The sequence below is a fragment of the Flavobacterium luteum genome (genome assembly GCF_008806775.1).
In the GTDB taxonomy this organism is placed as follows: Bacteria; Bacteroidota; Bacteroidia; order Flavobacteriales; family Flavobacteriaceae; genus Flavobacterium; species Flavobacterium luteum.
On record NZ_WAEM01000005.1, the window covers coordinates 57,672 to 115,342 of the forward strand.

Annotated in this window: 49 protein-coding genes (1 of these 49 only partly in view); 34 read left to right on the forward strand and 15 right to left on the reverse strand. The window is 32.1% G+C overall.

What is annotated here, in order from left to right; genetic code table 11:
* The 8 genes from F6464_RS10315 to F6464_RS10350 all read left to right on the forward strand — a co-directional run.
* Positions 1–306: the 3' portion of a DM13 domain-containing protein gene (locus tag F6464_RS10315; RefSeq protein ID WP_151107728.1), read on the forward strand. Its footprint begins 108 nt before the window's first position; the window shows 306 of its 414 coding nt (coding positions 109–414); its start codon lies off the left edge, out of view; the stop codon is at positions 304–306.
* A gap of 6 nt (positions 307–312) precedes the next feature.
* Positions 313–1,212: a hypothetical protein gene (locus tag F6464_RS10320; protein WP_151107729.1), complete on the forward strand. Its 900-nt coding sequence runs from the start codon at positions 313–315 to the stop codon at positions 1,210–1,212.
* 23 nt (positions 1,213–1,235) lie between these two features.
* The gene (locus F6464_RS10325) at positions 1,236–1,697 is read left to right on the forward strand and encodes a YHS domain-containing (seleno)protein (protein ID WP_151107730.1); all 462 of its coding nucleotides are present in this window, start codon (positions 1,236–1,238) and stop codon (positions 1,695–1,697) included.
* A 16-nt stretch (positions 1,698–1,713) separates the two neighbouring features.
* Entirely contained in the window at positions 1,714–2,103 is a 390-nt protein-coding gene (locus tag F6464_RS10330) for a DoxX family protein (RefSeq protein ID WP_151107731.1), read from the forward strand.
* A 3-nt stretch (positions 2,104–2,106) separates the two neighbouring features.
* On the forward strand, positions 2,107–2,595 hold the full coding sequence (locus tag F6464_RS10335) for a DinB family protein (RefSeq protein ID WP_151107732.1): 489 nt from the start codon (positions 2,107–2,109) through the stop codon (positions 2,593–2,595).
* Positions 2,583–3,290, forward strand: coding sequence for an NRDE family protein (locus F6464_RS10340; RefSeq protein WP_151107733.1), 708 nt, complete (start codon positions 2,583–2,585; stop codon positions 3,288–3,290). Before F6464_RS10335 ends, F6464_RS10340 begins: the two co-directional genes overlap by 13 nt.
* A 12-nt stretch (positions 3,291–3,302) precedes the next feature.
* Positions 3,303–4,337, forward strand: coding sequence for an ATP-grasp domain-containing protein (locus F6464_RS10345; protein WP_151107734.1), 1,035 nt, complete (start codon positions 3,303–3,305; stop codon positions 4,335–4,337).
* Positions 4,338–4,450: 113 nt separating this feature from the next.
* Complete coding sequence (locus F6464_RS10350) at positions 4,451–5,104, forward strand: LysE family transporter (RefSeq protein WP_151107735.1); 654 nt, start codon at positions 4,451–4,453, stop codon at positions 5,102–5,104.
* On the opposite strand, the gene F6464_RS14770 is transcribed toward F6464_RS10350, so the two are convergent.
* Positions 5,088–5,156: a hypothetical protein gene (locus tag F6464_RS14770; protein WP_225318070.1), complete on the reverse strand. Its 69-nt coding sequence runs from the start codon at positions 5,154–5,156 to the stop codon at positions 5,088–5,090. The two genes, F6464_RS10350 and F6464_RS14770, sit on opposite strands and share 17 nt — an antisense overlap.
* A 282-nt stretch (positions 5,157–5,438) precedes the next feature.
* Here F6464_RS14770 and F6464_RS10355 point away from each other — a divergent pair, with 282 nt between their 5' ends.
* Genes F6464_RS10355 through F6464_RS10365 form a run of 3 tightly spaced genes read left to right on the forward strand, consistent with a single transcriptional unit; the run spans position 5,439 to position 7,831 of the window.
* On the forward strand, positions 5,439–6,116 hold the full coding sequence (locus F6464_RS10355; protein ID WP_151107736.1) for an SDR family NAD(P)-dependent oxidoreductase: 678 nt from the start codon (positions 5,439–5,441) through the stop codon (positions 6,114–6,116).
* A gap of 3 nt (positions 6,117–6,119) precedes the next feature.
* Positions 6,120–6,722, forward strand: a complete 603-nt coding sequence (locus F6464_RS10360) for a SprT-like domain-containing protein (RefSeq protein ID WP_151107737.1) — start codon at positions 6,120–6,122, stop codon at positions 6,720–6,722.
* 50 nt (positions 6,723–6,772) lie between these two features.
* A complete protein-coding gene (locus F6464_RS10365; protein ID WP_151107738.1) occupies positions 6,773–7,831 on the forward strand; it encodes a mannose-1-phosphate guanylyltransferase in 1,059 nt (352 codons plus the stop codon).
* Between the two features lie 22 nt (positions 7,832–7,853).
* On the opposite strand, the gene F6464_RS10370 is transcribed toward F6464_RS10365, so the two are convergent.
* Positions 7,854–8,795 carry a TerC family protein gene (locus tag F6464_RS10370; RefSeq protein ID WP_151107739.1) on the reverse strand — a complete coding sequence of 314 codons (942 nt, stop codon included), beginning with the start codon at positions 8,793–8,795 and terminating at the stop codon, positions 7,854–7,856.
* Positions 8,796–8,906: 111 nt separating this feature from the next.
* Positions 8,907–9,920 carry a glutamine synthetase beta-grasp domain-containing protein gene (locus tag F6464_RS10375; RefSeq protein ID WP_151107740.1) on the reverse strand — a complete coding sequence of 338 codons (1,014 nt, stop codon included), beginning with the start codon at positions 9,918–9,920 and terminating at the stop codon, positions 8,907–8,909.
* A 195-nt stretch (positions 9,921–10,115) separates the two neighbouring features.
* Between F6464_RS10375 and F6464_RS10380 the strand changes: the two genes are divergently transcribed.
* From F6464_RS10380 to F6464_RS10395, 4 genes are all read left to right on the forward strand, one after another.
* Complete coding sequence (locus F6464_RS10380) at positions 10,116–12,305, forward strand: glutamine synthetase III family protein (RefSeq protein ID WP_151107741.1); 2,190 nt, start codon at positions 10,116–10,118, stop codon at positions 12,303–12,305.
* A 73-nt stretch (positions 12,306–12,378) separates the two neighbouring features.
* The gene (locus tag F6464_RS10385; RefSeq protein ID WP_225318067.1) at positions 12,379–13,233 is read left to right on the forward strand and encodes an OmpA family protein; all 855 of its coding nucleotides are present in this window, start codon (positions 12,379–12,381) and stop codon (positions 13,231–13,233) included.
* A 41-nt stretch (positions 13,234–13,274) separates the two neighbouring features.
* Positions 13,275–14,156 (forward strand): OmpA family protein, encoded by an 882-nt coding sequence (locus tag F6464_RS10390; RefSeq protein WP_151107743.1) that lies wholly within the window; start codon positions 13,275–13,277, stop codon positions 14,154–14,156.
* Positions 14,157–14,233: 77 nt separating this feature from the next.
* Positions 14,234–15,412: an AIR synthase related protein gene (locus F6464_RS10395; protein ID WP_151107744.1), complete on the forward strand. Its 1,179-nt coding sequence runs from the start codon at positions 14,234–14,236 to the stop codon at positions 15,410–15,412.
* A gap of 92 nt (positions 15,413–15,504) precedes the next feature.
* On the opposite strand, the gene F6464_RS10400 is transcribed toward F6464_RS10395, so the two are convergent.
* The 3 genes from F6464_RS10400 to F6464_RS10410 form a co-directional block, all read right to left on the reverse strand.
* The gene (locus F6464_RS10400) at positions 15,505–16,065 is read right to left on the reverse strand and encodes a hypothetical protein (protein WP_151107745.1); all 561 of its coding nucleotides are present in this window, start codon (positions 16,063–16,065) and stop codon (positions 15,505–15,507) included.
* A 305-nt stretch (positions 16,066–16,370) separates the two neighbouring features.
* Positions 16,371–17,138 carry a hypothetical protein gene (locus F6464_RS10405; RefSeq protein WP_151107746.1) on the reverse strand — a complete coding sequence of 256 codons (768 nt, stop codon included), beginning with the start codon at positions 17,136–17,138 and terminating at the stop codon, positions 16,371–16,373.
* Between the two features lie 240 nt (positions 17,139–17,378).
* On the reverse strand, positions 17,379–18,827 hold the full coding sequence (locus tag F6464_RS10410; protein ID WP_151107747.1) for an MBOAT family O-acyltransferase: 1,449 nt from the start codon (positions 18,825–18,827) through the stop codon (positions 17,379–17,381).
* Positions 18,828–19,107: 280 nt separating this feature from the next.
* Between F6464_RS10410 and F6464_RS10415 the strand changes: the two genes are divergently transcribed.
* Positions 19,108–19,548 carry a hypothetical protein gene (locus F6464_RS10415; protein ID WP_151107748.1) on the forward strand — a complete coding sequence of 147 codons (441 nt, stop codon included), beginning with the start codon at positions 19,108–19,110 and terminating at the stop codon, positions 19,546–19,548.
* Positions 19,549–19,616: 68 nt separating this feature from the next.
* Here the strand turns inward: F6464_RS10415 and F6464_RS10420 are convergent, their stop codons facing one another.
* The 7 genes from F6464_RS10420 to F6464_RS10450 form a co-directional block, all read right to left on the reverse strand.
* Positions 19,617–20,870, reverse strand: coding sequence for a peptidylprolyl isomerase (locus F6464_RS10420; RefSeq protein ID WP_151107749.1), 1,254 nt, complete (start codon positions 20,868–20,870; stop codon positions 19,617–19,619).
* A 130-nt stretch (positions 20,871–21,000) separates the two neighbouring features.
* Positions 21,001–22,125 (reverse strand): peptidylprolyl isomerase, encoded by a 1,125-nt coding sequence (locus F6464_RS10425; protein ID WP_151107750.1) that lies wholly within the window; start codon positions 22,123–22,125, stop codon positions 21,001–21,003.
* A 16-nt stretch (positions 22,126–22,141) separates the two neighbouring features.
* Entirely contained in the window at positions 22,142–22,738 is a 597-nt protein-coding gene (gene gldI, locus F6464_RS10430; protein ID WP_151107751.1) for a gliding motility-associated peptidyl-prolyl isomerase GldI, read from the reverse strand.
* A 6-nt stretch (positions 22,739–22,744) separates the two neighbouring features.
* A complete protein-coding gene (locus F6464_RS10435; RefSeq protein WP_151107752.1) occupies positions 22,745–23,749 on the reverse strand; it encodes a DHH family phosphoesterase in 1,005 nt (334 codons plus the stop codon).
* Between the two features lie 68 nt (positions 23,750–23,817).
* Positions 23,818–25,074, reverse strand: coding sequence for a voltage-gated chloride channel family protein (locus F6464_RS10440; protein WP_151107753.1), 1,257 nt, complete (start codon positions 25,072–25,074; stop codon positions 23,818–23,820).
* 90 nt (positions 25,075–25,164) lie between these two features.
* Positions 25,165–25,557 carry an ExbD/TolR family protein gene (locus tag F6464_RS10445; protein WP_151107754.1) on the reverse strand — a complete coding sequence of 131 codons (393 nt, stop codon included), beginning with the start codon at positions 25,555–25,557 and terminating at the stop codon, positions 25,165–25,167.
* Positions 25,547–26,269 (reverse strand): MotA/TolQ/ExbB proton channel family protein, encoded by a 723-nt coding sequence (locus tag F6464_RS10450; protein ID WP_317132239.1) that lies wholly within the window; start codon positions 26,267–26,269, stop codon positions 25,547–25,549. The genes F6464_RS10445 and F6464_RS10450 overlap by 11 nt, the downstream gene beginning before the upstream one ends.
* A 201-nt stretch (positions 26,270–26,470) precedes the next feature.
* On the opposite strand from F6464_RS10450, the gene guaA reads away from it, so the two are divergent.
* From guaA to yidC, 7 genes are all read left to right on the forward strand, one after another.
* Positions 26,471–28,000, forward strand: a complete 1,530-nt coding sequence (gene guaA, locus F6464_RS10455; RefSeq protein ID WP_151107755.1) for a glutamine-hydrolyzing GMP synthase — start codon at positions 26,471–26,473, stop codon at positions 27,998–28,000.
* A 15-nt stretch (positions 28,001–28,015) separates the two neighbouring features.
* A complete protein-coding gene (locus tag F6464_RS10460) occupies positions 28,016–28,759 on the forward strand; it encodes a LysM peptidoglycan-binding domain-containing protein (RefSeq protein WP_151107756.1) in 744 nt (247 codons plus the stop codon).
* Between the two features lie 28 nt (positions 28,760–28,787).
* Entirely contained in the window at positions 28,788–30,887 is a 2,100-nt protein-coding gene (locus F6464_RS10465) for a LysM peptidoglycan-binding domain-containing protein (protein WP_225318068.1), read from the forward strand.
* Complete coding sequence (locus F6464_RS10470; RefSeq protein WP_151107757.1) at positions 30,887–31,288, forward strand: OsmC family protein; 402 nt, start codon at positions 30,887–30,889, stop codon at positions 31,286–31,288. Before F6464_RS10465 ends, F6464_RS10470 begins: the two co-directional genes overlap by 1 nt.
* A 53-nt stretch (positions 31,289–31,341) precedes the next feature.
* A complete protein-coding gene (locus F6464_RS10475) occupies positions 31,342–31,572 on the forward strand; it encodes a DUF3820 family protein (protein ID WP_151107758.1) in 231 nt (76 codons plus the stop codon).
* Positions 31,573–31,732: 160 nt separating this feature from the next.
* Positions 31,733–33,355 (forward strand): CTP synthase, encoded by a 1,623-nt coding sequence (locus tag F6464_RS10480; RefSeq protein WP_151107759.1) that lies wholly within the window; start codon positions 31,733–31,735, stop codon positions 33,353–33,355.
* A gap of 200 nt (positions 33,356–33,555) precedes the next feature.
* The gene (yidC, locus tag F6464_RS10485; RefSeq protein WP_151107760.1) at positions 33,556–35,454 is read left to right on the forward strand and encodes a membrane protein insertase YidC; all 1,899 of its coding nucleotides are present in this window, start codon (positions 33,556–33,558) and stop codon (positions 35,452–35,454) included.
* Positions 35,455–35,502: 48 nt separating this feature from the next.
* Here yidC and F6464_RS10490 read toward each other — a convergent pair whose 3' ends face one another.
* Entirely contained in the window at positions 35,503–36,480 is a 978-nt protein-coding gene (locus F6464_RS10490; protein WP_151107761.1) for a fasciclin domain-containing protein, read from the reverse strand.
* A 536-nt stretch (positions 36,481–37,016) separates the two neighbouring features.
* On the opposite strand from F6464_RS10490, the gene F6464_RS10495 reads away from it, so the two are divergent.
* From F6464_RS10495 to pafA, 9 genes are all read left to right on the forward strand, one after another.
* Positions 37,017–37,736 carry a toxin-antitoxin system YwqK family antitoxin gene (locus F6464_RS10495; protein WP_151107762.1) on the forward strand — a complete coding sequence of 240 codons (720 nt, stop codon included), beginning with the start codon at positions 37,017–37,019 and terminating at the stop codon, positions 37,734–37,736.
* Between the two features lie 37 nt (positions 37,737–37,773).
* On the forward strand, positions 37,774–38,961 hold the full coding sequence (gene mnmA, locus F6464_RS10500; RefSeq protein ID WP_151107763.1) for a tRNA 2-thiouridine(34) synthase MnmA: 1,188 nt from the start codon (positions 37,774–37,776) through the stop codon (positions 38,959–38,961).
* A gap of 24 nt (positions 38,962–38,985) precedes the next feature.
* On the forward strand, positions 38,986–40,599 hold the full coding sequence (locus F6464_RS10505; RefSeq protein WP_151107764.1) for a S8 family serine peptidase: 1,614 nt from the start codon (positions 38,986–38,988) through the stop codon (positions 40,597–40,599).
* Positions 40,599–41,543: an NAD(P)H-dependent flavin oxidoreductase gene (locus F6464_RS10510; RefSeq protein WP_151107765.1), complete on the forward strand. Its 945-nt coding sequence runs from the start codon at positions 40,599–40,601 to the stop codon at positions 41,541–41,543. The genes F6464_RS10505 and F6464_RS10510 overlap by 1 nt, the downstream gene beginning before the upstream one ends.
* A gap of 30 nt (positions 41,544–41,573) precedes the next feature.
* Positions 41,574–42,002 (forward strand): hypothetical protein, encoded by a 429-nt coding sequence (locus F6464_RS10515; RefSeq protein WP_151107766.1) that lies wholly within the window; start codon positions 41,574–41,576, stop codon positions 42,000–42,002.
* A gap of 461 nt (positions 42,003–42,463) precedes the next feature.
* A complete protein-coding gene (locus tag F6464_RS10520; protein ID WP_151107767.1) occupies positions 42,464–50,617 on the forward strand; it encodes a T9SS type B sorting domain-containing protein in 8,154 nt (2,717 codons plus the stop codon).
* Between the two features lie 12 nt (positions 50,618–50,629).
* Positions 50,630–51,577, forward strand: a complete 948-nt coding sequence (locus F6464_RS10525) for a PorP/SprF family type IX secretion system membrane protein (protein WP_151107768.1) — start codon at positions 50,630–50,632, stop codon at positions 51,575–51,577.
* 11 nt (positions 51,578–51,588) lie between these two features.
* Positions 51,589–53,469: an OmpA family protein gene (locus F6464_RS10530; protein ID WP_151107769.1), complete on the forward strand. Its 1,881-nt coding sequence runs from the start codon at positions 51,589–51,591 to the stop codon at positions 53,467–53,469.
* Positions 53,470–53,607: 138 nt separating this feature from the next.
* Complete coding sequence (gene pafA, locus F6464_RS10535; protein ID WP_151107770.1) at positions 53,608–55,215, forward strand: alkaline phosphatase PafA; 1,608 nt, start codon at positions 53,608–53,610, stop codon at positions 55,213–55,215.
* A gap of 122 nt (positions 55,216–55,337) precedes the next feature.
* Here pafA and lysA read toward each other — a convergent pair whose 3' ends face one another.
* Entirely contained in the window at positions 55,338–56,558 is a 1,221-nt protein-coding gene (lysA, locus tag F6464_RS10540; RefSeq protein ID WP_151107771.1) for a diaminopimelate decarboxylase, read from the reverse strand.
* Between the two features lie 294 nt (positions 56,559–56,852).
* Between lysA and F6464_RS10545 the strand changes: the two genes are divergently transcribed.
* Complete coding sequence (locus tag F6464_RS10545) at positions 56,853–57,227, forward strand: hypothetical protein (protein WP_151107772.1); 375 nt, start codon at positions 56,853–56,855, stop codon at positions 57,225–57,227.
* A gap of 37 nt (positions 57,228–57,264) precedes the next feature.
* On the forward strand, positions 57,265–57,504 hold the full coding sequence (locus F6464_RS10550) for a hypothetical protein (RefSeq protein WP_151107773.1): 240 nt from the start codon (positions 57,265–57,267) through the stop codon (positions 57,502–57,504).
* Positions 57,505–57,671 lie beyond the last annotated feature (167 nt).

The window sequence follows — 57,671 nt, forward strand, 5'->3', positions numbered from 1 at the left end:
TTAAAGTACTACGGTAGTTTTAGACCTACTTCAGGCATTTCCGTTACTGGTGAAGCCAAAATTTATTTAGAAAACGGACAATACAAAGTTGTTTTAGACAACTTCAGTATTTCAAGTGGTCCAGATTTAAAAGTCTATTTGTCAAAAGCCGAAACTCCAACTGATTTTGTCAATTTGGGAAATTTGACTTCACAAACCGTTTATCAGGTTCCGACTACTGTTAGCGTTTCTGATTATTCTCATGTACTAATTCATTGTCAACAATACAATCATCTATTTGCTATTGCGGCATTAACTTCAAATTAATCTATCATGAAAAATATACTTTTAGTGATTGCCATTTTACTTCTAGCAAACAAAATGAATGCGCAAGGTTGTAGTGATGCCGGAATTTGTTCTATCAATCATGGCTTCCAAACGGATGAGAAACACCATAAAAACAAACTAGAGTTTGCTGCTATTTATAGTTTAGGCGAAGCCGATGTAGCCTATTTTTCTCCATATATCTCTTATTCAAAGAGGTTTAATGATAGATTTTCATTCACCTCTAAAATTACTTTTTCAACTGCCACTGGAAGTTTTGGCACCAGAAGTCAGTTTGGCGATGCTTTTTTAATTGGGAATTATACTTTCAAAGAAAAAAGCAAGAAACAATGGAGTGTTTTGACAGGTTTTAAATTTCCATTTACAGCATCCAACTTAAAGATTAATGGGTATTCATTGCCTTTGGATTACCAGTCGAGTTTGGGGACTATCGATTTGTTTTTAGGTACAAATTTGAATTACAAAAAATGGGATTTCAATGCAGCTTTGCAGCTTCCAGTAATTAATTTGAACAAGAACTCTTATTTCAAAGAATATGGCGGCACCGATGATTTCCCATCAACCAATTTGTTCGAGAGAAAACCAGATGCTTTAGTAAGAGCCACGTATTCGATAAAAACACCTAATAAAAAATTCACGTTTAAACCCAATGTTTTGCTCATCTATCATTTGGGAGAAGACAGTTTTGAAAATATTTTTGGACAAAGAGAAAGCATCAACGGTTCAGATGGTTTAACCATCAACGGAAATTTGATTAGCTCTTATTCGGTATCAAAACAAAGTAGTTTAGAACTTTCGCTGGCAACACCATTTGTAGTTCGGGATATTCGCCCTGATGGTTTAACCAGAAGTTTTGTTCTCGGATTGCAATATCAATATTCATTTTAATAACTTTTAATAAATAAATCATAATGAAGAAATCAATTTTAATCCTATTCGTTTTATTTTTATCTTTAGTAACCTTTGCGCAATCAGCGGCAAAAAGAGTAAAGGAATTTAATTTAGAAAATAAAGTAGCCATTCAAGGATATGATCCAGTAGCTTATTTTACACAAAAGAAAGCTGTAAAAGGAAAATCAAGCTTAATTTTTACTCATGAAGGAGTAACTTATTATTTTTCTTCTCAAGCCAACAAAGAAGCTTTTGCCAAAAGTCCTGGTGCTTACGAACCACAATATGGCGGGTGGTGTTCTTACGCTATGGGAGCAACTGGTGAAAAAGTTGAAGTCGACCCTGAAACCTTTAAAATAGTCGATGGAAAATTGAACTTATACTATAATGCTTATTTCAATAACACCTTAAAAAATTGGAATAAAGACGAAATAAACTTGAAGAAAAAGGCGGATATTAATTGGAAAAAAATTATTAACTAATAAATAAATCTAAAATATGAAAAACTACGTATTTATTTGGGTAACCAAACTTATAGCAGTGATTATTTTAGTGCAAACATTGTATTTTAAATTTACGGGTGCTGAGGAAAGCGTATATATTTTCTCAACTCTAGGCGCAGAACCTTTTGGCAGAATAGGTTCAGGAATTGTCGAATTAATCGCTTCAATATTAATTCTAATTCCAAGAACAACTTTGCTAGGCGCTTTAATGGGATTAGGAACAATGGCTGGAGCATTACTCTCTCATTTACTATTTTTAGGAATTGAAGTAAAAAACGATGGAGGAACTCTTTTTGTTTTGGCTATTATTACTTTTCTTTGTTGTTCATTTTTAGTATATTGCAGTAGAAAAAGCATTCCAAGTTTATTAAAATTTAAATTATAAAATATGTTAATATCATCCATACATAGTAGTTTAGAGGAATTAAATGAATTGCTGCAACAAATTTCTGATGAAGATTATGCTTCTCCTTGTGCCGAATTAAGTGCTTCCAGCATTGGAGAACATACACGACACATTATTGAAATGTTTCAATGTCTAGAGAATCAATACGAATCAGGAATTGTAAATTATGACAATAGACAACGCAATATCCTAATACAAACCAATACTGAATTCGCTTTAACTCAAATTAAAATCATTCAAGATTCAATTACTAGGCCAAATAAGAAAATAGAGTTGCAACAAATTATTGATGGCGAAGAAATTAGAATAGAGAGTAATTATCACAGAGAATTGCTTTATAATTTAGAACATTGCATTCATCATCAAGCACTTATAAAAGTTGCGATTTTAATGCATGGAAAAATACAGGTTCACGAAAACTTTGGTGTTGCTCGTTCTACTATCGAATACAGGAAACAATGTGTACAGTAAGTTTTGTAAATTCACAAGGTAAAATTATCATCACTTCCAATAGAGATGAGCAGGTTTTACGTCCTGCTACAGCACCAAAAAATTATCTTGTTAATCAGAAAAACATATTTTTTCCTAAAGATCCAAAAGCGGGTGGAACTTGGTATGCTGTAGATGAGCAAGCTAATGTTTTGGTATTGCTTAATGGTGCCGATGAAAAGCATCATTGGAGCCCACCTTACCGAAAAAGTCGTGGATTAATTCTATTAGATATTTTCAGTTCAGAATCGGCTATTGCTGCATGGGAATCAATAGATTTATTAAATATTGAGCCGTTTACACTAGTCTTATTTCAGGATCAACAATTGTATCAATTGCGATGGAATGGAAGTATAAAAGAAAGTATTCCATTAGATAAAAATAAAAATCATATCTGGTCATCGGCTACTTTGTATACGAAAGAAATTAGAACGGAAAGAGCGGAATGGTTTTATCAATTTTTAGACACGAAGCCAGAGGTCAATGAAGAGGAGATGATTCTATTTCATAAATACTCAAACAATGAAAATAAAGAAAATGGATTGGTAATAAATAGAAATGACAAACTCAAAACCTTAAGTATTACACAAACGGTAATCGAACAGAATAAGGTTAATGTATTGCACTATGATTTAATAAATGAGGATGAGTTTACTAATTCTTTTCTAATCTTATAAAAAATATCACTTTTGAAATTATTTTTTCACAAATTGACGCACTGGGAATACTGGCCTATGCAGGTGGTTTATTTACCAATCTATTTTTTATGGGCATATTACGCTTTACGAGCCAAAACTATTTTCTTTTTTAATGCTTCCAATCCCAGTATCAAAAACGGTGGATTTATAATGGAAAGCAAAAAAGCCATTTATGATTTAATTCCAAATAAATATTATCCAAAAACTACATTGATTAAAGAAGGGGCTTCTATAGCTATTATTTTGAATAGTATCCAAAATGAGCAAATACAATTTCCTTTAATTGCCAAACCAGATATTGGATTGCGAGGGTCAGCAGTAAAAAAAATTGCAACTACAGCAGAATTAGAAAGCTACAATCAAAAAGCGAATTTTGATTATTTACTGCAAGATTTAATTCCATATCCTAATGAAATTGGCGTTTTTTATGTGCGCTATCCCAATGAAAAAGAAGGTAGAATTACAGGAATAGTAGCTAAAGAATTTCTAATTGTTACTGGTGATGGTTTTGCTACCATAGAACAATTGATTAAAAGGAATCCGAGACATGAAATGCAACTAAAAGTACTGCAAAAAGAATACGGAAATCAATTACAAGAGGTTTTACCTAAAAACGAACAACGTAATTTAGTGCCTTATGGCAATCATATTCGTGGAGCAAAATTTATAAATGGTAGCCACTGGATTACCCCACAATTAAACAAAACCATAAATGAAGTGTGCCTTCAAATTCCTGGATTTTATTTCGGAAGGTTGGATGTAATGTATAATACTTTAGAAGAATTAGAACGGGGAGAAAATTTTTCAATAGTTGAATTAAATGGAGCCGCCAGCGAACCCACACATATTTACGATCCTAAACATTCTATTTTGTTTGCATGGAAAGAGCTTGCAAAGCACATTACCTACATGTATGAAATAAGTGTTTTAAATAACAAAAATGGGATTCCTTATTTATCTCATAAAGAAGGAATGAATGAATATCGTATGCATGTTGAGCAAAACAAGAAAATTTTAAATTTTTAAAATCTAACAATTACTTTTTTGTCATTCCGAGGTACGAGGAATCTCATGATAAAAATGATTTGATGAGATTTCTCCTTTGTCGAAATGACAAATTTTATAGTTAATTATAGTACATGATAAATATCAAAAACATACTCGTTGGTTTTTTAATTAGCTTTATTGGTTCAATTCCTTTAGGATATTTGAATGTAATTGGTTTCGAAATTTATAAACAACAAGGTTTAACAACTACAATTTTTTATTTATTAGGAGTAATTTGTATTGAGTTTTTTGTCATTTTATTCACATTAATTTTCGCCAAAACATTAGCTTCAAATCAAAAGCTGACGAAATACATTCAGGGGTTTTCGGTAATTTTCATGTTTGTTTTAGCCTATTATTTTTATACAAATGCAACAAAATCCGAAACTCAAAGTAATGCGTTTTCAAATTTTGGCTATTGGGAAACATTTACTACCGGAATTATTCTTAGTTGTTTAAATTTTATTCAAATTCCGTTTTGGACCAGTTGGAATTTGTATGTGTTAAATGAAAAGTACATCGAAATATCAGGAAATAGAAAATACGTCTATGTTTTAGGAACCGTAACAGGAACTTTTTTTGGCATGATGGTTCTAATTGTATCTTTAAATTATTTTTCTAATCAAACTGATTTTCTAGCAAAGTATTTAATGAGAGCAATCATTCCATTAGTTTTTCTCGGGTTGGGAATTTATCAAGGTATAAAGTTTTATCGAAACTATATTATATCTAAAAGGAATAATTAGCATTAAGAGTAGGACCAGAACTTTCTGGAACAAAACGACAAACTCCGCAAATACAAACTAATCCGACGTTCTAGATATTTATAATCCCATTGTTTTTAGAATTATTTTTTGTAAGTATCAATTGAAGTAGGTAAAATAGATTAAAAATCGGAATATGTTAGTTAGTTGCTTTTTAATCTATTTCACTACAAATACAGTTTTGAATGTTCGCCAAGCTAATTTGGGACAAAATCAAGAATTAGAAATGTTAAAATAAATTAAGTTGTTACTATTTGTTTGTTTAAATCCCATTTCGACGGGATTTTTTTTATTTTAGCATAAATTAAATGATTGCATGAAAAAAATCATCATAACGGGAACATCCAGAGGAATTGGTCTGGAGTTGGCTTTGCAATTTGCAAATGCAGGACACCAAGTTTTAGCATTATCGAGAACTATTCCGAAAAGGTTGCTAGGAAACGAAAACATATCCTGCCTTTCAGTCGATTTATCTATAGAAGAAGATTTAGTTCAAGTAAAAGATTTTATTTCTTCTTCATGGGCAACTGTAGATATACTTATTCATAATGCAGGCAGTTTGTTATTAAAGCCTTTTGCCGAAACAACAGCTCAAGAATTTGAAAACATCTATAAAGTAAATGTTTTCGGTGTGGCTAATCTAACAAGAATTGCTTTGCCTTATTTGCAAAAAGGAAGCCATGTGGTTACCATAAGCTCCATGGGTGGCATACAAGGCAGTATGAAATTTGCGGGGCTATCGGCATATAGTTCTAGCAAAGGTGCAGTTATTACTTTGTCAGAATTATTGGCTGAAGAATATAAAGAAAAAGGATTTGCTTTTAATGTTTTAGCCCTTGGTGCTGTAAATACTGAGATGTTACAAGAAGCTTTCCCTGGATATGAAGCGCCACTTTCTGCAGCAGCAATGGCCGATTATATTTATAATTTTGCTTTAACGGGAAATAAATATTACAACGGAAAAGTGTTGCAAGTTTCATCATCAACTCCATAAGATTTGAGCGAAGTATTATCAAAATATTTACCAGAACATTCAGTTGAAATTTGCTTTGAATTAATTAAGGGCAATAACGTTCATCTCAAAATTGTTAATGAACGACAAACTCGTCATGGCGATTATAGAAAATCAATTGGCGGTAAACATGAAATTACAGTAAACGCCAATTTAAATAAGTATCGGTTTCTTATTACTTTAGTCCACGAAATTTCACATTTAGTAGCTTTTGAAAAATTTGGCAGGAACATCAAGCCTCATGGTAATGAATGGAAAATTACATTTCAACGAATGATGATTCCGTTTATACGACCAGAGATTTTCCCGCATTCAGTATTGCCTTTAGTAGCCAATCATTTTAGAAATCCTACCGCGAGTAGTGATACTGATGCACGATTGGCATTTGCATTAAAACAATTTGACGAACGAAAAGTAGATATCCATTTTATTCATGAAGTGCCTAGTGGTAGTTTGTTTAGAATTAAAAATGGTAGAATTTTTCAGAAAAAAGGACTTCGTGTAAAACGATACGAATGTTTAGAAATAAAAACAGGAAAATTATTTCTATTTAATGCCAATGCTGAGGTAGAAATAATTCCAGGATAATGAGCAAATGAATATGCAACTTTGTAACTTTGTTGCTTTAAAATTAAAAAATGAATAAAAATTATTACGCAATAATAATGGCAGGTGGAGTAGGATCTCGATTTTGGCCAGTAAGTACCACTGAGTTTCCCAAACAGTTCCACGATATGTTGGGTTCTGGCGATACACTAATTCAGAAAACCTTTAATAGATTGTCTCAATTAATTCCAGTTGAGAACATATTGATTTTAACAAACGAAAAATACAATTCACTTGTTTTAGAGCAATTGCCATTGGTAAAACAAGAGCAAGTTTTGTTAGAACCAGCCATGCGTAATACCGCTCCATGTATTTTATATGCTTCTTTAAAAATAAAAAAGCAAAATCCTGATGCACTTATGGTGGTTGCGCCAAGTGATCATTGGATTGAGGATGAGAAAACATTTGCAGAAAACTTACAAAATTGTTTTGATTTTTGTGCCAAAGAGAATGCTTTGATGACTTTAGGAATTCAACCTACGTTTCCAAATACAGGTTTTGGATATATTGAATTTGATAAAACAGATACAAATCCAATAAAAAAAGTAAATCAATTTAGAGAGAAACCAGATTTTGAAACAGCAAAATCGTTTTTAGCTAGTGGTAATTTTTTATGGAACGGAGGAATTTTTATTTGGAGCGTGAAATCAATTTTAGAAGCGTTCGAAAAATTTCAACCACAAATGAATAATTTATTTTTAAAAGGTTGGAGTAATTATAACACTGAAAAAGAACAGACTTTTATTGACCAAAATTATGGTTTGTCTGAGGATGTTTCTATTGATTATGCTATAATGGAAAACGCAAAAAATGTTTACGTTTTACCGGCCACTTTCGATTGGAATGATTTGGGAACTTGGGGTTCATTACACGAGAAATTAGATAAAGATGAAAATAATAATGCTGTAGTTAATGCTACAGTTTTACTGAATAATGCTTCAAGTAATATTATTAGTACATCTAAAGATAAATTGGTAATAATAGATGGTTTAGAAGACTTTATAATTGTAGATAAAGATAACGTTTTACTCATTTATCCAAAAAGTAAGGAACAAGAAATAAAAGGAATTGTCAGTAAGTTAAAAAAATAAATTAGTTTCTAAGTATAAATTTTTAAGTTGATTTACTCATTTTTAATGAAACTAGTACACCGATAGATAATGCTGCTGCTATAAATCCTAACGAAAACCATTCTGGTATTTCTATATAATCATGGAATAACATTTTTAAACCTACAAAACTTAAAATTGCAATTAGACTATATCCTAAATGACTGAATTTTTCTAACATATTAGCCAAAAAGAAATACATCGAACGTAGGCCTAATATAGCAAAAATATTAGAGCTAAACACCAAAAAAGGATCAGAAGTGATTGCTAAAATAGCAGGAACACTATCCACAGCAAAAATAACATCCATTACTTCTATAACTACTAAGGAAACAAATAAAGGAGTTGCAAAAGTTTTATTTTCAATTTTTATAAAAAAATGTTCTTTTTCTGTTGTGCTAGTAATTGGGATGATTTTTCCTAAAGCTTTGTAAACAAAAGATTTCTTAGGTTCAAACTCACTCTCGTCTCCTGTAAAAAGCATTTTTATAGCCGTAAAGAGTAAAAAAGCGCCAAAAAGATAAGTAGTCCATGTAAATTTGTTAATCAATAGGACGCCAAAGAAAATCATTAAACCTCTAAATAGAATCGCTCCAATAATTCCCCAAAACAAAACGCGGTGTTGGTATTTCTGTGGTATTTTGAAAGCAGCAAAAATGAGAGCGATGACAAAAATGTTATCGATACTTAATGAGAGCTCAATTAAATAGCCGGTAATAAATTTCATTGCCGCAACCTCAGAAGTATAATGGTTGGCATTAGTTGTATAATCAGTAGAATACAACCAATAGACAACTCCAGAAAACAGCATGGAACACGCAAACCAAATAGCAGTCCATTTACTAGCTTCTCTACTATTTATAATATGCGGAGTTTTATTAAAAACACCTAAATCAAGCGCAAGAATTACTAGAATTAACGTTAGAAAGGATATCCAAATGATCATAGATTTATTATTTTAGCAAAGATACTTTTTGAATTTGATTATATTTTAAAAATATTTCAAAAAAAAGTGCCTTCATTTTGAAGGCACTTTGTAATTATAAAAGAATAAGATTTACAATGCTGACTTTACAGTTTTGATAATTCTTGCTGCAATTTTATATGGATCACCGTTAGATGCTGGTCTTCTATCTTCTAGATACCCTTTCCAACCTTTTTGTACAGTATAAAGTGGAATTCTAATTGAAGCACCTCTATCTGAAACTCCATAAGAGAAATCGTGAATAGAAGCAGTTTCGTGTTTACCAGTTAAACGTTGTTCGTTATAAGCACCATAAACAGCTATATGTTCTTCGACAACAGGGCGGAACGCCTCACATATTTTGTCATAAATAGCTTTGTCTCCACAAGTTCTTAAAACTTCATTTGAGAAATTAGCATGCATTCCGGAACCATTCCAGTCAGTATCTCCAAGAGGTTTTGGATGGTATTCTATATAATATCCGTATTTTTCAGTCAAACGATCTAGTAAATATCGAGCAACCCAAATCTCATCACCTGCTTTTTTAGCTCCTTTTGCAAACAATTGAAATTCCCATTGTCCACAAGCAACTTCTTGATTTATACCTTCAAAGTTAAGACCAGCAGCGATACATAAATCGGCATGCTCTTCAACTAATTTTCTTCCATGTGTATTTTTTCCACCTACTGAACAGTAGTACATTCCTTGAGGAGCAGGGTAGCCACCAACAGGAAATCCTAAAGGCAATAAAGTTTTAGTATCCATTATAAAATATTCTTGTTCAAAACCAAACCAGAAATCGCCATCATCATCAATAGTAGCTCTACCGTTTGATGGGTGAGGTTTACCATCAGCATACATAACTTCAGTCATTACTAAATATCCATTAATACGAGTTGGATCAGGATAAATAGCTATAGGCACAAGTAGACAATCAGACGATCCGCCCTCAGCTTGTCTTGTTGAAGATCCATCAAATGACCAATTTCCGATTTCTGCTAAAGTACCTTGAAAATTTTCGTGCTCTTCTACTTTAGTTTTACTTCTAAGATTTTGAGTTGGTTCGTAACCATCTAACCAAAGGTACTCTAATTTTATTTTAGCCATAATAGTATAAATTAATTGTGTAATTATATTTCTATGCAAATATAAATTAAATTCCTTATGAGTAAAAATTAAGGGTTAAATATGTCTTTTAATCAATGATTTTTATGAATACCCTATTTTTGATAGGGTAAAATTTTAAAATTGATATTTTTTGTATGTGATAAATAATAATTATATTTGATAAAAAAATTAATTATGGCAACTTTACGATTTCAAGCTTTGAAAGATGCTTCAAGAAGAAAACCAATTCATTTTGAAGAAACGGATAGAAAATCAATACTTTTTGGTTCTAATGTATTTAATGAAAAGGCAATGAAGCAATATTTGACTTCCGATGCCTTAAAGGGAGTGAAAGGCGCAATCCAATTTGGAACAAAAATTGAAAGAAAATTAGCCGATTATATTGCAATGGGGATGAAAGAATGGGCACTGTCTAAAGGAGTTACTCATTATACTCATTGGTTTCAACCATTAACAGGAGCTACTGCTGAGAAACATGATGCTTTCTTTGAGACCTCTTATGATGGAAGTGATCCTGTTGAGAAATTCGGTGGTGGTCAATTAGTGCAGCAAGAACCAGACGCTTCTAGTTTTCCTAATGGAGGAATACGGAATACTTTTGAGGCTAGAGGATATACCGCTTGGGATCCAACTTCTCCAGCTTTTATTTACGGTACGACTTTGTGTATTCCAACCGTTTTTATCTCTTATACAGGTGAAGCTTTAGATAATAAAATTCCTCTTTTAAGAGCATTATCCGCTATGGATGATGCTGCCACAGAGGTCTGCAAATATTTCGATAAAAATGTTAAAAAAGTAACAGCCACTTTAGGGTGGGAACAAGAGTATTTTCTCATCGACCGTTCATTAGCCAATTCTCGACCAGATATTGTAATGACGGGAAGAACTTTGTTAGGACATACTTCAGCTAAAGGACAACAATTAGACGATCACTATTTTGGTTCAATTCCCAGTCGTGCCTTAATGTATATGAGAGATTTAGAGCAAGAGTGCATGTTGCTTGGCATTCCAGTAAAAACAAGACATAACGAAGTAGCACCAAATCAATTTGAATTAGCTCCTATTTTTGAAGAAACCAATTTGGCTGTAGATCACAATTGTTTGTTGATGGACATAATGGAAAAAGTTGCTGAACGCCATCATTTTAAGGTTCTTTTACACGAAAAGCCATTTAAAGGAGTAAATGGTTCCGGTAAACACAATAATTGGTCATTGGCTACTGATACTGGAGTAAACTTGTTAAGTCCAAGTAAAACACCAATGAGCAATTTGCAATTTTTAACTTTTTTTATTAATACCATTAAAGCCGTTAATGATTACGAATCATTGATGAGGGCAGCAATTGCAACAGCCAGTAACGACCATAGATTAGGAGCTAATGAAGCACCTCCAGCTATAATTTCTGTTTTTATTGGTGAACAATTGACTAAAGTTTTAGCCGAATTAGAAGGAGTGACTTCAGGAAAATTGTCACCTGAGGAAAAAACCGATTTAAAATTAAATGTGGTAGGGAAAATTCCAGACGTACTTTTAGATAATACGGATAGAAATAGGACTTCGCCATTTGCATTTACGGGTAATAAATTTGAGTTTAGAGCTGTAGGTTCGTCAGCAAATTGTTCGAATGCTATGACTACCTTAAATACAATTGTAGCCAAACAATTAAAAGATTTTAAAATAGAAGTTGATGCTTTAATAGACCAAAAAGGGCTAAAAAAAGATGAAGCGATATTTAATGTTTTAAGAGAATATATCAAATTGTCTAAGAAAATTCTTTTTGAAGGTGACGGATACAGTGAAGCATGGGAAATTGAGGCTGCAAAACGAGGGTTGAGTAATTTTAAAACTACTCCTGAGGCATTAAAAGCAAGAGCATCAAAACAGGCATTAGATTTGTTTTCTGAAATGGGTGTTATGAATCATGTCGAAGTCGAAGCTCGTTATGAAATTGAACTTGAAGAATACGTTAAAAAAATTCAAATAGAAGGCAGAGTTTTAGGAGATATATCTAAGAATCACGTAATTCCCACTGCGATTCGGTATCAAAATACTTTAATCGAAAATGTTAGGGGATTAAAAGAGATTTTTGGAACAGAATTTGAAACCATTGCCAAAGAGCAAATCTTACTTATTAAAGAAATTTCATTACACATTGAAGGTATTAATTCTAAAGTAGAAGAAATGACTAATGAAAGAAAAAAAGCCAATAATTTGACAAATGCTCAGTCAATGGCTGAGGCCTATTGTAATAATGTGAAGCCTTATTTCGAAGTAATTAGAAATCATTGTGATAGATTAGAGTTGCTTGTTGATGACCAGATTTGGACTTTAACAAAATATAGAGAATTACTATTAACAAAATAAATTTTTGTAACTTTCGGTATTCATAAACTAACGAATGAAACTCTTTTTTTTACTTCTATTTTTTTTGTTTTCTATGACTTCAGTTATAGCACAAGAACAATTTTCGATATATTTTGAAAGTAATAAATATGAGGTTAATCCTAGCGAAAGTCAAAGATTGAATCTATGGATTAATCAAAATCCAATGATAAAAGTTCTAGGAATACATGGTTTTTGTGATGAGGACGGTACTTTTGGGTTTAATGATACTTTAGCTAAAAAAAGAATCAATTTTGTTTATAATGTCATTAAAGATAAGGTAAAAATCAGAGAAGATTTTAAAACCAGAAGTTTTGGAGAGTTACATTCTAATTCTAAAATTAAGGCCGAAAACAGAAAAGTAACTCTTTTTTATATTGAGTCTAAAGATTTAAACCGTGAAAATGAAATACTTGGAATCAAAGCAGACCCAATTGAATTGCCTAAAGTAGCCATGCAATATCCTGAAAAATTAGTTTTTGATAATCCTGACGGAACGCAATCAGAATATAAACTAGATATTGATTTCATGCAGAAGATGAATGAAGCTGCTGTAGGTCAAAAATTAAAAGTCGAAAATTTGAATTTTCAAATTAATACTTTTATTGTTGTTCCAAATTCAAAAGGAAAATTGTATGAATTGTTAGTAGTGATGCAAAAAAAGCCAAGTCTTAAAATTGAAATCCAAGGACATTTGTGTTGTATGCCTATAGATAGATTGGATTTGTCGACACAAAGAGCTAAAGCCATCAATAACTTTTTAGTAGCAAATGGAATTAACGAAAACAGATTAACTTTTAAGGGATTTGGAAGTTCACAACCCATTTATGCACTACCTGAAAAAGATGAAACACAACGTGCAGCAAACAGAAGGGTAGAAATTATGATTACTGCAAATACTAATAGATAAATCAATTCCATATATGAAGACTAAATAATAAACTAACATATATGAAACAAAAAATCATACAAATCATATTGTTTTTTCTTACTATAAATGGTTTTGCACAAGTACTGACCATAAATGGCTATGTGCAAGAACAATTTGATGTTTATTTTGATTTTAACCAACCAAAAATTAATAAAAGTGAGAAGGATAAAATATTAAACTGGTATTCTAAAGATCCCAATATTGAGGTTTCAAAAATATATGGTTATTGCGATTGGGTTGGTTCTAATAGATACAACGATACGCTTTCTATTAATAGAGTCAAAGAAGTATATAATTTTCTAATTAAAAACAATGTAGTTGTTTATGATAATTATGAAGCAATAGGTTTTGGTGAAGATTTTCAACAATCTAAAACACAATCCGAAAACAGAAAAGTAACTATTTTTTATAACAAAGAAGCCGATACAAATAAGCAATCAAATAAAGCATCTAAAGAGGAACCAATTATTGTTGAAGCGGTAGATGCTATTGCAAAGACTAAGGAAGAAATTCAGAATGAAACGTTTACTGAGAAAATTAGTGATGCTAAAGTTGGAGATGTAGTAACACTTAAAAATATTTATTTTAAAAATCGTTCGGCAAAAATTGTTTCAGAATCACAAAACAGTTTATACGAATTATTATGTGTTATGCAAAACAATCCAAATCTTAAAATTCAAATACAAGGTCATATTTGTTGTCAATTAGTTACTGATTTCGAAGATATTTCTACATTAAGAGCTAAAGCGATTTTTATTTATTTAGTTCAAAATAAAATAAATAGACAACGAATTTTATATAAAGGATTTGGTATTACTCGGCCAATACATCCAATACCTGAAAAAAATCCACAGGAAGAAGAAGAAAATCGTAGAGTTGAGATTCTGGTTTTAGAAAACTAGTTCGATAAATCTGAATTTCAATATCTAGAATCCTAATTCAAATTCTTATCTTTGCCCCACAACAACACAACTTAAAAATGAGTTCAGATACTTCAAAACGATATGCACTTCGTGGCGTTTCGGCTTCAAAAGAAGATGTTCATAATGCTATAAAAAATATTGACAAAGGATTATTCCCAAAAGCTTTTTGTAAAATAGTTCCAGATTATCTTACACAAGACAATAAATATTGCATGGTCATGCACGCAGACGGAGCAGGAACAAAATCATCTTTGGCTTATATGTATTGGAAAGAAACGGGTGATATTTCTGTTTGGAAAGGTATTGCCCAAGATGCATTAATCATGAACATTGATGATTTGTTATGTATTGGTGCTACTGATAATATTATGCTGTCATCAACTATTGGCAGAAACAAAAATCTGATTCCAGCCGAAGTAATTTCAGCAATAATTAATGGAACAGAAGAACTCATTGCTGAACTAAAAAATTATGGTGTAACGATATTTTCAACTGGTGGAGAAACGGCTGATGTAGGCGATGTAGTTCGAACGATAATAGTCGACTCTACCGTTACCGCTAGAATGAAGCGAAGCGAAGTGATTGACAATGCAAATATAAAAGCTGGAGACGTTATAGTTGGTTTGGCTTCATTTGGTCAAGCCAAATATGAAACTTCTTATAACGGTGGTATGGGTAGCAACGGATTAACATCGGCACGTCATGATGTTTTCGATAACTATTTGGCTCAAAAGTATCCGGAGAGTTATGACTTGCAAATGCCAAGCGATTTAGTCTATTCAGGAAAAGTAAAACTAACAGATGAAGTTCAAAATTCCCCAATAGATGCAGGTAAGTTGGTTCTTTCACCAACAAGAACATACGCACCCATTATTAAAGAAATTTTATCTCAACATACACCAAAAGAAATTCACGGAATGGTGCATTGCAGTGGTGGAGCCCAAACTAAGATTTTACATTTTATAGAAAATCTGCACATTATTAAAGACAATTTATTTCCGATACCACCTTTGTTTCAACTAATACAGGAACAATCTAAAACCGATTGGAAAGAAATGTACCAAGTGTTTAATTGTGGACATCGAATGGAATTGTATGTTCCAGAAAATATAGCTAGTGCAATTATTGCTATTTCAGAATCTTTTGGAGTAGCGGCTCAAATTGTTGGTAGAGTAGAGGAATCCACTACAAAAAAACTAACTATTACTAGTGAATACGGAGTTTTTGAGTATTAATTTTCATATTGAAAATAAACTAATTAATGTTTTAAGCGTTTGAAAATAACTGATTTAATTTGATAAAAGAGAATCTGACCGTTTAAGCCTTGTTATTCCAATTTATTAAATTTTTCAGTAACAATAGTATCTTTTTTAGAATAAGGAAAACAATTCAATTTTTGTAGTGCTATAAAACCATTGCAGTCATAACACTTTTTGTAAACCAATCTATTTTTTGTTTTGAACAGAGCTGGCTTCCAACCTAACAAATGGATTGTTCCAGTTGTTCCTATTTGGATAGAGAAACATTTTTCAACTATTCTTTTCTTTGTTTTGAATTTGACGCCGATAATCGTCCAGCTTGGATAAATAGCTATTTTGTTTTCACATTTGTCCCAATAGGCATCTTCAACACAAGTTTGATTTTTAAACCAGTTCGTTATAGAATTGAAACTTGAAGTGAAATTGGTTTGATACCCACTACCAGCTCCATTATAATAATGTTGCCCATTTTTATGACGCTTAACTTGTTTTATTACCAATCGCTCTATTTTATTGAAATTTTCGTTTGCAACGGCCTTGCAAAACGTACTATTGCTTTGGGCAAATGAAAATTGGAATGTAAGTCCTAAAAGTACCGAGGCTATTATTTTTCTATATGAGATTTCCATTTTAATACAGCTTGTTCAAATTGTAAATCATTTTTATACCAATCACGAAATTGCTGTTTATTAACTAAGTATTCATGAGTCAATAGGTCTAAATTCCAAAGGATTAACGAAATATAAATAATAAAATTTCAAATTGAAGATTTAAAAAATTGGAAAGCCATTTTTTTTAACTTCTTTATAGAATATTAAAAACTTATTAAAATGATTTTCAATAAGTTTTTGTAAAATTTATACTTTTTTGGTACTTTATATTTATTCACCAACTATTTTAATTACTAAATTCATACAATTCAATTTTTGTTTAGTTAGGATATTTTTTTCTTAACCATATTATTTAAAGGTTCTGAAATAGAAAGCTTTAAAATCTCATTGTTTATAAATTCTTGCTTATTATTTTTATTTAATAAGTTTAAATCTAATAGTTTATTGAAGAAATTGGAAAATACTCTTGCTCCTTTATAATTAAGATGATCTAAGTCTCCAAATTCATAATTTTGTAATTTGAAATCTTTAAAATCAAGAAATTCAGAATTTAATAATTGGGATTTAATTAATTCTCTTAGTTTAGGCTCATTTTCTATATCAGTAAATTTGGAATGTAAGGGGCTTCGAATTAGAAATACTTTCACATTATTTAATTTACAAAAAGCTATAGTTTTAGCAAGATATTTGATATTAATTTCAGAAATTTCATTTTTAGTTTTTTCTTTAATACTAATGATAGGTGGATTATTAATTAAAGAATCTGTTTTGTCTCTCACCAAGTATAAGTATCCGCCAAAACGCGCCTCTTTATTAAAGCCTATTTGATTACTCAAAATATATTTAAAATTTCGACCAATATTTTTCATTATAGATTTTGGAAAGCAATTCAATAAACCTTTGTTATTTTTTGTCCAAATTAATTTGAAATCAGAATAATCCATTAAAGGAAAGTATGTTGGAATTCGGATAGGTAAATAAGTATCATCATATATCCATCCATCTTTTGACTTTTCAAGAATATTATTCGTATACTCAATAAATACAGTTCTTATTTGCCTATTTCTTGATAGAATTTTTTTTGTTTTCAAATAGGTGTAAAAATAGGATTCCCCAGAGTTACTTAGATTTGTAAAATTTCTAATTAGAGAATCATTAAATGCACATTCACTATGCGAGTTACCAAAAATGACAAATTTAGTTCTATCAGATAGTTTATAATAGTTCGCTTTATTAACTAATTTATTGCCGAGAAAGGTAATAATACCTATTGCTATTAAAAATAGTACTAGAAACGACATAAGTTTAATTGTAAACTGTTTCATTTTTTCTTAGAATTGAAAATAAATAAATTCTTGTTCTTTGCCCATAAAGTAGAAAATAGATAAAATAATACTATAATACATAACCCATCTTAAAGGAGGATACCATTTTATTCCTAAACTCGCTATTGCATATTGTTGTTCACGACCAATCCATTCAACTAGTATGAAAAGTGCAGTAAGGAAAATAATTGTTACTGCTTTTGCCATACCTGGGAAATTAGGTTTTATAAATAATGAACTGGAAAATATTTCATTAATATAGCTTATGGCATGAGTTAAATTGTTAGCACGAAAGAAAATCCAAGCAAATACTGTTAAGGAAAAAGTAATTACAATAGAAAAAAGTTCTTTTAGAGTTGGAAGGTATTTTCCTTTTGCCACAATGTCAAGGTTGTTTCTGTTTGTATTAAATATTATTGAAGGCATTATATATAAGGCATTAAGAAAGCCCCAGACCACAAAAGTCCAATTCGCACCATGCCAAAAACCACTTACTAAAAAAATAATAAAGGTATTTCGAATTTTCATCCATATCCCTCCTTTACTACCGCCTAGTGGAATATAGAGGTAATCCTTGAACCAAGAGGATAGCGAAATGTGCCAACGTCTCCAAAATTCGGCAATATCACGCGAAAAATAAGGAAAAGCAAAGTTCCTTAATAAGTCTATTCCAAATAGGCGAGCTGTACCCAATGCAATATCAGAGTATCCTGAAAAGTCGCAATAGATTTGGAAACTAAAAAACAAAGCTCCTAAAACAAGCGTACTACCTGAATAGTGATCGGAATTGTTAAATATTGTATTTGCAAATTCAGCACAGTTATCAGCTATTACAATTTTCTTGAATAAGCCCCATAATATTTGCCGCAGACCATCAACCGCTTTTGAATAGTTAAACTCTCTTTTTTTAAGTATTTGAGGCAAAAGGTGTGTAGCTCTTTCTATTGGTCCAGCAACTAGTAAAGGGAAAAAGCTGACAAAAACCGAATAGTCAACAAAATTTTTTTCAGGTTTTATCCTATTTTTATAGATGTCAATAACATAGGATAAACCATGAAAAGTATAAAATGAAATACCTACGGGTAAAATTATTTGTAAAGACCCTAAATTTGATTTAAATCCTAAAAGAGATAATCCATCAGCAAATGAGGCAGCAAAAAAATTATAGTATTTAAAAACTCCAAGGAAGCCTAAATTTATACCAACACTAAGCCACAACCAAAATAATTTTGTTCTTTGGTTTTTAGCTTCATATATTTTAATACCTGTATAATAGTCTAACAAGGTAGAGAAGATTAATAAAAGCATAAATCGCCAGTCCCAACAAGCATAAAAAAAGTAACTTGAGGCGAGTAGCAGAATATTCTGAAGTCTTAAATTTCCTTTAGTTGCAAACCAGTAAAGTATAAAGACAACAGGTAAGAATATAGCAAAGTTTAATGAGTTAAATAGCATATTATTTGGTTTTATATAACCTTATAGTGGCTAGGTTATTTTTTTTAATTTTTTATTATTCAAAGATTTTTTTTATAATTTCATAATTTCTTTTAGTCAATAACTCATTTATAAAGGTCAAAAAATGTTGCTTATTATTTAATCCTAAAAATATAAAAAAAACACTATAAATGATTGAAAAGGTTTTTAATTTAGAAAACAGATTTAATTACAAAGTAATCTATAAATTTGTGTTGAAATTAAAGTTCAAAAATAAATACTACTTATTTAAATAAATACTATGAATGTTAATCTAAAATTCGGAATTGATAAGATCCTTTTCGGGATGAAACAAAACGATGTAATTGCCATTTGTGGTAAACCCGATAGAAATTATAAAGATGAAGATGACAATATTATTTTAGCGTATAATTCTTTAAAAATGCGTTTGACTTTCTATAAAGATGAAGCATTTAAATTAGGTTATATTGTTGCTTCAAGTTCTGAAATGAAGTTGTTAGGAACTACAGTAATTGGAAAAAAAATCAGCGATATTAAAAAGGAATTGGCTGAGAAAGGACTTGTGAAATTTACCCAAGAAGAATTTGACACTTTCGAAAACTACTTTAATGAAGACCATTGGCTAATCTTGCAGACAGAATTTGATGAGGTTGTAAAAGTAGAACTTGGAGCAATTATTAATAGTAAAGATGAGTTTGATTGGAAGTTTACCAGTAAGTAGTTGTGTAATCAAAAATAAAAAATGGGATTTACAGCAAAGTAAATCCCATTTTTTATTAATTATATTAATTATTTTTTTGTTTCAGCTGTTGGTATGGTTTCAAATAATTCTACTTCAAAAATGATATTCGAATTTGGTGGAATAACATTTCCTGCTCCACGTTCTCCATATCCTAAATTAGATGGTATAAATAATAAGGCTTTGTCTCCAAAGGATAAATTACTAATTCCCTCAAGAAATCCTGGAATTAAACCGTCTTTTTTTCCTGCTTCAAAAGGAAATGGTTGGTAGCCATTTTGCGAAGCTCTATTTGCGTCAAATTTACCATAAAGTTTGTTAACCTCTTCATAGCTGCTATCAAAAAGACTTCCGTCTTCTAAATATCCAGCATAGTGAATGTATATTGTTGATCCTTCTGTTGGCTTTTTACCAGATCCTTTTTGAAGAATTTTAGTCTCTAATCCAGTTGCTGATTTACTAGCTGTAGCTTTTGCTCCTGCTAAATATTTTACTTTTTCAGCTTTTATAGGAGCATATTTTTCGTCATATACCTTTTTAGCTTCGGCCTCAATTGCAACTTGCTTTGCTCGGGCTTCAGCCTGAATAGCCGCTTGTTTTTTATCATCTTCACCTTTGTTTGCAAAATAATCAGAAAATATTTTTACGGCATCAAATTTTTTAGCTTCTTCACCTTTTCTAACAATTGTTAACTTTTTTATTTCGTCATTTTGCTCAATTGCATTTACTACATCTTGGCCTGAAGTTAGATAACCGAAAATAGTATGCTTTTGATTTAACCATGGAGTATCTTTGTGAGTAATAAAAAATTGACTACTATTTGTTGCTGGACCCGAATTGGCCATAGCAAGAATACCAGCTTTGTCAAAATTCATATCTGGCACAAACTCATCTTTAAAACTATAACCACTTCCTCCAGAACCGTTTCCTGCTGGGTCTCCTCCTTGAATCATAAAATCTTTTATTACTCTATGAAATTTCAATCCATCATAATACGGTTTTCCTTTTAGTTTTTCATCAGTAACAAAAGTATTTTTTCCCTCAGCTAAAGTTATAAAATTAGCAACTGTAATGGGTGTTTTTTTATATTCTAATTGAACTACTATTTTACCTTTAGAGGTTTCAAATTCAGCAAAAACACCTTCACTAGAAGCCGAAGAAGTTATTTTCTTTAGAGGCGTTTTAGAAACTGACTTTTTAGATGCAGTTGTAATTACTTTTTTTGGTCCAGTTGGTTTTTTTGTATTTTGAGCAAACCCGCTCATCATTCCTAAAAATAATAAAACGATAACTTTAAATTTCATTGTTGTTTGTTTAATTCTCCTTACTTATTTCGCAATTGCAGGGATGTTCAGGTTTATTCCCTTTTATTTTTTTTTGTTAATGAAATTGCCATTTTCATTACTATTGCCATTTCAATTTCTTCTTATTTTTTTATTGTTTTGGCATATTTTCTAATAATTCCAATTCAAAAATAATGGTAGCATTTGGCGGAATAACTCCTCCTGCACCTTGAGCTCCATACGCTAAAGTAGGAGGGATAAATAGTACTGCTTTATCTCCAAAAGCCATTTTTTCTATACCTTCAATAAACCCAGGTATCATTCCGTCTTTTCTTCCTGCTTGAAATGGAATAGGTACATATTGCTTAGCATTTGCTCTTTGTTGATCAAATTTTCCAAATGCAGTTGCAACTTCAGCAACGCTGCTATCAAATAATTCGCCATTTTCTAAAAATCCAGAATAATGTATATATACATTTGCTCCATTTGCAGGTTTTTTACCGGTTCCTTTTGAAATGATTTTGTAGCGTAACCCAGAACCTGATTTTGTAGCTGTTTCTTTAATAGTTTCAAGATAAGCCACTTTTTGTTCTTTTATTTCCTTGTATTTAGCATCATAATTTTTTTTGTTTTCGGCATCAATAATGGCTTGCTTTTTTTGATTTTCGGCTTCTTTACTAAAGAAATCAGTAAAGATTTTTACAGCATCAAACTTTTTTGCTCTCTCTCCTTTTTGAATAATAGTAACTTTTTTTATAAAATCATCTTGCTCAATTTTATTTACAACTTCCATTCCGTTTTCAACAACATGACCAAAAATGGTATGCTTACCGTCAAGCCAAGGTGTTTCGATATGGGTAATAAAAAATTGACAGCTGTTCGTTCCTGGACCTGAATTAGCCATTGCTAGAATTCCTCCTTTGTCAAATCGTAAATCAGTGATTTCATCTTTAAATTTATAGCCTGTATCTCCAGAACCATTTCCTAATGGATCTCCTCCTTGAATCATAAAATCTTTAATCACTCTATGAAATTTTAATCCATTATACAACGGTTTTCCCTTGAGTTGCTCGCTAACAAAAGTGTTTTTGCCTTCAGCTAGACTTACAAAATTTGCAACAGTAATGGGAGCTTTTTCAAAATCAAGTTCAAGTATGATGTTGCCTTTATTGGTTTCAATATTAGCATATAAACCGTCTGGCAACTTACTATATTCGTCTTTACAAGAGCTGAATAAAATGCTTATAGATAGTAATAGGAAAAGCTGCTTTTTCATTTTTTAAATTTAATTGTTATTCTGTTATTGTTTTTAATGGTTCTTTTGGCTCAACATTTTGTTTTGTTTCTGATGCAAAATCGGTCAAAGTAACAGTGTACATTAACGGTTGATTGTGGCTAATTCTTCTGTTATCGCCATGATATCCGTAACCCATATGTGAAGGGAAAAGGAAAGTTACCGTTTCGTTTTTATGCATCAATTTTAAACCGTGTCGCAAACCAATAATCATTTTTTGTTCTTTGTCTACATAATAGGTTTGAGGTCGTAATTCCAATTCTGAATAAATAATATTACCGTCTAAATCCTTTATTTCATAATTAAAATGAGCAATATCTCCTTTTCTTGGTCGCAAAGTATCTTGAGTGTTTTTAGTATCATAGCGATACCAATATCCTTTATTGGATGCAATGTATTTTATATTTGGATTACTCTTAATGATAGAATCTATTTTAGCTTCTTCACCTGAAATCAATTTTTTATTTCGTTCAACCGATTCTTTAAGGAAAGTTCCTGAGGATTGCGATATGGGTCTGCGTGCTTGTTGATGTTGGGAACAACTTATAAAAAGAAAGCTTCCAAGAATTAAAATAACAATTTGTTTATAGTTCATAATTGGTTATATTTTTATTTGGGTAATCAATTGTTCAAATTTTGCAATTGTAGCTTTTAAAGACAGACTTGATTTTCCCCCAGCAGCATTTATGTGTCCGCCGCCATTAAAATGGTCACGTGCAAATTGATTTACATCAAAATCACCCTGAGAACGAAAAGAAATCTTAATAATATTTTCATCACGATGCTCAATAAAAATGGTTGCAAAATTAATGCCTTTTATTGTCAAACCATAATTTACAATGCCTTCGGTATCGCCTTTTACATAATGAAAAGTGTCGAGTTCTTTTTGAGAAAGAGAAGTATAGGTGGTTTTAAATTCTGGAAAAACTTTCATGTTATGTAATGCTCTTCCTAGTAATTGCAATCTATCATAAGAACTATTATCGAAAAGCAAGGTTGGGATTTCAGTGTTTTCTGCTCCTAAATCAATTAAATCGGCTATAATTCGATGTGTTGTTCCTGTTGTTTTTGGAAAACGAAAAGAGCCAGAATCGGTTAGAATTCCGGTATAAATGCAAGTGGCAATCGTTTTGTCTATGAATTGCTTTTTATCAAGTTGTACAATAAAATTATAAATCATTTCACAAGTAGAACCAAAACTAGTGTCAGAATAGGTAAACTGGGCAAAACCATCTGGGCTTTGATGATGGTCAATCATTATGAACGTAGTTTGCAGTTTGTTTAAAACGTGCTCCATTTCCCCTGTACGATGTAAAGCATTAAAATCTAATAAAAATATAAGCTCTGACTCTTGTAGAATTTTAATTGTATTTTCTTTATCTTTTTCAAAAATTATTACTTTCTCAGAACCGGGTAGCCAAGCTAAAAAATCAGGAAACTCATTTGGCGCAATGACGATTGGTTCATGATTTAATTTCAGTAAAAAATGATATAACGCCAACGTCGAACCCATGGCATCTCCATCTGGACTTCGGTGCGGAATTATAGCTATTTTTTTGGGTACTGAAAGCAATAATGCCAGTTCTTGAATATCTTCCTTTTTCATAGGCAGCGAATTTACATTTTTTTACACTAATCCTGAAAACATTTAAGAATAATCTAAGATTTTCATTGCTATAAATCTTCCAAATTAGAACTATTCAATTTTCTGTACAGCTTATATTTTGGTCCTCTTACAACTTGTGAACTGTAAATGCCTATAGAACCTGAAAAAAAGTAAGCAACACCACAAGCAATTGCAATATAAATGCCGCTTTCTACTCCAAATAATTCCATTCCCATAATTGTACAAGCTATAGGAGTATGTGTAGCTCCAGAAAAAACCGCTACGAATCCCAATCCTGCTAAAAGGGCAATTGGCAAAGGAATAAATAATGAAAGTGTACTTCCTAAAGTGGCTCCAATAAAGAAAAGCGGAGTTACTTCTCCGCCTTTAAAACCTGCACCGAGGGTAAAGCCTGTAAAGAGAATTTTAAGAAAAAAATCATAATTGTCACTGGCATGGTTAAAGGAATCCACTATTGAAGGAATTCCTAAACCAATATATTTTGTAGTTCCAATGAAGTAAAAGCTTACAGCCAAAATTACTCCTCCAACAAATGGACGAATCGGTGGATATGAAATATATTTTGAAAATAATTCATGCCAAAAATGGGAGGTTTTTGAAAATAATAGCGCTGTTAATCCAAATAAAACTCCTGAAATACTAACCCAAAATAGATTTGGGAAAGAAAAATGCGGAACACTTGGAATAGAGTATAGGGTGTGTTTTACTTTCCAAAATTCGACCACATAATAGGATATATAGGCAACTAAAAATGAAGTAAAAACACTTTTGAAATTAATTTTGCTGAAAAAGACAACTTCTAAAGCAAATATTGCCCCTGCTAAGGGTGTTCCGAAAACAGAAGCAAAACCGGCACTGATTCCTAAAATTAAAATGGTTTTCCTCTCAGAATTGTCTAATTTGAATACCCTTGTTAGTTGATCTGAAATTGCCGTACTCATTTGTACTGCAGTTCCTTCACGTCCAGCCGAGCCGCCAAAAAGATGAGTAATTAATGTTCCAATTAAAACCAAAGGTGCCATTAATAATGGAATGGGTTTTTGAGGGTTCTCGTATTCTTCTAAAATCAGATTGTTGCCTTTTACAGCCGTTTTTCCATAGTAATGATACATCAAACCAATGAATAATCCTCCAATTGGCAGCAACCATATTATCCATGAATTATTTTCCCGGTATTCAGTAACCCTATTTAAACAAACTAAAAAAAACGATGATGTAGAACCTGAAAGTATTCCTATAATCAAACAGATTAAAGTCCATTTGAAAAGAATTTTAATAGAAAATTTTTCAGAATAAGAATTCAAATTAAATAGTTTTTAAAAAATAAAAGTAATCAAAATACATCATAAAAAAACCTATCAAAATGACAGGTTCTTAAATACTTATTTCTTGGTTTATTTTGAAGTTGCGATTACAAAATTCAGCTTCAATTTTACCCCCATCTGCATTAGGTCGACTAAATCTTGTACTTTATTATCAGCGGGAACTCTTACCACAACTACTTTATCATTGGCTGCAGTAGTTGCATCATATAATGCTTGCTCTAATTGATCGAAAGACACTTCTGTTTTATTGATATAATATATTTTATCTTCTGTAACAGATAACGATACATGATCTTTATTGGTTGTTTCGTTTGATTTTGCTTTAGGCAATGTCAATTTTATCACATTTGGATTTGCCAATGTTGAAATGATTAGAAAAAACAAAAACAAAAAGAACATAATATCGCTCAAAGACGAAGTCGGGATTTCTGGATGAAATCGTTTGTTTCTTTTAATTGCCATTTTGAGGTTCTTGAATTATATTAATTATTTCTAGCGTTTGTCTTTGTACTTTTAAGGTAAAGTTGTCAATCATCATATTAAATAAATGATAGGCACAATAAGCAACAACGCCTACAACTAATCCAGCACCGCTACTAATCATTTTTTCATACAATCCACCTGAAATGGTTTGAATATTCAAATTCCCAGTATTAGAAATGGTATGAAAAATTTTAATAACTCCCGAAATGGTCCCAATAAATCCGAGAATTGGAGCAATACCAGAAATTAATCCTAAATGCCCAAGACCTTTTTCCATTTGAGCAATCTCAATGTTTGCTGTTTTTTCCATTACCGATTCAATTTCGCTTATGGGTCTACCAATAATAGAAATTCCACTTCTTAAAATATTTCCTGATGCCGTATTTTCTCTACTACACAACATTATTGCGTTGTCTAATTTTCCCGTTTTTAATTGCATTTTAATATCATTTACCAAATTAGCATCTTGTTTAGAGGCATTTTTAATCGATAAATATCGTTCGATAATGACATAAATACAGAAAAAAAGTAATACAATAAGCGGATAAATCATAATACCGCCTTTCAATAAAAAATCTAAATACGAAATATTTTCTGTAACGCTAACTTCAGTAGTTGCTGGATTTGCAATAGCATTTGCAATTGTGTCAGTAACGGGATTTGCTTGTAATAGAAAATTTAAAATGACCATAAATTGTAGTTGTTTTTATTTTGTTTACAAAAGTGCATAAATTTTTAAAAAGCTGGTCTATATTAGAATTTATTTATGAACAGACTTTTTATTATAATGTGAATAACGAAATACTTTTAAAATAAGTATTTTTTTTAAAAATAAAAAGAGTTTTTTAAGGTGCCAGATTTTAAATTTCGAATTTAAAAAGTATTTTTGCACATGCAACACAACGTACTTATTTTAGATTTCGGATCGCAATATACACAACTTATTGCCCGACGCGTTCGCGAATTAAATATATTCTGCGAAATTTTTCCATTCAATCATTTTCCAACAGACTTGTCTAGTTACAAAGCGGTAATTTTATCAGGAAGCCCATTCTCGGTTCGATCTGACGATGCGTTACATCCTGATTTATCACAAATACGGGGAAAATTACCTTTGCTGGCAGTTTGTTATGGAGCCCAATATTTGGCTCATTTTAGCGGAGGCGAAGTAGCACCATCCAATACTAGAGAATATGGTAGAGCTAATTTATCTAACATTAAAAGTGAAGAACCTTTTTTTGAAGGAATTTCTGAAAATTCTCAAGTTTGGATGTCTCATAGTGATACCATTAAAAAATTACCAACGAACGGTATTCACCTTGCCAGTACAAATGATGTCGAGAATGCTGCTTATAGAATAGAAGGGGAAACTACGTATGCCATTCAGTTTCATCCCGAAGTTTATCATTCTTCAGAAGGCAAACAATTGTTAGAGAATTTTTTAGTAAAAATAGCACATGTTCCTCAAAATTTTACTCCAAATGCTTTTGTTGAAGAAATTATAACTGAAATGAAAGAAAAAATCGGAAACGATAAAGTGGTTTTAGGGCTTTCTGGTGGGGTCGATTCGACAGTAGCAGCCGTTTTATTGAACAAAGCAATAGGTAAAAACCTCTACTGCATTTTTGTTAACAATGGTTTGCTTCGTAAAAATGAATTTCAAAACGTCTTAAATCAATACGAAGGGATGGGCTTGAATGTAAAAGGAGTAGACGCTTCCCAACGTTTTTATGATGCTTTAGCAGGAATTACTGATCCAGAGTTGAAAAGAAAAGCTATTGGAAATGCTTTTATCGAAGTTTTTGATGATGAATCACATCGCATTGAAGATGTAAAATGGTTGGCTCAAGGTACCATATATCCCGATGTTATCGAGTCGGTTTCAGTTAAAGGACCATCGGCAACTATCAAATCGCATCATAACGTAGGTGGATTACCTGATTTTATGAAGTTAAAAATAGTTGAACCTTTGCGAATGCTTTTCAAGGATGAGGTACGTAGAGTAGGAGCCACTTTAGGAATTGACCCTGAATTATTGGGGAGACACCCTTTTCCGGGACCAGGACTCTCCATTAGAATTTTAGGTGATATAACTTTAGAAAAAGTTCGTATCTTGCAAGAAGTTGATGCTGTGTTTATAGATGGATTAAAATCGTGGGGATTGTATGATAAAGTTTGGCAAGCCGGGGCAATATTACTTCCTGTAAATAGCGTAGGGGTAATGGGGGACGAGCGAACCTATGAAAAAGTAGTTGCTCTAAGAGCCGTAGAATCTACTGATGGAATGACTGCTGACTGGGTACGTTTACCATATGACTTTTTGATGAAAGTATCTAACGATATTATAAATAAAGTTAAAGGTGTAAATAGAGTGGTGTATGATATTAGTTCTAAACCACCAGCAACAATAGAGTGGGAATAATTTTAAATTAAAAATTTGAGAAAGCTTATTTTAATTTTTTTCGTAATTCGTGTGTCTTTAAATAGTTTTGGTCAAGATCCAGTAAATGATCAACAATTTGATTTGATAAGTCATGAAGTGCAACTTGATGAATCTGTTCGCACGTTGTCAAAAAAGTATTTGGTAGATTCTGCTGAAATATATAGGTTGAATAGGTTTGCTATAAATGGTATAAGCCAAGGAATGGTGCTGCAAATTCCAGTTCTTAGAAAAAATATTTCTATTCCTGTAGCGACAACTATAGATAAAGCATCTTCAGAAGTTGCTCATGTTATTTCTGAAAATAAGATAGAAGAAAAACCATTAGTAAAATCGCTTGACATTACCGTTGAAAAAGCAACTGTTGCAGTTAATGATTCATCTCAAATCAATCACATTGTTGAACCAAAAGAGACACTGTATGGTTTATCTAAGAAATACAATGTTTCAGTAGAGGAGATAAAATTAAATAATAAGGAACTATTAATTGAAGGTTTAAAAATAGGTCAAGTCATTAGAATTTATTCAAAAAAGGTTTTGCAAAGTACTGAATCTAAATCGCTAAATAAGCAAAAAAAAGCTGAAATTGAGTTTAGACATAAAGTAGAGCCTAAAGAAACGTTATACGCCATATCTAAGAAATACAATATAAGTATTGACGAAATAAAGCAACATAACGAGTTTTTATTGCAAAATGGTTTGCAAATAGGTCAAACATTGATTATTAAAAGTAACAATTAAAATAAGATTTACATTGAACTACTTCATTTTGAAAACAGAAAAAATTATAAGAAAGATAAATTTTATACTTTCTTTATTTGTAACATTTTCCATTTCTTGTTCACTCTTTGCACAAGACAATAATTTTATAAAGCATACTGTTTCGAAAGGCGAAACGATTAATGAAATAGCTACTAAATATAAAGTTACACCTTATGATATTTATAAATTAAACCCAGACTCTCAAACTGGATTGAAGGAAAGCGATGTGTTGTTGATACCGACAGTAGAAGAAAAAGAAACCGTTTTAAAACAAGAAAGCAAGCCTGTTTCTAAAATTGCACCTAAGCCTAAAGTTTCAAATTCGAACCCAAAAACCCATATAACAAAACCAAAAGAAAATCTTTATAGTATTTCTAGAGATTATAATGTTAGTGTTGAAGAATTAAAAAGTTTGAATGAAGCGGCGCTTAAAGATGGTTTAAAAATAGGTCAAGTTATAAAAATTCCGAGTGGCGAAGCAACTAGTATTACAGAATCAAAACCTGTAATAGCAGAAATACCAGTTGTTAAAAAGGTAACTAAAGAACCAACAGTTTCTAAATCAGGAAAAGGAATTTACCATATCGTAGAGCCTAAAGAAACCAAATTCGGAATTGCTAAAAAGTATGGAATCACGGTTCAAGAATTAGAAGAAAGAAACCCAGATATTGTATCCAATTTGACTATAGGTTTTAAATTACTTATTAGTGGAGATGAAGCAAAAAAGGCAGTTGTTATTCCAGAAGTTCAAAAACCAAAACCCGTAATTAAAGAAATTATTCAGCAAGAAACCGTGGTAACGGAAGTTATTAGAACACAAAAATTTAACGGTTTTGCAAATTATGAAGTGAAGCCAAAAGAAACACTTTATAGTTTATCGCAGTCTTTTAATATCTCTCAAGAGGAATTGATGACTTTAAATCCAACTTTAAAAGACGGAGTTAGAATTGGTATGATTCTAAAAGTACCAGGTAAAGGTAAGATTGTAAATCTTTCCAATTCAAATGCAAAATTTTCTGATTTAACTAAAACCATCAACGCTAAAGACAAAAAGCAATTGGTATTATTACTTCCTTTTAATGCTTCAAAAATACAAGGCGATACCTTAAAAACCATTGGGGTTCGATTAAAAAAAGATGCTTTTTTAAACATGACACTCGATTTTTATTCCGGTGCTTTAATGGCGATTGATTCAGCTAAAACTCTAGGTATAAATGTTGAGGTTAAGATATTCGATTCTGAGGAAAGTAAGTTAACTTCTAACGTTGTTAATGTGGTTAAAAACAACAATCTTCAAGAAGCTAATGCAATTATTGGTCCGTTTTACCAACAATATGTAGAGAAAGTGGCTGAACTTTTAAATGATGCCAACGTTCCAGTTATTTCCCCATTATCTAAAGAAATAGGAAAATCCTATAGCAATTTATACCAAGCCATGCCACCAAGTGACTTCACTAAAACGGCTATGTTCGATTTTATGATTGCAAAAGGAGGGAATATTATCGTTGTTAGTGATCCTAAAAAAATAGCAAATAAAGAATTTATTACTAAAAAATACCCATCGGCCAAGTTTGTTCCTTTTACTGAAACTGGTGCTTTAGATATTATAACCTTTAAAACGTTGTTGGTTAAAGACAAAATGAATTATGTGGTTATGGATTCAGAACGAACAGGAATGATTTTAAGCACTACCAATGTTTTACTAAACGAATTGGTTAATTTTCAAATTCAATTGGTAATTATCGAACCAAATGGGACTCTAGATTTTGAAGAAATTTCGATGAAAAGACTCACTATTTTAAAAATGCTTTATCCGTCACTCACAAGAGAAAATGATTCGCCAGAAGCAGTTATTTTTGAAAACCAGTATAAAGAAAAAAATAAAGTATTTCCGAGTCAATTTGCCACTCGAGGTTTCGACATTACATTTGATACTTTATTGCGATTGTCACAAGGAAAATCTTTTGAAGTGTCAGCAAATGAAGATAAAACCGAACAAGTAGAAAGCAAGTTTGAATATTCAAAAAAGAACTCCGAAGGTTATACAAACAAAGGAGTTTATATCATGGAGTTTCAAGAAGATTTATCAGTAAAACAAGTAAACTAATGACTTCAAAAGTAACCTATTTAGGCGATTTACGAACTACATCCATACATTTACAATCAGGAACCGAAATCCTTTCGGATGCGCCAATTGACAATAATGGTAAAGGTGAAGCATTCTCTCCAACCGATTTAGTTGCCAATGCTCTAGGCAGTTGTATGTTTACCATTATGGGAATTAAAGCTCGCGAAATGAATGTTGCTATCGAAGGTTCAACTGCTTCAGTAACTAAAATCATGCAAGCTGAACCAAGAAGAATCAGCGCCATCGAAATTGTATTCGACATGAATTATGCTCCAGATGAAAAAACAAAAATCATCTTAGAAAGAGCTGCTATGACGTGTCCCGTTTTTTTGAGTTTACATCCCGAAATTGATAAGAGAATTATGTTTCATTGGAAGTAAATCCTTAAAATATTTGCCAAAAACTTTGAGTTCTTTATAGTAAAACATCAACTTTGAATCCAGACCAAAAACAGCTCATTCAACTGGCTCATACGAAAATGCCTTTCGGCAAATACGAAGGCTGGCATCTTATCGATTTACCAGAATATTATGTTGTTTGGTATAGCAATAAAGGATTACCAAAAGGACAATTAGGAGAACAACTTCAACTCATTTATGAACTCAAATTAAATGGTTTGGAAGAATTAATTCGCAACATTAAAAAGCAATATCCTAAGCCATAAATTAGATTTTAGACTTCATAGATAAATTTGATTATTGGACCAAACAATAACAAATTAATTTTTCTAAAAATCCAACAATCTAAAAATCTAAAAATCGAATTATAATTGTATTTTTGCCTCGTTTTTTAAACAACAACACAACTACAAACAACAACAAGTAATGAATCAAACGAAATATATTTTTGTTACAGGCGGTGTGACTTCTTCCTTAGGGAAAGGAATAATTGCGGCTTCCTTAGCAAAATTATTACAAGCACGAGGCTATAGAACTACGATTCAAAAATTTGATCCGTATATTAATGTTGATCCAGGAACATTAAATCCCTACGAACATGGCGAATGTTACGTGACGGATGATGGTGCTGAAACCGACTTGGATTTGGGTCATTATGAGCGTTTTTTAAACGTTCCCACTTCACAGGCTAATAACGTAACCACAGGAAGAGTCTATCTTTCAGTTATAGAAAAGGAGCGAAGAGGTGAATTTCTTGGCAAAACCGTTCAAGTCGTTCCTCATATTACCAACGAAATTAAAGATAGAATGCAATTGCTTGGAAATTCAGGCGACTTCGACATTGTAATTACTGAAATTGGAGGAACTGTAGGAGATATCGAATCTTTACCGTACATAGAATCTGTTAGGCAGTTGGTTTGGGAACTAGGCGAAAACAATGGAATCGTAATTCATTTAACCTTAGTGCCGTATCTAGCAGCAGCAGGCGAATTAAAAACAAAACCAACCCAACATTCCGTTAAAACGTTAATGGAAAGCGGTATAAAAGCCGATATTTTAGTTTGTAGAACAGAGCATGAAATATCAGATGAATTGCGTCACAAATTAGCCTTGTTTTGCAATGTAAAACGTGAGGCGGTGATTCAATCTATCGATGCATCGACCATTTATGAAGTGCCGAATTTAATGTTGGAAGAAGGACTTGATATAGTAGCTCTAAAGAAATTGAATTTACCTAAAAAAGCAGCTCCCGATTTAAAAAACTGGAACACTTTTTTACACCGATTAAAAAATCCAAAGCATACTATAAATATCGGATTAATTGGAAAATATGTTGAATTGCAAGATTCATACAAATCTATTTTAGAAGCCTTTATTCATGCTGGCGCAACAAATGAAACGAAAGTAAATGTAGTTTCTGTTCACTCTGAATATTTAGATGCTAAAAATATCTCAGAGAAATTGCAAGGATTAGACGGAATTCTCGTGGCTCCAGGTTTTGGAGAGCGAGGGATAGAAGGAAAAATAGAAGCCGTTCGTTTTGCTAGAGAAAATAATTTGCCATTTTTCGGAATTTGTCTCGGTATGCAAATGGCAGTTATAGAATATGCAAGAAATGTTTTAGGCTTAAAAGATGCCAATTCTACCGAAATGAATCAAGGGACAGCACACCCTGTTATTGATTTAATGGAAGAGCAAAAAGACATCACTGACAAAGGCGGAACGATGCGTTTAGGAGCTTGGAAATGCGATATTTTACCTAACACTTTAGCTCACAAAATATACGAAAAAACAACTATTTTAGAGCGTCATCGCCATCGATATGAATTTAATGGAAATTATTTAGCACAATTAGAAAATGCAGGATTAAAGGCTTCAGGTGTCAATCCTGATACGGGTTTGGTAGAAATCATCGAGTTAGAAAACCATCCTTTTTTCATAGGCGTGCAATACCATCCGGAATATAAAAGTACGGTTGCAAATCCGCACCCATTATTTGTTAACTTTGTCGCCGCAATGGTAAAAAATAAAAAATCAGGAGCCAAATAGTAGTTGTGTTAAGAAATGCAATTCCTGCTTTCCGTTTCAATCTTGTCTTTGTGAGCTTGCGCGGCAAGCTCACAATAACAAGGATTTTCACTGTAATCAGGGCTAAGGAAGAAATTAGTTGTGTATTTATAAATTTTTTAAAGAATAAAAACAATGCTTATCGCTTAAAGTCATAATACTTAAAGCAAAAAACAAAAAAAATGGAACAAAAAAAATTAGATTTTAATTCAATAATTGGTTTTATATTAATTTTCGGAATTTTGATATGGATTATGTATCAAAACCAACCAACTCCAAAAGAAATTGCTGCTGAAAAAGCAAAAAAGGAACAAGTTGAAAAAGCCAAAGCAGCTAAAGCTCAGGAAGTGAAGGTAGCCCAAGTGACAAAAAACCCTGTAATTGGGGATTCTTTGCAAATAGCACAATTAAAATCGACATTAGGAAATTTTGCTTATTCAGCGACGCTTCCCTCTGCACAGGAATCATTTACAACTTTAGAGAACAATCTTGTAAAAATAAAAATTGCAAATAAAGGCGGATATATTGTAGAGGCCGTTCTTAAAAATTTTGAAAGTTTTAAAAAAGGTTCTGGGCAATTGGTTACGCTTATAAAAAACAATAACTCCGATTTGAATATTAGTTTGCTTACGCAAGATAATCGTACACTTCAAACTAAGAATTTATTTTTTGAGCCTACACTATCTAAAGTGGGAGAAAATCAAATTTTATCTATGCGCTTAAAAGCTGGTGAAAATGAATTTTTAGAATACAAATATGTATTAAAGCCAAACGATTATATGCTTGATTTCGATATTCGTTCTCAAGGATTAAACAAAGTACTAAATACAAGTAAAGATTTAGATTTAGAGTGGAATCTTAAAAGTATTAGAAACGAAAAAGGAATTGCTTACGAGAACCGTTATGCCGAAGTGTATTTTGAATACGAAGACGAAAAAATAAATTATGTTGGGCAAGGTCAAGATAAAGAAGAAAATGCAGAAAAAGTAAGTTTTATTGCTTTCAAACAACACTTTTTCTCATCAATTTTATTAACATCAAAACCTTTTGATAAAGCCAAAATGGTATCTAATAATTTGGTTCATGACGAAACAGTCGATACGGTTTACACCAAACAGTTTAAAGCAAATGTTCCTCTAACTTTTAATAATGGCGAGATCGATTATAAAATGAATTGGTATTTTGGACCAACAGATTACAATACTTTAAATAGTTATGATAAAAATATCGAAAAAATCATTTCGTTGGGTTGGGGTATTTTTGGCTGGATCAATAAATTTATTTTCATTCCATTATTTGGATTTTTAAGCTCTTACATTGCCTACGGAATTGCTATAATTGTTTTTACGATTATCATTAAAATTGCGATGTCACCTATTACTTATAAGTCATTTTTGTCTCAAGCTAAAATGAAAGTATTGCGACCTGAAATTGCTGAATTAGGAGAAAAATTCAAAAAAGATGCAATGAAAAAACAACAGGAAACGATGAAGTTGTATAATAAAGCCGGTGTGAATCCTATGGCGGGTTGTATTCCAGCATTGATTCAGCTTCCTTTTATGTATGCTTCTTTTCAGTTTTTTCCGTCAGCATTCGAGTTAAGACAAAAGAGTTTCCTATGGGCAGATGATTTGTCTTCATTTGATGAAATAGTAAAATTACCATTGCATATTCCGCTATACGGCAATCATATTAGTTTGTTTCCAATATTAGCCGCTATAGCTATTTTCTTTTATATGAAAATGACTTCTGGCGATCAGCAAATGGCAGCGCCGCAGCAAGAAGGAATGCCTGATATGGGTAAAATTATGAAAATCATGATTTATGTTTCTCCAATTATGATGTTGTTTTTCTTTAATAGTTATGGCGCAGGATTAAGTTTATATAACTTTATTTCTAATCTTATTACCATTGGTATCATGGTTGTAATTAAAAAGTATGTGGTAGACGAAAATAAAATTCACTTGCAAATACAAGAAAATAAATTAAAAGAGCCTAAAGCAGAAGGAAAGTTCCAAAGAAAAATGAGAGAGATGATGGAACAAGCTGAAGAGCAGAAAAAAATACAAAAGAAAAAGTAATAAAAAAAGCTTCCAAATTTTGGAAGCTTTTTTTATTTTTATTTTATTTTAATTTGGTAAAGTTTGTAATAATGCATTGTCAATTGCATGAATTACACCATTTGAACATTGTACATCGGTAACAATTATGTTTGAAATTCTATTATTATTGTCTTTAATTTTCGCGCCACCAGTTAACTGTACTTCAAATGTTTGTCCTAATAAAGTTGTAAGATTTCCATTAGTCAAACTAGCAGCTAAATTGTTACCAGAAACTACGTGATATTTTAAAACATCAGTAATTGTTGCTTGAGAAACACCACCAATTCCTGCTGTTATACCCAAGTTTTTCAAATCAGTATCTAATTTACCAAAACCGCCATTAGTTGGAGCAAAAACAGTCAATGCGCCTGGACTGGAAAGGGCTGTTAATATATCTGACTGAGCTGGATTGGTTACCACACTAACTAATGTTGAGAAAGTTGAAGCATTTGCAACAGCATGCGTAACAATTGTAGGTACATCAATAACCGCATCAACAATGTGAACTACTCCATTGCTAGCTTCAACATTTGGAGTAACTACATTTGCAACACCATTAAATAATTTAGCTCCAGATGCTGTATTAATATACATACTTATATTACTAGTTGTTGTACCATAGGTTGCTAAAGTTTTTACATATCCTGTTTCTAATTGTGTAGACAAAATTTTACCACTTACTACATGGTTCAGTAATATTTGCTTTAATTTATCTGTAGGAATCGCATCAAGTGATGCAATATCATTATCATCCAAATATTTTTCAAAAGCAGCATTTGTTGGGGCAAAAACGGTAAATGGTCCTTCACCTTGCAAAGTTCCAGCAAGTTTTGCTTTTGTTAATGCTTGCACAAGGGTTGACAAACTTGGTGTTGCAATGGCTTTACCTGTTATGGTATTGTCTACAGCAACTTGAGTTGGATTATCGTCGTCGTTACACGAGATACTTAAAATTGCAACAATTGCAATTAATGCTAATTTTTTAATTCTAAATAAATTTTTCATAATGTTTATTGTTTAATGTTAATGTTTAAACAAATTTATAAAATTGAATTATTCAAAACGTTTAATTTTTTGTTAAAAATAATAAACAAAATTAAACTTTATGATTTATTTAATAAATGTTTTATATTAGATAAATGACTTGTAAATAGTTATTTATGTATATTTTTAGATGAAATACTTACTTAATCTGTTATTTTATAAATTTTATATTCTTACATTTTAGTTTATAATTATTACACTAAAATTAAACAAAAAACTCCTAGATTGTCAGGAATATTTTTTCTTTTTAAAAAATATTTACTTTATTGAATTATAATTTTGATAGCTTTATGATTTAAAATCGGATAAGATTTTAAATTATAAAATCCTTTAGTTATAAGGTATTGGGTAGTTTATAGATCCCATTAAAATAGTTTAAAGACATAATCTTTTTTCCTGAAATAGAAACAATAGTAATTAAAGTATTAAAATGTATTTTTGTTAAAATAATATCACTTAAAAATAGTTATATAGAATATCAAAAAAATTAAATCTCAATGAAAATAAATAAGTTTTTGTATTTTTTAGTTGCTCTAGTTTCTTTAGTATTCCAAACGATTACTGCACAATCTGATTTTAATAAGTTAGATGATAAAGGAAGAAAACATGGTCTTTGGAAAGGATTCCACCCAGAATCTAAAAGACCAAAATATGAAGGGACATTTTTGCATGGTAAAGAGACTGGCGTTTTTTATTTTTTTGATGATACCAATGCAAAATCTATAATTGCTACTAGAGAATTCAATCCAAAAGACAATTCCGTTTTTACTATTTTTTATGATCAAGCTAAAAATAAAGTAAGCGAAGGGAAACAAGTAAATAGGCTTTATGTCGGGCAATGGAAATATTACCATCAAGCTTCTAAAGAAATTATGACTATTGAAAATTATAAAAATGGAAAACTGGACGGATTGAGAAGTGTGTATTACCCAAGTACAAAAATTGCTGAAGAGACTAATTATTTGAAAGGGGTAAAGCATGGAAAATACAGAAAATATTCTGAAAAAGATGGAGTAATCCTTGAAGATTCCAATTACAATAACGGCGAGTTTGACGGACCAGCAGTTTATAAAGATCCATTGGGTAACATTGTTGCTCAAGGCAAATATGTAAATGGCAAGAAAAAAGGAATTTGGCAGTTTTTTGAAAACGGAAAATTAGTTAGCGAAGAAAATATGTCAAAGGTTAAGAAAGTTGTAAAACCTAAAACCAAATAAATTTTAAATTGTACTTTTGTAGTTAAATTTTTTCATAATGAAACGTGTAGTTATTGGTCTTTCCGGGGGTGTAGATTCTAGTGTTGCTGCTTATTTGTTGCAACAACAAGGCTATGAAGTAATAGGGCTTTTTATGAAAAACTGGCATGATGATTCAGTGACTATTTCAGATGAATGTCCATGGTTAGAAGATAGTAATGATGCATTGTTAGTTGCTGAGAAATTAGGAATTCCTTTTCAAACTGTCGATTTAAGCAAACACTACCAAGAGAAAATTGTTGACTATATGTTCAGCGAATACGAAAAAGGACGGACACCAAATCCTGACGTATTGTGTAATAGAGAGATTAAGTTTGATGTTTTTATGAAAATTGCTTTAAGTCTAGGAGCCGATTATGTTGCTACAGGACATTATTGCAGAAAAGGTGAAATTGAAGTTAACGGGCAGCCCGTTTATCAATTGTTATCAGGTAAAGATGACAACAAGGATCAATCGTATTTTTTATGTCAATTATCGCAAGAACAATTAGCAAAATCCCTTTTTCCAATAGGGGAATTAACTAAGCCTCAAGTTCGTGAGATAGCTGCAGAAATGCAACTCGTAACTGCCGATAAAAAAGACTCTCAAGGTTTGTGTTTTATAGGAAAAGTTCGTTTGCCCGATTTTTTGCAACAAAAATTACAGCCAAAAGCGGGTTTAATTTTTGAAATCGATGCCAATCAAGAAATATATACTTTAAATAAATCAGAAAATAAATCAATCGAAGAATTATTAATTTCAGAGTCGACTTCAATTGATTATACTCCAGAAATGGGCAAGGTAGTTGGGAAACATCAAGGAGCGCATTATTTTACAACGGGTCAAAGAAAAGGATTGAATGTAGGAGGAACTCACGAAGCATTATTTGTTATAGCTACAAATGTAAAAACCAACACTATATATACGGGTCAAGGAAGTCAACATCCCGGATTATTCAAAAAAGCACTTTTTATTTCGCCATCAGAAGTACATTGGATAAGAAAAGATTTGAGAATTCCGAATACTGAAACTATGAAAGTTATGGCTAGGATAAGATACCGTCAGCCTTTGCAAAGCGCCACATTGCATCAATATGAAAAAGGAATGTATGTTGCTTTTGATGAACCACAATCTGCAATTACCCAAGGTCAGTTTGTGGCTTGGTATCTTGAAGATGAATTAGTTGGTTCAGGAGTAATTTCGTAAGTTTACTTTCGTAGAAATATTTTTATGAAAAAGATTGCCTTGTTTATTTTATTGTTTTTGAATTCATCAGTGTTTTCACAAGAAGATGCTTGGGTATATTTTAATTCAAAACCAGATTCACAAGCCTATTTCGAAAATCCATTAACAATGCTTACACAACGAGCATTAGATAGGAGGAAGCTTCAAAATATTCCTATAGATTTCATAGATGTTCCTATTTATCAATCTTTTATTAATCAAGTAGCAGCAACTCAAGGAATAAAAGTTATGGCAAAATCCAAGTGGTTTAATGCTATTCATGTTCAAGGATTGCAATCCGACATTCAAGCGCTTAAAACTCTAAACTTTGTTGAACGGATAGATTTTGCTAACAAAAATTTAAATGCTACGGGAAAAGTTACAGCTCCAAAACGTATTAAGAAAATTAGTAAAACTTATGAAACGGAGTCCTTTTTTAATTATGCAAGTTCAGCAAATCAAATTCAAATGTTAAATGGAATTTTATTGCATAAACAAAACTATACGGGTTCAGGAAAAATAATTGCAGTTATGGATGCAGGGTTTCCAGGTGTAAATTCAGCAGAAACTTTTGAAAGACTAAGAAATAATAATCAACTTTTAGGAGGTTATGATTATGTAAAAAGAAATATAGATTTTTATTCTGGTGATTCTCACGGGACATTGGTTCTTTCGACAATGGGCGGCTTTCTAGAAAATCAATTGGTAGGAACCGCACCTGATGCTTCTTATTATTTGTTTGTTACTGAAGATGATAAAAATGAAAGTCCACTTGAATTATCGCTTTGGGTTGAAGCGGCTGAAGAGGCAGATAGACTTGGAGTCGATATTATTACAACTTCATTAGGTTATACCCAATTTGATAATCCTAATTATGATTTTACTTATAATGATATGAATGGTTCTTCAACTTTTATTTCAAAAGGGGTCGAGTTCGCATTTAGTAGAGGAATCGTTTGTGTAGTTTCTGCAGGAAATCAAGGCTCAAAAGCATGGCGTTATATATCAGCTCCTGCTGATGCGTTTCATGCTCTTACTGTAGGAGCAGTAGATGCAGCGGGAAATTATGCTTCTTTTAGCTCCAAAGGCCCTTCTTATGACGGAAGAGTAAAGCCAGATATTGTTGCTCAAGGACAGCAATCGGTTTTATCTAATACCGCTGGGGCTATTACAACGGCAAACGGAACTTCTTTTTCGGGGCCAATAATAGCTGGGATGGTAGCAAGTCTTTGGCAAGCACTACCTAATAAAACGAATACAGAAATTCTTGATTTAATTAAACAATCGTCAAGTTTATTTACTAGTCCAAATGAAAAGTTGGGACACGGAATCCCCGATTTTAATTTAGCCTTAAATAATGCTTTAGGCCAAAAACAATTTTCGCAAAAGGAGTTTATTCTTTATCCAAATCCTGCGCAAGATAATATCTTAATTTCGTTTCCAAATGGATTCGAAAATGCTACTATTACATTATATAATAGTTTAGGTCAAAAGATTTTCGATAAAGTGATTTCAAAAGAAAATAAAAGTATTTTTTTAGAAAATTTAAATTCAGGAATCTATTTTTATAATCTAACCTCTAAAACGTATTTGCAATCAGGTAAAATAGTGAAACAATAATGAATAAAATCACCCAACTTTTTAATATAAAATACCCAATAATTCAAGGAGGAATGATTTGGAATAGTGGCTACAAATTAGCAAGTGCAGTGAGCAATTCAGGGGGGTTAGGGTTAATTGGAGCAGGATCAATGTATCCAGATGTGTTGAGAGAGCATATCCAAAAATGTAAGAAAGCAACAGATAAACCTTTTGGAGTAAATGTGCCAATGTTGTATCCAAATATCGAAGAGATTTTAAAAATTATTATTGAAGAAGGAGTAAAAATTGTATTTACTTCAGCAGGAAATCCCAAAACGTGGACCTCTTATTTAAAAGAGAAAAGGATTACAGTTGTACATGTGGTGAGCAGTTCTAAATTTGCTCTAAAAGCCCAGGAAGCGGGAGTAGATGCGGTTGTAGTAGAGGGTTTTGAAGCTGGCGGGCATAATGGAAGAGAAGAGACCACAACACTTACTTTAATTCCGATGGTAAAAGAACAGATTTCGATTCCATTAATTGCTGCTGGAGGTATAGCCACTGGAAAAGCAATGTTAGCTGTTATGATTTTAGGAGCAGATGGTGTTCAGATAGGGAGTCGTTTCGCAGCTTCGATAGAATCATCTTCCCATGAAAACTTCAAAAATAAAATTTTAGAAACTAAAGAAGGGGATACACAATTGACATTGAAAGAGCTTGCGCCTGTTCGATTAATTAAGAACAAATTTTTTGAAGACATTCAACAATTATATGCAAAATGTGCCACAAAAGAGGAATTAAAAGAGTTATTGGGTAGAGCAAGAGCAAAACGAGGGATGTTTGAGGGCGATATGATTGAAGGTGAGTTAGAGATTGGTCAGGTTGCAGGATTAATTCATGAAATAAAATCGGTAAACGAAATTATAAATGATTTAATTTCTGAATTTGAGATTTCGAAAAATGATTTAAAAAGAATTAGCTTTTAATTTACTATTTTTGGCCTCTTAACTTATATAATGAAATCGATTAAAAATTTATTACTATTCTTCTTTTATGCAACCTGCATTCAACAATCTTATTGTCAAGTCTATAAATTTAAAACTACTGGATTTAGTGTTTTAGAACGAAACGATAAAGGGAATTGGGGAAAATGGTCCGATTTACAAGATGCTTCAATAGTTATAACTTTAGATACTACTAAAAATAGAATTGTCATCTATTCTCAAGAAATTCAGCTTTATGAAATTATGAATTATGAGAAAGTTCAGGAAAATGAAAATGATGAAATTTACTCTTTTCAATGCCGAAATGATGATGGTGAGCCTTTTGTAATCTCAATAATCAAAAGGAAAAATCAAGAAAATAGAAAACAACTTTATATCAATCAAAAAAATGTTATTGTTGTTTATAATATTGTTAATTTAATTGGTAATAATGAGAGGTGATTTTAATTGTTTTTTTTAATCTATTTTTCTTGGATAATCTTCATCTTTTTTTAAATCAAAAGTATTAGAATTTAAATTCAACTTTTTTGTTTTAATTCTAACATAATTTTAATTTAATAAATCAAATAAAAAGATATTTTTTATAGGTTTTTTTTAGATTTCTTTTTTGAATTTATTCACTAAGTTTTGTTTCATATCATTGATTTTTAATTTTTTAAATTGCTTTTACAATCAATCAGCCATCAATATTAAATTGTTAATCAATTTGTTCATAATATTAAAGTAATTAGAAAATTTACTCTTGTTATTTAATTAATATCGTAAGGAAATATAGTCCTTTTTTTTTAGTTAATTTTTTTTATAAATTAATCTTAGATGCTAAACAAAGACAATAGATTTTATTGTAAAATGCATTTAATTTATTATTCTATATTTCTTTAATGTGTCAATTATATTTGCTTATGAGAATTATTACTCTTAGTACAAAAAAAACCTTATTTTTCTTAACTTTTTTAGCTTTTTTTATAAGCTTAAATAATTCCTTGGCTCAACAATGTCCTATAATTGTTAATTCTAGTCAATCTTTTTGCGACTCTCGTCCTTCCCCTGCTAAAGTTAGTGATCTTGTTGCAATAGATAATGGAGGAGGTATTAAATGGTATACAGTGCCTACTAGCGGTACCGCTTTAAATCCTTCAACAATTTTAAATTCAGGGTCTTATTATGCTGATAATAATACTGGTACTTGTGCTACTCGCCCTAGAGTGGATGTGGTTTTTTATATAAAACCATCACCAGTAGATTTGCCTTCTCCAACTTTTTGCGTTGCGTCCACTGTGGCAAACCTGCAGCAAAAAATTGCTGGAAATGATTTAAGATGGTATCTTAGTCCAACTGGTGGTTCTCAATTAGCTAGTTCATTGCCTTTGATTAATAATACAGATTATTATGCGAGTCAATTTATTTCAAGTTCTGGCTGTGAAACTTTAAGAAGCAGAATTAGGGTTAAGATAGTAATTCTAGATCCGCCAACTGGTAATCCTCTTCAAAGTATTTGTTCAAATCCATCTCCAAAAATTTCAGACTTTATTGTAAATATTGATTCTAATAATAGTATCTCTTGGTATTATCCTTCTGGTGTTGAAATTTTAGATCCATCAAACACATTAATACAAGAAGGAGATGTCTATAAAGTAACCCAATCAGATAGCAATTGTGAAAGTCTTGGTTTGTCTGTTTCATCAATTTTTGAAGACCCAAATAATGCAGGTACTAATGGTGCAAAAAGTTATTGTGTTTCTGATTTGCCAACAACTCTTCCTTTTAATTTATATGATTTACTTGGAGGAAATCCAGATAAAACTGGCGTTTGGACTGGTGATTTACCCACAATTGACGGATATTTAGGGAAAGTTGATATTTCTTCATTATCGCCAGGTGATTATTATTTTAATTATGAGGTTTCTACTTCTACAAAATGTGCGAATTCCTCTTCAAAAGTGACTATTACTGTTTTACCATTACCAACAGTTTCTATTTCAACTAAAAGGCCAACTGTTTGTTCAGGAACGCCATCTAGAATAGATTTTGAAGGAACTCCTTTAGCAACAGTAATATACAAGGTAAATGGAGTGATTAACACTATTGTTCTAGACTCATTCGGTGAGGCATCTATAAATACTTCTCAAAATCATACCTATGAATTAGTTAGTGTAGCTTATAGTGGAACACCAAGTTGTAGTCAAAATATAACGGGTATTGTTACAATAACAGTTTTACCCTTACCAACAGTATCTATTTCTACTAATACGCCAAATGTTTGTTCGGGAACGGTATCTAAAGTTGAATTTAAAGGAACCCCATTAGCAACAGTAACCTACACGGAGAATGGAGTAATTAAAACGATTTCATTGAATGCAGCAGGTGAAGCTTCATTAGATGCTACTCAAAGTGGCACTTATGCTTTAGTAAGTGTAGCTTCAAATGGCACACCAAGTTGTAGTCAAAACCAGACTGGAAGTGTAACCGTAACAGTTTTACCTTTACCAACAGTATCTATTTCTACTAATACTCCAAATATTTGTTCGGGAACGGCATCTAAAGTTGAATTTAAAGGAACCCCATTAGCAACAGTAACCTACACGGAGAATGGAGTAATTAAAACGATTTCATTGAATGCAGCAGGTGAAGCTTCATTAGATGCTACTCAAAGTGGCACTTATACTTTAGTAAGTGTAGCTTCTAATGGCACACTAAGTTGTAGTCAAAATCAGACTGGAAGTGTAACCGTAACAGTTTTACCTTTACCAACAGTATCTATTTCTACTAATACTCCAAATATTTGTTCGGGAACGGCATCTAAAGTTGAATTTAAAGGAACCCCATTAGCAACAGTAACCTACACGGAGAATGGAGTAATTAAAACGATTTCATTGAATGCAGCAGGTGAAGCTTCATTAGATGCTACTCAAAATGGCACTTATACTTTAGTAAGTGTAGCTTCAAATGGAACACCAAGTTGCAGTCAAAATCTAACAGGTAGCGTTACAATAAAGGTTTTACCAATACCAACAGCATCATTTTCTACAAAGTCTCCTATAGTTTGTTCAGGAAACCTAGCTAGATTAGATTTTGAAGGAACGCCATTAGCAACAGTAACCTATACGGAAAATGGAGTTGTTAAAACAATTCAATTAAATATAGATGGAGAAGCTGAAGTTCCTGTAAATCAAAATTCTGTTTATAATTTGATTAGTGTGTCTTATGATGATATACCAAGTTGCAGCCAAAATCTAACGGGTAGCTTAACTATAACAGTTTTACCATTACCTACTGCAATAATCTCTACAAAAACACCAACCATTTGTTCTGGTGACTCCGCTCGTATTGATTTTGAAGGAACCCCATTAGCATTAGTAACCTATACTCTTGATGGTGTAACGAATACGATTCTATTAGACTCTGATGGAGAAGCTTCATTAATAGCTACTCAAAATAGTATATATACTCTAGTAAGTGTGGCTTACAGCACTACTCCAAGTTGTATTCAAAATCTAACAGGAAGTGTTACAGTAACAGTTTTACCCATACCTACAGCATCATTTTCTACAAAGTCTCCTATAGTTTGTTCAGGAAACCCAGCTAGATTAGATTTTGAAGGAACGCCATTAGCAACAGTAACCTATACGGAAAATGGAGTTGTTAAAACAATTCAATTAAATACAGATGGAGAAGCTGAAGTTCCTGTAAATCAAAATTCTGTTTATAATTTGATTAGTGTGTCTTATGAAGATTTGCCAAGTTGCAGTCAAAATCTAACGGGTAGCGTTACTATAACAGTTTTGCCGTTGCCTACAGTGATAATCTCAACCAAAACACCAACCATTTGTTCTGAATCTTCTGCTCGGATAGATTTCGAAGGAACTCCATTAGCATCAGTAATCTATACTGTTGATGGAGTAAGCAATACGATTCTATTAGATTCAGATGGTGAAGCCTCATTTGATGCTACTCAAAACAGTACCTATACTTTAGTAAGTGTAGCTTCAAGTGGCACACCAAGTTGCAATCAAAATCAGGCGGGTAGTGTTACAATAACTGTTTTACCCTTGCCAACAGTTTCTATCTCTACCAAAACACCAACCATTTGTTCTCAATCTTCCGCTCGGATAGATTTCGAAGGAACTCCATTAGCATCAGTAAACTATACTGTTGATGGAGTTAGTAATATGATTTTATTAGATTCAGATGGTGAATCTTCATTAAATACAAATCAAAATTCTGTTTATGAGTTGGTTAGTGTATCTTATGTTGCTTTGCCAAGTTGCAGTCAAAATCAGACGGGTAGTGTTACAATAACTGTTTTGCCATTGCCTACAGTGACAATCTCAACCAAAACACCAACCATTTGTTCTGAATCTTCTGCTCGGATAGATTTCGAAGGAACTCCATTAGCATCAGTAATCTATACTGTTGATGGAGTAAGCAATACGATTCTATTAGATTCAGATGGTGAAGCCTCATTTGATGCTACTCAAAACAGTACCTATACTTTAGTAAGTATAGCTTCAAGTGGCACACCAAGTTGCAATCAAAATCAGGCGGGTAGTGTTACAATAACTGTTTTACCCTTGCCAACAGTTTCTATCTCTACCAAAACACCAATCATTTGTTCTCAATCTTCTGCTCGGATAGATTTCGAAGGAACTCCATTAGCATCAGTAATCTATACTGTTGATGGAGTAAGTAATACGATTCTATTAGATTCAGATGGTGAAGCCTCATTAGATGCCACTCAAAACAGTACCTATACTTTAGTAAGTGTAGCTTCTAGTGGCACACCAAGTTGCAGACAAAATCAGACTGGTAGTGTTACAATAACAGTTTTACCCTTACCGACAGCATCAATTTCTACAAAATCTCCAATTGTTTGTTCTGGACTCACAGCTCGGCTAGATTTTGAGGGAACCCCATTGACGATTGTAAGCTTTACAGTTAATGGTATACCTGATACTATTCAATTAGATTCTGATGGAGAAGCTTCATTAAATGCAAATCAAAATTCTGTTTATGAGTTGGTTAGCGTATCTTATGTTGATTTGCTAAGTTGCAGTCAAAATCTAACAGGTAACATTACAATAACTGTTTTACCCTTGCCAACAGTTTCTATCTCTACCAAAACACCAACCATTTGTTCTCAATCTTCCGCTCGGATAGATTTCGAAGGAACTCCATTAGCATCAGTAATCTATACTGTTGATGGTGTAAGTAATACGATTCAATTAGATTCTGATGGAGAAGCCTCATTAGATGCTTCTCAAAACAGTACCTATACATTAGTAAGTGTAGCTTCTATTGGCACACCAAGTTGCAGTCAAAATCAGACTGGTAGTGTTACAATAAAAGTTTTACCTTTACCTACAGCATCAATTTCTACAAAATCTCCAATTGTTTGTTCTGGACTCCCAGCTCGAGTAGATTTTGAGGGAACTCCATTGACAATTGTAAGCTTTACGGTTAATGGTATACCTGATACTATTCAATTAGATTCTGATGGCGAAGCTTCATTAAATGCAAATCAAAATTCTGTTTATGAGTTGGTTAGTGTATCTTATATTGATTTGCTAAGTTGCAGTCAAAATCTAACTGGTAACATTACAATAACTGTTTTGCCATTGCCTACAGTTTCTATCTCTACCAAAACACCAACCATTTGTTCTGAATCTTCCGCTCGTATAGATTTCGAAGGAACTCCATTAGCATCAGTAATCTATACTGTTGATGGAGTAAGCAATACGATTCAATTAGATTCTGATGGAGAAGCCTCATTAGATTCCACACAAAACAGTATCTATACTTTAGTAAGTGTTTCTTCAAGTGGTTCGCCTAGCTGTACAAAATTATTAACAGATTCAGTTACGATATCCATTAATCCTAAACCAACAGTAAGTATATCATCTAGCGGAACTTCTTGTTCCGGTAATGCTATAGATGTAACATTTACTGGAACTCCTAATGCAAATGTGACCTATAGAATAAATGGAGGTGTTGTACAGAACATAAATATTGGGTCGTCTGGAGTAGCAGTATTAAATATTATTTTATCAGCTACTTCTACATTTAAATTAGAAAGTATTACTTTAATAAATCCTCCAAATTGTTCCCAATTATTATCAGAGGAAACTATCATAAATGTGACACAACCTCCTGTAGCGGGTAGTAATGCAAATTTATCTATATGTAGTGATGCAATTCCTCAAGATTTATATTTATTATTGGGTTCAAGTGCGCAATCCGGTGGTACTTGGTTCCCAACTCTCATTAGCGGAACTGGTTTTTTTGATCCAAAAGTTGATTTAGAGGGATCTTATATTTATACTGTTGCAGGAACACCTCCATGTGTGAATGATACTGCTCTAGTAACCGTTACGATTGTTCCTGCTGCAAATTCAGGAAGTGATGGAGTTGCTAATTTATGTTCAAATTCTGATACGGTAGATTTAAAAACTTTCCTTGTTGGTTCGCCACAAACAGGTGGGACTTGGTCGCCTACGTTAACGAGTGGTACAGGAATTTTTGATCCATCTGTTGATTTAGCAGAAAAATACACCTACACAGTTAAAGGTGTTGGGTCATGTACTGATGCTAAAGCTTCTGTAGTTGTATCAATAGTACAAGGTCCAAATGCAGGAATTTCTGGCAGCACAACATTTTGCGAAGGGAGTTCGGCGAAAGATTTGTTTTTAAGTTTAGGAGGCAAACCTCAAACAGGTGGAACTTGGTTTCCTACCCTGACAAGTGGTTCAGGAATTTTCGATCCTACTCTAGATAAAGCAGGAGATTATTCCTATTCATTTTCTGGAAGTCAACCTTGTGATAACGATACGGCAACCGTTACAGTAATTCTAAACCCTTCGCCAAATGCAGGAGAAGACAATACAGCATCAATTTGTTCAAATGTAAATGGAAGTGATCTTTTTACTTTCCTTAGAGGAAATCCACAGTTAGGAGGAACTTGGACGCCTCCTTTAGTAAGCGGTACAGGTTTCTTTGATCCAAAAAAAGATGCGGCTGGAGAGTATACCTACACAGTTGGAAATCCTTTTTGTACTCCAGATGAAGCGAAAATTTCAGTTACAATTATTCCTGGTCCTGATGCAGGATTGCCAGGAGATATAACTTTTTGTGCTACTAGTTTACCTCAAAGTTTATTTTCAAGTTTAAAAGGAACTCCACAAGTAGGCGGAACATGGACTTCTCCAAATGGAGCTATTAGTACAGGGGTTTTTGATCCTAAAGTAGATTTGCCTGGAGTTTATACCTATACATTTGAAGGGAGTCAGCCTTGTGATGATGATACGGCTACAGTAACTGTAACAGTTGATCCAATTGTAAATGCAGGAACTTTTGTTGGTATACAAAATGTTTGTACATCAATTGGTTCATTTGATTTATATTCACTGTTAAAAGATAGCATAGCAGGTGGAACTTGGACTGATAGTAACAATCAAACTGTTACAAGTCCTGTTGAAGTTTCAAAACTTACTCCTAATACCTATAGTTATACTTACACAGTAACCAATGCTTGTGGAACAGACAATGAAGTGGTTCAATTTGTTATATTACTTAATCCAGTTTTGGCATCTAAAAACATAGCAATTTCTTCCCCTAATTGTAAAGGGAATAATGTAACAGTTACATTATCAAATATGGAAAATGGTGTTTATACTATTAATTACAATTTATCTATAAGTAATGTTTTAACAAATCAAAATGCAAATGTAACTATCGTTAATGGTAAAGGGACTTTTGACATCAGTGCTGCTGACATACCAAATTTAGGAACGACAAGAGTTACATTTTTAACCATTACAAATGCTTTAACGAATTGTGTTACGGCTATTAATCCAAATGTAAGTGCCGATTTTATTTTGCGACAAAGTTCAAATTTAGAGAATAAAAATATAGTAATTGCTGATGTATGTGAAGGAAGTGATGTTACCGTTACTATTTCTGGAGCTTCTAACGGATTAGCGGATGGAAATTATCAATTTATTTATACTATTCCTGATGCTGTACCAAGTTCGGGAACAACTGGAACTATAGCCATAGCAAATGGAACAGGTCAATTCATAATACCAGCTTCTAATTTTGTAAATGCGGCAAGTTATACTCTAACAATTTCATCAATTACAAATCTATCCTCCGGATGTAATAATTTAACTGAAGATGCTAATACTTCTTTTCAAGTATTTCCATTGCCAAATGCTACTGGTGCAATACTCAGTTCGGCTTCAGCTTGCTTAAATTTCTCTAATGAAGTTTCTCTATCAAGAGCCAATGCTATAAGTGACGGATTTTACGATATCACTTATGAATTATCTGGAGTTAGTTCGTCTTCTATAACAGTAAATGTAGAGTTTGTAGGAGGTGAAACTAAATTTGTTATACCTGCTTCAGTATTAAATACTGCAGGGAATGTTACTGTTACAATAGATAAAATTATTTCAAGTGTAAGTCAATGTGATACTTCTGGAAGTGCAGTTTTACCAATATCTTTTGAAGTTTTTCAGTTAGATACTCCAATAATTAAAGATAAAGGAAACGAATTTTGTAAAAATGACAATCCAACTATTGCCAATTTATCTGATAACGTTTCTGGATCAGAACCTTTAGTTTGGTATGATGATGCAACTGGTACCAATGTTTTAAATAGCACAGATTTATTAGAAGATGGTAATTCCTATTTTGCTACATTAAAATCTGCATCAGGTTGCGAAAGTGTTGTACGATTAGAAGTAGTTGTAGATTTAACAAAATGCAAAGACATCTTAATTCCTGACGGATTTTCTCCAAATGGAGATACAGTAAATGATGAATTTGTGATTAAAAATATAGAAAGTGCTTTTCCAAATTTTACATTAGAGATTTATAATAGATACGGAAACATTCTTTATAAAGGAAATAAAAATACACCAAATTGGGATGGAACAACTACTCAAGGTGGAATAAAAATAGGAGATGCAATACTTCCTGTTGGGGTCTATTTTTATATACTAGAATACAATGACGGAAAGACTTCACCAAAACAAGGCAGACTCTATTTAAGTAGATAAAAGAAATACAAGATGAAAAAAAGAAGTTTTACATTTTTAGTTCTTATAAGCGTTTTTCTAGTTTCTACTCTAGCAAATGCGCAGCAAGACCCTCAGTTTACCCATTATATGTATAATATGAATGTGATAAATCCTGCTTATGCTACCGCTAATGAAGGAGTAATAAATTTAGGAGGATTGTATAGAACTCAATGGGTAGGTGCTGTTGGAGCTCCCAAAACAGCTACTTTGTTTGCACATTCACCAATAGCAAAAAAAGTTGAGATGGGAATATCATTTGTTAACGATGCCATAGGAGATGTGGTTAATGAAAATAATATATTTGTTGATTTTGCTTATGTATTGCCCGTTTCTGATAAAAGCAAATTATCATTTGGTTTAAAGGGAGGAATGACACTTTTTGATACTAATTTTAATGGATTTAAATTTACAGATGTAAATCCAGACAAGGCCTTTCAGGACAATATCAGTAGGGTTTTTCCAAATGTTGGTTTAGGTACTTTCTATTTTACGGATAAGTACTATTTAGGATTTTCAGTTCCTAATTTGTTGACAACAAAACACATAGAAAGCAAAGATGGAATTAGGTATTCTGGAGTAGAAGACATTCATTATTTTCTTACTGGTGGTTATGTGTTTAATTTGAATCCCAATTTAAAATTCAAACCAGCCTTTATGGCTAAAGGAGTTTCAGGAGCACCATTATCTTTAGATATGACAGCTAATTTTTTAATGAATAATAAAATTGAATTAGGTGCAGGATATCGTTTTGATGATTCAGTTAGTGGATTAGTGAATTTTTATATTACACCACAATTGAGAATTGGATATTCGTATGATTATACATTGTCTAATCTTGGTCAATTTAATTCAGGAAGTCACGAAATATTTTTATTATTTGATTTAGATACATCAAGTTTAGCTTCAAAAGGATATGAAAAATCACCACGATTCTTCTAATAACGAAAAAAATGAAAAAATACTTTTATATACTTTTTATATTTTGTTTTAGCATCACTCTTTTGGGACAAAAAGTTAGTGAAAAGAAAGCAAATAAACTATTCGAAAAGAAATCTTATGTCAAAGCAGCAGAGCTATATGAGCAAGTAGAAGAGAATCAAAATGTATTGCAAAACTTAGGAGATTGCTACTATAACAATTCTCAAGTAAGTGATGCTGTAAGAGTTTATGGGAAACTTTTTTTAAATTACAAAGAAACCATTCAACCTGAATACTATTTTAAATATGCACAATCCTTGCTTGGAATTGCCGATTATGAAAAAGCAGACAAGATTATGGGTGAGTATTTAAAATTCGAAGTAAGTACTCCTAAGTTTATAACTAATTTACTTACCAATGTACCTTTCAACTATGTTATTCAGCCAATGTCAAAAAATGGATCTAATGGCGATTTCGGAATTTCATTTTATGGAGATAAAGTAGCATTTGCCTCTGCAAGAAATACAACTTCTAAATCTTTTGGTTGGAACGAAAAAGCCTATCTAGACTTGTTTAGCGCTGACGTAAATGACAAAGGGTTGCTTTTAAATGTTGAACCATTTCCAAAAGAAATTAATACAGACACTCATGAAAGTTCAGCCACTTTTAGTAAAGATGGACGCATCATGTATTTTAATAGAACCAATGGCAATAAAGTAAAAATTGGAGACGAAAAAGTAGCTGTCATTAAAATTTTTAAAGCCGAATTTATTGATGGAAAATGGACCAATATAAAAGAGTTACTTTTCACAAGCGACACCTATTCTACTGAGCACCCATTTTTAAGTAAAGATGGAAAAAAATTATACTTCTCAAGTGATATGCCAGGAACTTTAGGCTCGTTCGATATTTTTGTTGTTGATGTAAATGAAGATGGGACTTTTGGCACACCTCAAAATTTAGGTAAAGCAATAAATACCATTCACAGGGAACAGTTTCCATCAATATCTGACAATGGAACTATTTTATATTTTTCTTCCGATGGGCATCAAGGGATGGGAGGCTTAGATATATTTATGAGTACTAATTTTCAAGGTGTTTTTGCAAAACCTTTAAATTTAGGTCAAACAATCAATAGTAATCTGGATGATTTTGGATATGTTGTAGATGAGAAAAAAAATACGGGCTATCTTTCGTCAAATAGAAAAGGAGGTGATAATTTATACAGTTTTACAAGAATAGAAAATCAAGAACGCTATGTTGTAGAAGGAGAAGTAAAAGATAAAAATACACAAAATCCATTACCAGGGACTTTGGTTTCGCTATATGATGAAAATAATATTTTAATTGGGCAAATGGTCGTTGGTGCAGAAGCCGATTATATTTTTAATACAGAACCCAACAAGAAATATAGAATTGAAGCTGTAAGAGATTTTTATATTCCTCATAGTGAAGATTTTACCACAAATGCTGATGGAAAATTGCGTTATACCATAGAACTATTTGTTGAATGTTATGATGATGCCGAGGAGATTATTACCAAACGTCAAGACGGAAAAGTGCAAATCGTACTCGAGAATATTTATTTTGATTTAAATAAATGGGACATTAAATCGGATGCAGCCCGGATCTTAAATGTATTGGTAGATTTATTAAACAAATATCCAGAAATGGAAATAGAGATTGACGCCCACACTGATTCTCGGGCATCAGAGATGTATAATTTAATATTATCTAATAGAAGAGCTGCTTCTAGTTTAGAATATTTAGTGCAATCTGGAATTAAAAGAAAACGCCTTCGCTCTAGAGGTTTTGGAGAATCTGTTCCTTTAATTCAATGTGGTACAACTAGAGTCTGTACTGAACAAGAACATTCTATAAACAGACGATGCGAGTTCATCATCCTGAAATAATAAAGAGCCACTTTTTGAGTGGCTCTTTTAATAATAGTAGCTTTTACATGTTTGAAAAATTATTCAAATTCATTCTTTATGATTAACCAGTAAATTACTTCACATTAAAATCTTATTTTTGTTTAAATTTAATAGGCTATGAAAAAGTGTTTTTTATTTATTATTGGATTAGCATTTATAAATATGCAATCGCAAAAGCGTCCAAAACTAGTAGTAGGCATTGTAGTAGATCAAATGAAAATGGAATACCTCTATCGATTTTCAGATGATTTTACAGAAAAGGGTTTTAAACGCCTTATGAACAATGGCTATACTTTTCATAACATGCAATACAATTATATGCCAACCTACACTGGTCCAGGTCACGCTTCTATTTATACAGGAACAACACCCAGCATGCATGGAATTGTAGGTAATGAATGGTTTAGTAGAACTTTAGGAACCGAAATGTATTGTACTGAGGATAATTCGGTGACGACTATTGGAGAAGGCAATGATAAAGAAGGGGAAATGTCTCCCAAAAATCTTCAAACAACTACTATAACTGACGAATTACGTTTGGCTACCAACTTCAAAGGAAAAGTAATAGGAATTAGTTTTAAAGACCGTGGCGCTATTTTACCTGCTGGACATTTTGCGAATTGGGCTTTTTGGTACAGTAAAACTGGAGCTTTTATTTCAAGCACTTTTTATGGTAAGGCATTGCCAGATTGGGTAACTCAATTCAATCAAGAAAAAAGATATATGTCATACATTACTAAAGGTTGGGATTTGTTAAAACCATTGTCAACCTATAATGAAAGTCTTCCTGATGATAATCCCTATGAAGGAAAACTCAATGGTGCTAATCCAATTTTTCCTTATAATTTAAAGGAAATGTATGATAAAAAAGACGCTGGGATTTTAAGAGCAACACCTTTTGGAAATAGTTTTCTGTTAGATTTTGCTATGAAAGCCGTCGAAAAAGAAGAATTGGGCAAAGATGACATTACTGATTTTTTGGCACTAAGTTTTTCATCAACCGATTATATTGGTCATGACATAGGTCCACGATCTATAGAATTGCAAGATACCTATTTGCGATTGGATCAAACCATTGCAGAGTTTCTGGAGTATTTAGATAAAACAGTTGGAAAAGACAATTATTTGTTGTTTTTAACTGCCGATCATGCTGGTGCCGAAAATGCAAAATTCCTAAATGATAATAAATATAAAGTAACTAATGTTGAGCCAAAAGAAATTGTAAAAGCACTAAAGAAATTTTCAACAGACACTTATGGAGTAGATTTGATTTTGAATTATTCTAGTTTCAATGTCTTTTTTAATAAAGAAACAATAAAAAATAAAGAATTGGATTTAGTGAAAGTAAAGCAAAGTTTTGTAACCTTTTTAATGACCCAAAAACAAGTAAAAAGAGTATATACAGAAGAAGAAATCCTCGCTAATTCAGGGAATGATTATTATCTCAGTTTCATTGCAAAAGGGTATGATGTGACCCAAAACGGAGATTTGGTTGTGCTAGATAAACCAGGTTTTATAGAATATAAAGAAACCGGAACTTCACACGGAACGCCTTATAGTTATGATACCCACGTACCACTTATTTTTTATGGGTGGAATATCAAAAATGGAGAATCTCACGATAAAAAGGAGATCACAGAAATTGCACCAACGCTCTCGCAATTACTTAAAATACCTTTTACAAACGGAACCGAAACCAATGTTTTGTTTGAAATTTTTGATTAATAAAAAGAATAGGATAGTAAAGTTTCTTCAAGTTTTAAAAACGGAATCAAATTTTATAAAATGCAAAATCCCGAAGTTTTTTAGGCTTCGGGATTTTTTTTGTTTGTGTTGTTTGTTGTGGGTTATGCAGTTGCTACTTCTAAAGGTAGCATAATCTGATTCTTTAATAAATCTTCAAAGGTTTCTCGTGCTCTAATTAAAATGCCTTCACCGTCTTTCCATAAAACTTCTGCGGGTTTGTATCTCGAATTGTAGTTTGATGACATCGAGAAGCAGTAAGCTCCTGCATTTCTAAAACATAATAGATCTCCTTCATTAATTTCGGAAATTCTGCGGTTATTGGCAAACGTATCTGTTTCGCAAATGTAACCTACTACGGTATAAAAACGCTCTTTCCCTTTTGGATTTGAAATGTTATCGATGTGATGTTGCGAACCGTATAACATCGGTCGTATTAAATGATTAAAACCACTATCAATTCCAGCAAAAACAGTAGAAGTGGTTTGTTTTACCACATTTACCTTGGCTAAAAAATAACCTGCTTCACTCACTAAAAATTTACCAGGTTCGAAAGCCAATGTCAATTCACGACCGTATTCTTTTTCAAAAGCGATGAATCGTTTAGACAATTTTTTTCCTAATTCTTCAATATCAGTTTCGATATCTCCTTTTTTGTATGGGACTTTAAATCCGCTTCCAAAATCAAGAAAATCTAGCGTTTTGAAATTTCTGGCAGCATCAAAAAGAATTTCGGCTGCGTAAAGAAAAACCTCGATATCTAAAATATCAGAACCCGTGTGCATGTGAATTCCGTTGATGTGCATTTTAGTATTCTCAACGATACGAAGAATATGCGGCATTTGGTGAATAGAAATTCCAAATTTACTATCAATATGACCCACAGAAATATTCGAATTTCCTCCCGCCATAACATGCGGGTTGATACGAATACAAACCGGAACCGTTGGGTGTTTCGTTCCAAAATGTTCCAATACAGAAAGGTTATCTATATTGATTTGAACACCCAATTGCGCTACTTCTTCTATTTCTTCAAAAGAAACACCGTTTGGCGTATAAATGATTTGTTGTGGATCAAAACCAGCGTGTAAACCCAGTTGCACTTCTTGCAATGAAACCGTATCTAAATTAGAACCTACTTGTTTAAGCAATTGCAAAACGGCCAAATTGGATAAAGCTTTTACGGCATAATTAATGCGTAAACGCTCTACTTTAGAGAACGCAGAAGTTAATCGATGATATTGCGATTGAATTTTCTCTGCATCATATACATATAATGGACCTCCGAATTGTTCTGCGAGTTGTACTAAATCTTTTGCTTGCATGGCATTATTTTTTTGACAAATTTATTACTCTAAAGCCATACATCAAAGTAAAAACTAAAAATTAACAAATTATAACATTGTGTTACAAATATAACAATTATTTTATAAATTTAGTGCTGATAAATAATAGAAAGAATTAGGTGTTTGATGTGTAGTATGAAATAATAGTATAAATTAGCCATACAATACTATTTATATAGAAATGACTTTAAACGTTTGTAAGTGATTATAGGTTTACATTCGTAAATAAATGTTTAGCACCAATAATCATCACGTAATCTCAAAAATTGGCACTTGGAAATAAACGCATCGAACTTATTTCAGCAATTAGCAGAACAATCCCAAAAAATATTATCTGTGATAGGAAAGCTAAACCTTCCTAACTATACTTTTGAAGAAACTGATAGGATTTTTTCAAAGTACGGCTGGTACATTCCAAGATTTATTGAAGTAAGAATCGTTTTTAACCTTCAAAGATTGTTTGAAGAAGGAAAAAGTGAAGAAGCAAATAAAATCCTCATCAAGTATTTTAAACAAAATTTAAAAGAAATCCAAGAAGATCTTATCATGCTTCATCCCGATAGAGCAAACATTATTAGAGAAGCATTCTTAGCCCATAAAAAAAAAGCTTTACTTCTCTTCAACTATATTATTCTTGTCACAAGCTGACGGAATTTGTGACTCAATAATATTTACAGAAAGCAAATTGAAGAAGATAAAAAACAAAAAGGAAAGTCATCATATTGTAAAAGTTCTATCAGAAAGTAACTCTTTAACTAGCTATTATAATCCAATTACAAAAAACTCAAATTTCTTTAGTGACTTGAATCGACATGGCGTAATGCATGGTGTTTCTAATGATTATGGAATTGAATTAAATAGTTTGAAAGCATTATCGTTACTGTCTTGTGTTGATAATTTTAGTAGATACCAATCTAAAAAATAAATTACTGGTGCTAATAACCAGATATCACGAATTTACTTCGTCTGTTCACTATCGCTCGGGTGTAATTCGTGCCCATAAAGTGGAGTAAGCAAAGACAACGTAAAATAAAAAGGTTTGTTATTTATTGTAGGCACGGAAGCTATCTGGACTGCTGGTAGCTACTATCT

Bases quoted from the DNA above. Each gene is read 5' to 3' on its own strand.
- F6464_RS10320 (WP_151107729.1), top strand. From the start codon at position 313: ATGAAAAATATACTTTTAGTGATTGCCATTTTACTTCTAGCAAACAAA.
- F6464_RS10325 (WP_151107730.1), top strand. From the start codon at position 1,236: ATGAAGAAATCAATTTTAATCCTATTCGTTTTATTTTTATCTTTAGTA.
- F6464_RS10330 (WP_151107731.1), top strand. From the start codon at position 1,714: ATGAAAAACTACGTATTTATTTGGGTAACCAAACTTATAGCAGTGATT.
- F6464_RS10335 (WP_151107732.1), top strand. From the start codon at position 2,107: ATGTTAATATCATCCATACATAGTAGTTTAGAGGAATTAAATGAATTG.
- F6464_RS10340 (WP_151107733.1), top strand. From the start codon at position 2,583: ATGTGTACAGTAAGTTTTGTAAATTCACAAGGTAAAATTATCATCACT.
- F6464_RS10350 (WP_151107735.1), top strand. From the start codon at position 4,451: ATGATAAATATCAAAAACATACTCGTTGGTTTTTTAATTAGCTTTATT.
- F6464_RS10355 (WP_151107736.1), top strand. From the start codon at position 5,439: ATGAAAAAAATCATCATAACGGGAACATCCAGAGGAATTGGTCTGGAG.
- F6464_RS10365 (WP_151107738.1), top strand. From the start codon at position 6,773: ATGAATAAAAATTATTACGCAATAATAATGGCAGGTGGAGTAGGATCT.
- F6464_RS10370 (WP_151107739.1), bottom strand. From the start codon at position 8,795: ATGATCATTTGGATATCCTTTCTAACGTTAATTCTAGTAATTCTTGCG.
- F6464_RS10375 (WP_151107740.1), bottom strand. From the start codon at position 9,920: ATGGCTAAAATAAAATTAGAGTACCTTTGGTTAGATGGTTACGAACCA.
- F6464_RS10380 (WP_151107741.1), top strand. From the start codon at position 10,116: ATGGCAACTTTACGATTTCAAGCTTTGAAAGATGCTTCAAGAAGAAAA.
- F6464_RS10385 (WP_225318067.1), top strand. From the start codon at position 12,379: ATGACTTCAGTTATAGCACAAGAACAATTTTCGATATATTTTGAAAGT.
- F6464_RS10390 (WP_151107743.1), top strand. From the start codon at position 13,275: ATGAAACAAAAAATCATACAAATCATATTGTTTTTTCTTACTATAAAT.
- F6464_RS10395 (WP_151107744.1), top strand. From the start codon at position 14,234: ATGAGTTCAGATACTTCAAAACGATATGCACTTCGTGGCGTTTCGGCT.
- F6464_RS10400 (WP_151107745.1), bottom strand. From the start codon at position 16,065: ATGGAAATCTCATATAGAAAAATAATAGCCTCGGTACTTTTAGGACTT.
- F6464_RS10410 (WP_151107747.1), bottom strand. From the start codon at position 18,827: ATGCTATTTAACTCATTAAACTTTGCTATATTCTTACCTGTTGTCTTT.
- F6464_RS10415 (WP_151107748.1), top strand. From the start codon at position 19,108: ATGAATGTTAATCTAAAATTCGGAATTGATAAGATCCTTTTCGGGATG.
- F6464_RS10420 (WP_151107749.1), bottom strand. From the start codon at position 20,870: ATGAAATTTAAAGTTATCGTTTTATTATTTTTAGGAATGATGAGCGGG.
- F6464_RS10425 (WP_151107750.1), bottom strand. From the start codon at position 22,125: ATGAAAAAGCAGCTTTTCCTATTACTATCTATAAGCATTTTATTCAGC.
- gldI (WP_151107751.1), bottom strand. From the start codon at position 22,738: ATGAACTATAAACAAATTGTTATTTTAATTCTTGGAAGCTTTCTTTTT.
- F6464_RS10435 (WP_151107752.1), bottom strand. From the start codon at position 23,749: ATGAAAAAGGAAGATATTCAAGAACTGGCATTATTGCTTTCAGTACCC.
- F6464_RS10445 (WP_151107754.1), bottom strand. From the start codon at position 25,557: ATGGCAATTAAAAGAAACAAACGATTTCATCCAGAAATCCCGACTTCG.
- F6464_RS10450 (WP_317132239.1), bottom strand. From the start codon at position 26,269: ATGGTCATTTTAAATTTTCTATTACAAGCAAATCCCGTTACTGACACA.
- guaA (WP_151107755.1), top strand. From the start codon at position 26,471: ATGCAACACAACGTACTTATTTTAGATTTCGGATCGCAATATACACAA.
- F6464_RS10470 (WP_151107757.1), top strand. From the start codon at position 30,887: ATGACTTCAAAAGTAACCTATTTAGGCGATTTACGAACTACATCCATA.
- F6464_RS10480 (WP_151107759.1), top strand. From the start codon at position 31,733: ATGAATCAAACGAAATATATTTTTGTTACAGGCGGTGTGACTTCTTCC.
- yidC (WP_151107760.1), top strand. From the start codon at position 33,556: ATGGAACAAAAAAAATTAGATTTTAATTCAATAATTGGTTTTATATTA.
- F6464_RS10490 (WP_151107761.1), bottom strand. From the start codon at position 36,480: ATGAAAAATTTATTTAGAATTAAAAAATTAGCATTAATTGCAATTGTT.
- F6464_RS10495 (WP_151107762.1), top strand. From the start codon at position 37,017: ATGAAAATAAATAAGTTTTTGTATTTTTTAGTTGCTCTAGTTTCTTTA.
- mnmA (WP_151107763.1), top strand. From the start codon at position 37,774: ATGAAACGTGTAGTTATTGGTCTTTCCGGGGGTGTAGATTCTAGTGTT.
- F6464_RS10505 (WP_151107764.1), top strand. From the start codon at position 38,986: ATGAAAAAGATTGCCTTGTTTATTTTATTGTTTTTGAATTCATCAGTG.
- F6464_RS10510 (WP_151107765.1), top strand. From the start codon at position 40,599: ATGAATAAAATCACCCAACTTTTTAATATAAAATACCCAATAATTCAA.
- F6464_RS10515 (WP_151107766.1), top strand. From the start codon at position 41,574: ATGAAATCGATTAAAAATTTATTACTATTCTTCTTTTATGCAACCTGC.
- F6464_RS10520 (WP_151107767.1), top strand. From the start codon at position 42,464: ATGAGAATTATTACTCTTAGTACAAAAAAAACCTTATTTTTCTTAACT.
- F6464_RS10525 (WP_151107768.1), top strand. From the start codon at position 50,630: ATGAAAAAAAGAAGTTTTACATTTTTAGTTCTTATAAGCGTTTTTCTA.
- F6464_RS10530 (WP_151107769.1), top strand. From the start codon at position 51,589: ATGAAAAAATACTTTTATATACTTTTTATATTTTGTTTTAGCATCACT.
- pafA (WP_151107770.1), top strand. From the start codon at position 53,608: ATGAAAAAGTGTTTTTTATTTATTATTGGATTAGCATTTATAAATATG.
- lysA (WP_151107771.1), bottom strand. From the start codon at position 56,558: ATGCAAGCAAAAGATTTAGTACAACTCGCAGAACAATTCGGAGGTCCA.